This is a genomic window from Rothia sp. 27098_8_161, from assembly GCF_041432905.1.
Classification (GTDB): domain Bacteria; phylum Actinomycetota; class Actinomycetes; order Actinomycetales; family Micrococcaceae; genus Rothia.
Map to the genome: position 1 here is coordinate 115343 of NZ_JAPWAL010000004.1, position 56526 is coordinate 171868.

The 56526-nt window shown below is 58.3% G+C and carries 38 protein-coding genes and 1 riboswitch (1 of these 39 running past the window's edge); of the genes, 24 read left to right on the plus strand and 14 right to left on the minus strand.

Translation table 11 applies throughout. The features are described from left to right. On the minus strand, positions 1-868 hold the 5' portion of the coding sequence (locus O3648_RS02760) for a bifunctional o-acetylhomoserine/o-acetylserine sulfhydrylase (RefSeq protein ID WP_279742007.1). The gene continues 479 nt to the left of window position 1, outside the view; the window shows 868 of its 1347 coding nt (coding positions 1-868); the start codon lies at positions 866-868; its stop codon lies beyond the left edge, outside the window. 103 nt (positions 869-971) lie between these two features. Further along, positions 972-1084: riboswitch (SAM riboswitch) on the minus strand. 356 nt (positions 1085-1440) lie between these two features. Between O3648_RS02760 and O3648_RS02765 the strand changes: the two genes are divergently transcribed. The 5 genes from O3648_RS02765 to O3648_RS02785 all read left to right on the plus strand — a co-directional run bounded on the left by O3648_RS02765 (position 1441) and on the right by O3648_RS02785 (position 7824). Beyond that, positions 1441-2427, plus strand: a complete 987-nt coding sequence (locus O3648_RS02765) for an ABC transporter ATP-binding protein (RefSeq protein ID WP_279754350.1) — start codon at positions 1441-1443, stop codon at positions 2425-2427. Further along, the gene (locus O3648_RS02770) at positions 2424-3284 is read left to right on the plus strand and encodes an ABC transporter permease (RefSeq protein WP_279754349.1); all 861 of its coding nucleotides are present in this window, start codon (positions 2424-2426) and stop codon (positions 3282-3284) included. Before O3648_RS02765 ends, O3648_RS02770 begins: the two co-directional genes overlap by 4 nt. Position 3285: 1 nt before the next feature. Beyond that, entirely contained in the window at positions 3286-4134 is an 849-nt protein-coding gene (locus O3648_RS02775) for an ABC transporter (protein WP_279790938.1), read from the plus strand. Positions 4135-4209: 75 nt separating this feature from the next. After that, complete coding sequence (gene rsgA, locus O3648_RS02780; RefSeq protein WP_371568276.1) at positions 4210-5430, plus strand: ribosome small subunit-dependent GTPase A; 1221 nt, start codon at positions 4210-4212, stop codon at positions 5428-5430. Between the two features lie 216 nt (positions 5431-5646). Next, entirely contained in the window at positions 5647-7824 is a 2178-nt protein-coding gene (locus O3648_RS02785; protein ID WP_371568278.1) for a S9 family peptidase, read from the plus strand. Between the two features lie 257 nt (positions 7825-8081). Here O3648_RS02785 and gatB read toward each other — a convergent pair whose 3' ends face one another. The 9 genes from gatB to O3648_RS02830 all read right to left on the minus strand — a co-directional run bounded on the left by gatB (position 8082) and on the right by O3648_RS02830 (position 19496). Beyond that, a complete protein-coding gene (gene gatB, locus O3648_RS02790; RefSeq protein WP_279742001.1) occupies positions 8082-9587 on the minus strand; it encodes an Asp-tRNA(Asn)/Glu-tRNA(Gln) amidotransferase subunit GatB in 1506 nt (501 codons plus the stop codon). Next, positions 9587-11191 carry an Asp-tRNA(Asn)/Glu-tRNA(Gln) amidotransferase subunit GatA gene (gatA, locus tag O3648_RS02795; protein ID WP_371568281.1) on the minus strand — a complete coding sequence of 535 codons (1605 nt, stop codon included), beginning with the start codon at positions 11189-11191 and terminating at the stop codon, positions 9587-9589. Before gatA ends, gatB begins: the two co-directional genes overlap by 1 nt. Before the next feature lie 15 nt (positions 11192-11206). Then, entirely contained in the window at positions 11207-11503 is a 297-nt protein-coding gene (gatC, locus tag O3648_RS02800; protein WP_005507016.1) for an Asp-tRNA(Asn)/Glu-tRNA(Gln) amidotransferase subunit GatC, read from the minus strand. A gap of 211 nt (positions 11504-11714) precedes the next feature. After that, entirely contained in the window at positions 11715-12419 is a 705-nt protein-coding gene (locus tag O3648_RS02805) for a transglycosylase family protein (protein WP_279741999.1), read from the minus strand. 775 nt (positions 12420-13194) lie between these two features. After that, on the minus strand, positions 13195-15429 hold the full coding sequence (gene ligA / locus O3648_RS02810) for an NAD-dependent DNA ligase LigA (RefSeq protein ID WP_371568284.1): 2235 nt from the start codon (positions 15427-15429) through the stop codon (positions 13195-13197). 211 nt (positions 15430-15640) lie between these two features. Then, on the minus strand, positions 15641-16534 hold the full coding sequence (locus O3648_RS02815) for a PP2C family serine/threonine-protein phosphatase (protein WP_279741998.1): 894 nt from the start codon (positions 16532-16534) through the stop codon (positions 15641-15643). Beyond that, the gene (locus tag O3648_RS02820) at positions 16531-17682 is read right to left on the minus strand and encodes an adenylate/guanylate cyclase domain-containing protein (protein WP_279741997.1); all 1152 of its coding nucleotides are present in this window, start codon (positions 17680-17682) and stop codon (positions 16531-16533) included. The genes O3648_RS02815 and O3648_RS02820 overlap by 4 nt, the downstream gene beginning before the upstream one ends. 289 nt (positions 17683-17971) lie before the next feature. Beyond that, positions 17972-18460, minus strand: a complete 489-nt coding sequence (locus tag O3648_RS02825) for a glucose ABC transporter permease (protein ID WP_279754343.1) — start codon at positions 18458-18460, stop codon at positions 17972-17974. A gap of 106 nt (positions 18461-18566) precedes the next feature. Beyond that, complete coding sequence (locus O3648_RS02830) at positions 18567-19496, minus strand: biotin--[acetyl-CoA-carboxylase] ligase (RefSeq protein ID WP_371568289.1); 930 nt, start codon at positions 19494-19496, stop codon at positions 18567-18569. Between the two features lie 232 nt (positions 19497-19728). Between O3648_RS02830 and O3648_RS02835 the strand changes: the two genes are divergently transcribed. The 6 genes from O3648_RS02835 (at position 19729) to O3648_RS02860 (ending at position 28606) form a co-directional block, all read left to right on the plus strand. Continuing rightward, positions 19729-20010: a YciI family protein gene (locus O3648_RS02835; protein WP_279790948.1), complete on the plus strand. Its 282-nt coding sequence runs from the start codon at positions 19729-19731 to the stop codon at positions 20008-20010. 307 nt (positions 20011-20317) lie between these two features. After that, entirely contained in the window at positions 20318-21919 is a 1602-nt protein-coding gene (locus O3648_RS02840) for an acyl-CoA carboxylase subunit beta (protein WP_279754340.1), read from the plus strand. 66 nt (positions 21920-21985) lie between these two features. Further along, positions 21986-22381 carry an acyl-CoA carboxylase subunit epsilon gene (locus tag O3648_RS02845; RefSeq protein ID WP_279754339.1) on the plus strand — a complete coding sequence of 132 codons (396 nt, stop codon included), beginning with the start codon at positions 21986-21988 and terminating at the stop codon, positions 22379-22381. A 299-nt stretch (positions 22382-22680) separates the two neighbouring features. Next, positions 22681-23769, plus strand: coding sequence for a restriction endonuclease (locus O3648_RS02850; protein ID WP_279754337.1), 1089 nt, complete (start codon positions 22681-22683; stop codon positions 23767-23769). 483 nt (positions 23770-24252) lie between these two features. Continuing rightward, positions 24253-26628, plus strand: a complete 2376-nt coding sequence (locus O3648_RS02855; RefSeq protein ID WP_371568294.1) for a restriction endonuclease — start codon at positions 24253-24255, stop codon at positions 26626-26628. Positions 26629-26848: 220 nt separating this feature from the next. Beyond that, the gene (locus O3648_RS02860) at positions 26849-28606 is read left to right on the plus strand and encodes a DUF885 domain-containing protein (protein ID WP_371568296.1); all 1758 of its coding nucleotides are present in this window, start codon (positions 26849-26851) and stop codon (positions 28604-28606) included. 173 nt (positions 28607-28779) lie between these two features. Here the strand turns inward: O3648_RS02860 and O3648_RS02865 are convergent, their stop codons facing one another. After that, a complete protein-coding gene (locus O3648_RS02865) occupies positions 28780-30072 on the minus strand; it encodes a glutathionylspermidine synthase family protein (RefSeq protein WP_279754334.1) in 1293 nt (430 codons plus the stop codon). Between the two features lie 100 nt (positions 30073-30172). Beyond that, on the minus strand, positions 30173-31042 hold the full coding sequence (locus O3648_RS02870) for a hypothetical protein (RefSeq protein ID WP_279790956.1): 870 nt from the start codon (positions 31040-31042) through the stop codon (positions 30173-30175). A 419-nt stretch (positions 31043-31461) separates the two neighbouring features. Here O3648_RS02870 and O3648_RS02875 point away from each other — a divergent pair, with 419 nt between their 5' ends. The 4 genes from O3648_RS02875 to O3648_RS02890 all read left to right on the plus strand — a co-directional run bounded on the left by O3648_RS02875 (position 31462) and on the right by O3648_RS02890 (position 37708). Further along, complete coding sequence (locus tag O3648_RS02875; RefSeq protein WP_279754333.1) at positions 31462-32871, plus strand: dicarboxylate/amino acid:cation symporter; 1410 nt, start codon at positions 31462-31464, stop codon at positions 32869-32871. A gap of 383 nt (positions 32872-33254) precedes the next feature. After that, entirely contained in the window at positions 33255-33980 is a 726-nt protein-coding gene (locus O3648_RS02880) for a nucleoside triphosphate pyrophosphatase (RefSeq protein WP_371568299.1), read from the plus strand. A gap of 140 nt (positions 33981-34120) precedes the next feature. After that, positions 34121-35941, plus strand: coding sequence for a biotin carboxylase N-terminal domain-containing protein (locus O3648_RS02885; protein ID WP_279741983.1), 1821 nt, complete (start codon positions 34121-34123; stop codon positions 35939-35941). A 366-nt stretch (positions 35942-36307) separates the two neighbouring features. Continuing rightward, a complete protein-coding gene (locus tag O3648_RS02890) occupies positions 36308-37708 on the plus strand; it encodes an MFS transporter (protein WP_279741982.1) in 1401 nt (466 codons plus the stop codon). A 154-nt stretch (positions 37709-37862) separates the two neighbouring features. Here the strand turns inward: O3648_RS02890 and O3648_RS02895 are convergent, their stop codons facing one another. Together O3648_RS02895 and mfd are read right to left on the minus strand one after the other, a co-directional pair. Next, positions 37863-39281: an NAD(P)H-quinone dehydrogenase gene (locus O3648_RS02895; RefSeq protein ID WP_279741867.1), complete on the minus strand. Its 1419-nt coding sequence runs from the start codon at positions 39279-39281 to the stop codon at positions 37863-37865. 158 nt (positions 39282-39439) lie between these two features. Next, entirely contained in the window at positions 39440-43186 is a 3747-nt protein-coding gene (gene mfd, locus O3648_RS02900; RefSeq protein ID WP_371568303.1) for a transcription-repair coupling factor, read from the minus strand. Between the two features lie 708 nt (positions 43187-43894). Between mfd and O3648_RS02905 the strand changes: the two genes are divergently transcribed. From O3648_RS02905 to O3648_RS02945, 9 genes are all read left to right on the plus strand, one after another. Then, the gene (locus O3648_RS02905; RefSeq protein ID WP_371568332.1) at positions 43895-43978 is read left to right on the plus strand and encodes a hypothetical protein; all 84 of its coding nucleotides are present in this window, start codon (positions 43895-43897) and stop codon (positions 43976-43978) included. An 816-nt stretch (positions 43979-44794) separates the two neighbouring features. Beyond that, positions 44795-45145 (plus strand): hypothetical protein, encoded by a 351-nt coding sequence (locus O3648_RS02910; protein ID WP_371568305.1) that lies wholly within the window; start codon positions 44795-44797, stop codon positions 45143-45145. Between the two features lie 343 nt (positions 45146-45488). Then, positions 45489-46343 (plus strand): hypothetical protein, encoded by an 855-nt coding sequence (locus O3648_RS02915; protein WP_371568308.1) that lies wholly within the window; start codon positions 45489-45491, stop codon positions 46341-46343. A 188-nt stretch (positions 46344-46531) separates the two neighbouring features. Then, the gene (locus tag O3648_RS02920) at positions 46532-49768 is read left to right on the plus strand and encodes a fibrinogen-like YCDxxxxGGGW domain-containing protein (protein WP_371568311.1); all 3237 of its coding nucleotides are present in this window, start codon (positions 46532-46534) and stop codon (positions 49766-49768) included. A 596-nt stretch (positions 49769-50364) separates the two neighbouring features. After that, positions 50365-51168, plus strand: a complete 804-nt coding sequence (locus O3648_RS02925; RefSeq protein ID WP_371568314.1) for a CDP-alcohol phosphatidyltransferase family protein — start codon at positions 50365-50367, stop codon at positions 51166-51168. Then, positions 51165-52115, plus strand: coding sequence for a glycosyltransferase family 2 protein (locus tag O3648_RS02930; protein WP_371568316.1), 951 nt, complete (start codon positions 51165-51167; stop codon positions 52113-52115). The genes O3648_RS02925 and O3648_RS02930 overlap by 4 nt, the downstream gene beginning before the upstream one ends. 17 nt (positions 52116-52132) lie before the next feature. Beyond that, entirely contained in the window at positions 52133-53488 is a 1356-nt protein-coding gene (locus O3648_RS02935; protein ID WP_371568318.1) for an O-antigen ligase family protein, read from the plus strand. Next, the gene (locus O3648_RS02940) at positions 53485-55479 is read left to right on the plus strand and encodes a lipopolysaccharide biosynthesis protein (protein ID WP_279754323.1); all 1995 of its coding nucleotides are present in this window, start codon (positions 53485-53487) and stop codon (positions 55477-55479) included. Before O3648_RS02935 ends, O3648_RS02940 begins: the two co-directional genes overlap by 4 nt. Positions 55480-55522: 43 nt before the next feature. Beyond that, positions 55523-56526 (plus strand): Wzz/FepE/Etk N-terminal domain-containing protein (locus tag O3648_RS02945; protein ID WP_371568321.1); only part of this gene is annotated, 1004 nt, incomplete at its 3' end.

The window sequence follows — 56526 nt, forward strand, 5'->3', positions numbered from 1 at the left end:
CGCGCAGCAGGGAGACGCGCGCCTTCAGGATGTAGGAGAGGTTCGCGCCGAATGCGGAGTCCTTGCCCAGGTCGCGTGCGTAGACCAGGCCGTGGTAGCCGGGGGCGGGCTGGTTGAACTTGGGGAACTTCTCGGGGTCTGCACCGTAGTCGAAGTTACCGGAATCAACGATTACGCCGCCGATGGAGGTTCCGTGGCCACCCAGGTACTTGGTTGCGGAGTGGACGACCACGTCCGCGCCATGTTCGATGGGGCGCAGCAGGTAGGGGGTGGGTACGGTGTTGTCCACAATCAGGGGTACACCGTTTTCGTGCGCAATTGCAGCAATAGGCTCAATGTCGAGCACGTCGTTACGGGGGTTAGGCACGGACTCGCCGTAGAAGAGCTTGGTGTTGGGGCGGACTGCGGCGCGCCATGCGTCCAGGTCGTCCGGGTCCTCCACAAAGGTGGTTTCGATACCGAGGTCGGCGAGGGTGTACTTGAGCAGATTGTAGGTGCCGCCGTATACGGAGGGCGATGCAACTACGTGATCGCCTGCACCGGCAATGTTCAGGATTGCGTAGGTGATAGCTGCCTGACCGGATGCCAGCAGTAGCGCGCCAACGCCGCCTTCCAGGGAAGCGATACGGTTTTCAATTGCTTCCTGGGTGGGGTTGTTGAGGCGAGTGTAAATGGGGCCCAGCTCGGCGAGGGCGAAACGGTTCGCTGCCTGCTCGGCGCTTTCAAAGACGAAAGAGGTGGTCTGGTAGATGGGTAGTGCCCGAGCTCCCGTTGCGGCATCCGGCGCCTGACCTGCGTGAATCTGGCGGGTTTCGAACTTCCAACCGGCGGGGTTGGCGGGAGTCGGGACGGTAGTGTTGTTGCTCATGCGTGGCTCCTAATGGGGATTCTTAGGGGGCCGCATGCCGACGGTACAGGAATCGTCGTCGAATAATCCTGTCACGATTGATGTACCGTTTTCGGTCACATCGGTCCCGCGCTTGCGTCACGCTCTTGCGTGCCGCCCGGTCTTCACCCAGGGCACCCCACCGCGGAGGAGGGTTGCCGGCCAGCTAGCTGGGGCTTATCGCTGGCGCTCTTGACCTGTTATTTAGAGTGTCATAGGGCACGGGGTGGGGTCAAGGGTTTTGTGGGTGTGCGGTACTTTAAGACATTTCATTGCAAAGATGACGTTTTTTAACGTCTGTCACCAAAAATCGCCTGCAACAAAACGTGAGTGACGATGCCGGGACAGTCAGAGGGCGAGGTAATTAGAATGCGGAGGTGAACACCCACTATTTGCGTAGTAACCTCCATCACTTTTATCTGTGCTTTTCGGTACACTGAAATGACACATACACTCACGCAGGGTACAACTCGCTACGGCTCGCTAAGCCGCTTATCCTGCTCAACATCCCTCCGGTATAGGAGCCAGAGGGTCATACCCGAAGGTTACCTACCATGTCTCTTGTTCTTGACGCCACGCAACTCAGCCGAGTCTTTGGCAAAGGTAAAAATACCTTTACCGCCGTCGACCGGGTGTCACTTCGCGTCAGTTCCGGGGAAATTCACGCCCTCCTCGGCCCCAACGGTGCGGGCAAAACGACGACCGTGCAGATGTGCTCGACTCTGCTCACCCCCACCGGCGGTAGCCTCACCGTGAACGGTATTGACGCTATCGCCCACCCGCAGCGGGCGCGCCGTCACGTGGGCCTCGCGCTGGGCGGGGAGAACGGCTTCTACCCGCGCGCCAGTGCCCGCGATAATCTGCTGTTCTTTGCCGATGTTACGGGGGTTTCCGGGCGGGCCCGAGGGCACGAGGTTGAGCATGCCCTAGCCCGTGTGGAACTCACCGATGCGGCAACGCGGCCTGTCCAGGAGTTTTCCCGCGGCATGAAGCAGCGCCTACATATTGCCCGTGCACTGCTCGGCTCCCCCGCTCTGCTCCTGCTGGATGAGCCGACCAACGGGCTCGACCCCGATATCGCCCTAACCGTACGAACCCTTATCCGTTCTCTCGCGGAAGACGGCGCCGCCATTCTGCTCACAAGCCACCTGCTGGGCGAAATCGAGGACCTGGCGCACACCATCACCGTCTTGGGCGCTGGCTCCGTTGCTGTGAGCGGCAGTCTCGAGGACGTTGCCGCGCACGCAGGTATTGCCGCCACGACCGTGGTTCAGGTCGAGCCCACCGCCACCGAGGGCATTGATACGCTCCGCGGGTTCCTCGGCGATAAGGCGGCGGTACTTTTTGCCCCACGCGGTTCCGGCTGGGAACTGACCCTCTACTGGCACGGCGAGCGCGCCACGTTCGAGGCGGGCGAGACGCACCGCATCCTGGCGGAGGGACTTGCCGCCGCACGCATTGGGGCGCGAACCGAACCGTACACGCGCCCGGCAACCTTGGAAGAGGCATACCTGGCGATGGCGGAGGGGCTCAAGCGATGAACGCTCAGACGCAACGCTCAGAAGAGTTCCAGCGGCAGGGTCGACGGTACGACCTGTGGCAGGAGTGCGCCCGGCAGCTACGGCTCATGGGCTTTAGCCTGCGCCAGTTCCTGACGGTCCCCTACTTCATTCAGCTGCTCATTAGCACGGTACTCGGCTCAGTCATCCTTCAGGCGCTCGCCGTGCATGCGGCGGCGCAGAGCTCCGCGGGTCACTCCGTTGACCCGACTCTCGCGTGGACCCGCGCGGGCATTGTGGGCATGTGGTCGGTCTGCATCGTGTCTGCGGGCATCATCAATTTTGAGCGTTTCCGTGGGACCCTCGTGTACCTGTGTTCGGGGTCGATTTCTCCGGTGCGGGTGCTGGCGGCTATCGTTTCAAGCGCATCCGTTGTGGGTTTGGCGGCTTTGCCCCTGTCGTGGCTCATCTGGGCTCTTGTGACGCTCAACCCGCAGGTCACAGACTTTTCAGCACTCTGGCCGCGCTACGTTCTGGGCGTTCCCCTGCTGTGGCTTGCGTGCCTGTCGGTCACGTTCATGATTGCGGTATTCTTCGTGGCCACGCCGAACGCTATCGCCTACGAGGAGCTGTTGCTCGTGCCGGTTTTTATTCTTTCCGGGGTTCTCTTCACGACCGTTGAAGCGCCCGCCTGGCTGGATGCCGCGGGTGTGCTCATTCCCCTACAGGCGCCGGTTCACCTGCTACTTGGGCGTACCGCCATCACTACCCCGGCGGATGCGCTCCTGCCCGTAATTCAGACCCTGGTCGTGAGCTTCATCTGGGCGCTGTGCGCCTTCCTCTTTGCTCGGAAGGCTCTCGCCTCAGCCCGCCGTCGCGGCACCCTGGGGGCGATGTAGCGTGCGTGCTCTCTCCTCTGTTGCCCTGCCTGGCGCTGTATCACTGTCTGGCACGGCGCGTCGGGCTCTGTCGACCGCTTCTATTGGCTGGTCGTCGTCTATTACCTTCGCAACCCTCGGAACGGCCATCACGACCCTGGTTCTCGTACCCGGTCTTAACGTGCTTTTCACGGTGCTTCTGGGTGCTGATCTTGCCGCAAACGATACGGTACGCATCGGCTGCGCGACCGCCCTGATTGCGACCCTCAGCTCCGTGGCAGCCGGTATTGTCGCGCGCGTTGCCACAGACCGGTGGATTGGCGTCTTCGAGTACGTGTGCACGGCGCGCCCGGTGGATGCTGGATACTGGCTCGGTGCGGCGGCGGTACCCGCGTTGCTGGCATCCGTAACGGGTCTGAGCAATGTGGGCATCGTGTGGTTACTGTCCCTCACATCCTCCGCTACGGGAGCAAGTTCCGGACTTTTAGTCGGTGCCATCTTACTGATGCCGGTTGCGGTTCTGGGCGGGGTCTGCCTGGGCATTTTTGCCGCCGGGCTCGGTCTGTACCTGTCGGATCCGTACACGGGGTCGAATTTTCTGTCGATTATTCTGCCAGTGAGCGCGGGCGTGATTGTGCCGGTGAGTACCTACCCGGGTTGGCTTGCATGGCTGTGTTCCTGGGTTCCGGGGTCCCGGCTGGTGCAGGTTTTAGATGCCTCTAGCGGTATCGCGAACGGCACCGCGCCGGAGCTTTTCGCGCTCCTGGCGGCAGACACAGCCCTGGCAGTACTCTACGCCGCAATCGGGTTGGGGCTGATGGTCCTTGCCGCCCGCCGTATCCGTGCCGGCGCCCGCGCCTCGCTGTTGTAAACGGTGAAACCTGAAAAAGAACGAACCTTGTAATCACCCGCTATCCGGGCGCCGCAACCAAGAAAGACTATTCCTGTGACCATTGCTCCCGCTTCATACACCTTAGAGACCCTAGGGTTCGACCCTTCCTGGCAGGGTTCAGCAATCCGCGCCGCGTTCACCCTCGGCGGTACCCTCGAAAACTTTACCCTCGCCCGTGTCAGCGCCGTGCACCGCACCCGCTGCGAGCTACTGACCTGCGAGCGGGGTGAGCTCATTAAGCTTTCCGCTCCGCTGCGTCCGGTTGAGAACGACTACGGCGAAGAAGAGTACCCCGTCGTCGGCGACTGGGTACTCACCCAGCCCATCCCTGGAACCGGTAGCGATAGCCAGCCCGCGGAGCACAAACCTCTCGCGATACTGCCCCGGCGAAGCTACCTCACCCGACCCAGCGCCACCCGAGAATCCGCGGATCAGCCTGTCGCCGCCAACGTGGATATACTCTGCATCGTTGAGCCCTGCTTCCCCGAGCCGTCCATTGGGCGAATTGAACGCTACACCGCCCTGGCGCACGCTTCCGGGGTGCAGGTCGCGCTGATTCTCACCAAGGGTGACCTGGTAACGGCCGAACAGCTCACCAACTACAGGGACTCCCTCGCAGGTGGTGTGGATGCGGTGCTCGCCGTCTGCACGGACAACGGCTACGACCCTGCCCCGGTGGCGGAGCTTGTCGCCGGACGCACCGCCGCATTCCTGGGTCGCAGCGGCGCAGGAAAATCCACCCTGGTCAACGCCCTGCTCAACCCCGGAGTTGACCCCCGCGAGGATAGCCAAGAACATCAGGTGCAGGTCACCTCCACAGTCCGAGATGCTGACGGCAAGGGGCGCCACACCACCACCAGCCGCCAGATGCTTGTTTTACCCGGTGCGGAAGGCTCAAGCGAAGGAGACTCGACCAACGCAAAATCATCATCTGGCACGGTGCTGATCGACACTCCGGGCGTACGAGCCCTAGCCGCAACGAGCGATAGCGCCGCGATTGACGAAACCTTCGACGACGTCTCCGGTTACGCTTCTGCCTGCCGGTACAGCGACTGCTCCCACGGTTCCGAACCCGGATGCGCGGTGCAGCAGGCGCTCGCCGACGGCTCTCTCGACCCCGAGCGCTTCGAACGCTACCGCAGGATGATAGCCGAATCCGCGCGTCTACGCCTGCGCTCTCAAGAACGTGAGTACAGGCAAAGTAACCGTGCCTTCACGAAGGCGAATAAGGCGGGCCGCCGCACCCTCATGTCCATTAAGGGGCGCGCTAACTAGCCACCAAATGCGCACGTTCCAGAAGAGTGCAGGGGGCTAATCTGGGTGATACTGCCCAGGCCGCAATATAGTAGCCTGCCTCACTCTTCGATACACTAGAACTAGGCGTGCCCACAGTCCCCCGCGCGCCCTCACCGCCACCCGGCGGCACAGGAACGCGGGCGCAGACGGCACACACCATTCACAAACCCATAACTCAATGAAAGAGGTGGCAGCATGGCTGAACAGAACCTCACCCCGCCCGTACCGAAGAAGGTCGAGCACCGCCGCGAACACCACGGCGACATCTTCAACGACCCCTACGAATGGCTCCGTGACAAGGAAAGCGAAGAGGTCCTCAACTACCTCAAGGCAGAAGCCGAATACACCGAAGCTGTCACCGCAGATCAGCAGCCTCTCCGCGAATCCATCTTCAACGAAATCAAGGACCGCACCCTGCTGTCGGATCTGACCGTCCCGAACCGTATCGGTGACTGGTGGTACTACAGCCGCATGGTGCCCGGCGGCCAGTACCCCGTCTTCTACCGCTACCCCGCCCTGAACGAAGGCGACGAGGTAGTGCGCTACACCCCGCCGACCGTCACCCCCGGCGAAGTACTCGAGGGTGAAGTCGTCATCCTCGACTGCAACGAATACGCCAAGGACATGGAGTTCTTCTCCCTCGGCAGCTTCCAGCCCGCACGTAACGGCAAGCTACTGAGCATCTCCGTGGACGAAAAGGGCGACGAACGCTACGAGCAGCGCTTCCTCAACATGGAAACCGGCTCCTTCCTCGAAGACACCATCCCCAACATTGCGGCGGGATCCTTCTTCATCAACCACGCCGAACAGCTCATCTACCTCGTCCCCGACGATTCGTGGCGCCCCTGGCGTGTCTACGTGCACGACGTCGGACAGGGCACCGAAGACCACCTAATCTACGAGGAACCGGACAACACCATGTGGCTCGGCGCCGCCATGAGCTCCGACCGTTCCTCCGTGGTCATTACCAGCTCGAATTCCGAGTACACGGAGGTGCGCCTCATCCCCACCCACGAACCCAAGAGCGAGCCGACCCTGCTCATTCCCAAGAGCGCAGGCATCGAATACTACGCCGAGCCGCTCAACATTGCCGGCGAGCAGCACCTGCTAATCCAGCACGACTACAATGCACTGAACTCCGAGCTGGTCCTCGCAGACATGCCGCGCGAAGGGGAGAACATCGAAGAGTACGCCCAGCGTTGGGTGCCGGTCATCCGCCACAGCGAAAACGTGCGCCTGGAGGGCTTCACCTTCACCGCAACGCACCTGGTCGTCACCGCCCGCGCGGACACCACCACCCGCATCTTCCTCGCACCGCGTGAGCAGTTGCCCATCCAGTGGCGCCGCCGCCGCCCCGCCGGCGTGACCTTCATGGAACCTGCCGGCTTCGATGAGGAACTGTACACCGCCTCCGTACTACGTGCGGAGAACTACTCCCCCGTGCTGCGCATCGCCTACACCTCGTACCTGACGCCGCGCCGCGTCTACGACTACTTCCCCATGTCGCAGACCCTGCTGTTGCGCCGTGAAACCCCGGTACTCGGCGGCTACAACCGTGAGGACTACCGCGCCTACCGCGACTGGGCACCGGCGGCGGACGGCACGCTCATCCCGATCTCGGTGATTCACGGCGCCGATCTGGACATGAGCAAGCCGCACCCGGTCATCCAGTACGGTTACGGCTCGTACGAGTCGTCCATGGACCCGATGTTCTCCATCCCGATGCTGTCGATTCTGGACCGCGGCGTCATCTACGTCATCGCGCATATTCGCGGCGGCGGCGAGATGGGCCGCTCTTGGTACCAGAACGGCAAGAAGCTCGCGAAGAAGAACACCTTCACCGACTTCGTGGACGTCACCAGCTACATTGCGGCTAAGCCGTGGGCTGATGAGGCGCGTATCGGCTGCTACGGCGGTAGCGCCGGCGGTCTGCTCATGGGCGCCGTGCTGAACCTCGCCCCCGAAAAGTACGCCGCCTGCCTGGCAGCCGTACCGTTCGTGGATGCGCTGACCACCATCCTCGACCCGGAGCTGCCACTGTCGGCAATGGAGTGGGAAGAGTGGGGCAACCCGATTGAGGACCCGGAAGTGTACGCCTACATGAAGTCGTACACCCCGTACGAGAACATCCGCCCGGTCCGCTACCCGGCGATTGCTGCGGTGACGAGCCTGCACGACACGCGCGTGCTCTACGTGGAGCCCGCGAAGTGGGTTGCGGCGCTGCGTGAGCAAATTGACCCCTCGTCGCCGGTGCCGCTGCTGAAGATTGACATGTCGGGCGGTCACGGTGGTGGTTCCGGCAGGTATACGCGTTGGCGCGAGATTGCGTGGGATTACGCGTTCCTCATGAGCAACCTCGGCGTTACTGAGTAGCTGGTCTCTTAAATAGAACGCTCCGTCTGTATCTAAATGATACGGACGGAGCGTTCTTCGTTTATGTACGTTGCTCTGCTCGAGGGGTGAGGCACCGCATATTTCCTCCGCGCCTACGCAGGGGCACCCGTCACCCGGAGGGCGCATCCGGAAAACACGGCCGCACTCGCGCAGACCCTGGAATGGAGCAAAAGAGGCGCCGCCTCCCACCTCGGGAGACAGCGCCTCTTTCGTTAGAGCCGGGTCAGCGGAAAAGCTTAGCCTTCCACGCCGCACTCAGCCAGAATCAGCTCACGCACGCGGGCGGCATCAGCCTGACCGCGGGTAGCCTTCATAACCTGACCGACGATAGCACCAGCAGCCTGAACCTTACCGGCACGAATCTTGTCGGCAACGTCGGGCATTGCCGCCAGTGCTTCCTGGACAGCTGCGGTGAGCGCGCCGTCATCGGAAACCACGGCGAGGCCGCGTGCCTCAACGATTTCGGCGGGGGTGCCTTCACCGGCGAGGACGAACTCGAGCACCTGGCGGGCGATCTTGTCGTTAATCTTCCCCTCAGAGATGAGTGCTTCGAGGGCAACCACGGTTGCGGGCTCCACGCCGAGTGCGGTGAGCTCAACTTCAGCCTGCTTTGCGCGGCGGGCGATTTCGCCCATCCACCACTTGCGGGCTGCTGCGGCGGTTGCGCCTGCGGCGACGGTCTCTTCGATGACGTCGAGTGCGCCGGCATTAACTACGTCACGGAACTCTTCGTCAGAGTAGCCCCATTCGCCCTTGAGTCGGCGGCGGCGTTCTGCCGGGGGTTCGGGCAGTTCAGCGCGCAGACGCTCAATCCATTCGCTGTTGGTGACGACCGGTACGAGGTCCGGTTCGGGGAAGTAGCGGTAGTCGTCAGCATCGGACTTGGGGCGACCCGAGGAGGTTTCGCGGGTATCTTCGTGCCAGTGGCGGGTCTCCTGGGTGACCTTTTCGCCGCGTTCGAGGATTGCTGCGTGGCGGCGGATCTCGTAGCGGACGGCGCGCTCAACCGAACGAAGGGAGTTCACGTTTTTGGTTTCGGAGCGGGTGCCGAACTTCTCTGCGCCCTTGGGCATGAGGGAGACGTTGGCATCGCAGCGGACGTTACCACGTTCCATGCGGGCGTCAGAGATGCCGAGGGAGCGGACGATGTCGCGGATTGCGGCAACGTAGGCGCGTGCCAGTTCGGGTGCACGCTCGCCGGCACCGACTATGGGTCGGGTGACGATCTCGATCAGAGGAACGCCTGCGCGGTTGTAGTCGACCAGTGAGGAGGTTGCACCCTGGATTCGTCCATCTGCACCACCGACGTGGGTGAGCTTGCCTGCGTCTTCTTCCATGTGGGCGCGCTCAATTTCAACGGTGAAGATAGTGCCGTCTTCGAGCTCAACGTCCAGGGAGCCGTTTTCCGCGATGGGGCCGCCAGCCTGGGAGGTCTGGAAGTTCTTCGGGGAGTCCGGGTAGAAGTAGTTCTTGCGGGCGAAGTAGGACTTGTCTGCAATCTCGCAGCCCAGTGCCAGGCCGAGCTTGATGGCAGACTCAACAGCGGTCTTGTTCACCATGGGCAGCGCACCGGGCAGGCCGAGCGATACGGGGGTGACGTTGGTGTTGGGGTCGTCGCCGAACTCGTTGGGTGCGGAGTCAAACATCTTGGTTTTGGTGTTCAGTTCGACGTGCACCTCGAAGCCGAGGACCGGGTCGTACTTTTCGATGGCTTCTTCGAAGCTGAGGACTTCTTCACTCATTATTTGGTTCCCCCAAAGTCAAAGTCGCGGATCAGAGTTTCAGTGTCGGGCATGCTCCTGTAGAGCGGTGCGCCCCATTTTGCGGTGAGCAGTTCTTCCAGTGCTGCGCCGACGCGGTAGAGGCGTGCGTCTTCGCGTGCGGGTGCGGTGAACTGGATACCGACGGGCAGGTTGTTCTCTTCGGAGAGGCCGCCGGGCAGGGAGAGCGCCGGGACACCTGCCAGGTTGACGGGCACGGTTGCGACGTCACCCAGGTACATTGCCATGGGGTCGCCTTCGGTCTTCTCGCCGAGCTTGAACGCGGTGGAGGGTGCAGTCGGGGAGATGAGCACGTCGCACTTTTCGAATGCTGCTGCGTAATCGCGCTGGATGAGGGTGCGTACGCGCAGTGCGGCGCCATAGTAGGCATCGAAGTTACCTGCAGACAGTGCGTAGGTGCCGAGAATAATGCGGCGCTTGACCTCGTGACCGAAGCCTGCGGAGCGGGTTGCGGACATGACGCGCTCGATAGTGACGGGGCCGTCTTCGGGTACGACGCGCAGGCCGTAGCGGACGCCGTCGTAGCGTGCCAGGTTGGAGGACACCTCGGAGGACATGATCATGTAGTAGGCGCTGATGGCTTCGGTGACGGAGGGCAGGGAGACCTCAACGATTTCTGCACCTGCGGCACGCAGCTCTTCGACGGATTCACGGAAGCGTGCGAGGACACCTGCTTCGAAGCCTGCGCCGTCGCCGCCTCCGAGTTCCTTAATGACGCCGATGCGCAGGCCAGACAGGTCGCGCTTGCGTGCGGCTTCTGCGCCTGCCTTGGCTTCTTCAACAAAGTTGCCGGGCTCATCAGGCAGGGAGGTTGCATCGAGCGGGTCGTGGCCTGCGATTGCTTCGTGGAGCAGTGCGGTATCCAGGACAGTGCGGGCGCAGGGGCCTACCTGGTCGAGGGAAGATGCCATGGCGATGACACCGTAGCGGGAGACGGAGCCGTAGGTGGGCTTGACGCCAACGCTACCGGTCAGTGCTGCAGGCTGGCGGATAGAGCCGCCGGTGTCGGTGCCGAGCGCCAGGGGTGCCTGGAAGGCGGTGACGGCTGCTGCGGAGCCGCCGCCGGAGCCGCCGGGTGCACGGTCGAGTGCCCAGGGGTTGCGGACTACGCCGAATGCAGAGTGCTCGTTGGAGGAGCCCATTGCGAATTCGTCGAGGTTGGTCTTGCCGAGGATGGGCATGCGTGCTTCGCGGACCTTGCGGGTGACGGTGCCATCGTAGGGGCTCATCCAGCCTTCGAGCATGCGCGATGCTGCGGTGGTAGGCTGGCCCTTGGTGACGATGAGGTCCTTGACGGCGATGGGTACGCCTGCGAGCAGCGGCAATTCCTTGCCTGCTGCACGGTCTGCGTCCACTGCGGCTGCGGTGGCGAGTGCTTCTTCAGCGTTGACGTGCAGGAAGGCGTTGAGGCCGTTCTTGCCGTCTGCTCGGTTGTCGCTCAGGGATGCGCCGTCGGTGGCTGCGATACGGTCCAGGTGTGCCTGGGTAAGCTCAACGGAGGTGATTTCGCCGGATGCGAGCTTTTCTACTGCTTCTGCGGCGGTGAGCTGGATCAATTCGTTCACTTGGTTGTTCTCCTCTTAGTCTTCGTCGAGGATTGCCGGCACGCGGAACTTGCCGTCCTGTGCGTCGGGGGCGCCTGAGAGCGCCTCTTCCTGGGTAAGGGTGGTGACGGGTACGTCTTCACGGAAGACGTTCTCGAGGGGGATGGGGTGGCTGGTCGCGGGGATGTCAGCAGTTGCTTTCTGCGACATGGTCTCAACGGATGCGACGATGACGTCCAGCTCAGACGCCATCGCGGTGAGTTCTTCATCGGTCATCTCAATGAGTGCCAGCGATGCCAGGTGCTTGACCTGTTCAAAGGTGATGGCAGACATGGTTCTCCCGTAGTTTTGTTTTCTTGTCTCTTCTCTAGTGTAGTGGAGGTTGCGTTTTCCGTCTCATTGAGGGTTGGAGGGTTTACCTGCTGGCTTGTGTGTTCAGGCGGTATTTTTCTCCTTTCGGTTAAATGCTCAACGCCCCGCTCCTCGTGTGAGGTGCGGGGCGTTGGACTACAACGTGCCCAAGTTACGCTTGAGAGTTAAAACCTTAGGCAGGGATGGTCAGAACCTGGCCGGGGAAGATCAGGTCAACGTTGTAGATGATGTCGGTGTTCGCAGCTGCGATTGCCTGGTAGCCGCCTGCAACGCCGAGCTTTGCAGCGATCAGCGAGAGGGAGTCACCGGGAACCACGGTGTAGGTACCTGCTGCAGCCTTGGGAGCTACTGCGACGGGTGCTGCGGGAGCCTCAACTGCCGGTGCTGCAGCGGGTGCTGCGGGTGCCTCAGCTGCTGCGGGTGCAGCCTGAACTGCAGGAGCTGCGGGTGCAGCCTGTGCCGCGGGAGCGGTGTAGGTCTGCTGGGTCTGCGACTGGGCAGCCACGGTGGTGGGCTCAGTGTAGGTGGGAGCTGCGCCGGTCTTGCCGTAGAGGCCAAGCTTAGCGGAGCAAGCGGGCCATGCGCCCCAGCCCTGGATAGCGAGCAGACGCTCGCCAGCCTCAATCTGCTGTGCACGGGAAGCGGTCACGGGGGAGCCGGACATGCCGACGCCGTTCCAGGACTGCTGGGTGAACTGCAGACCACCGTAGAAGCCGTTACCGGTGTTGATGGACCAGTTACCACCGGACTCGCACTGTGCCAGTGCGTCCCAGGTAGCACCGTCTACCGCGTTTGCAGCGGGCATCGACATGGTAGCTGCTACAGCGCCACCGATGGCGAGAGCTGCTGCGGTACGACGAATGGAAGTGTTCTTCATAATGCTCCTTGGGGCCGTCCCCGCTCGTTCCGTCCCCGGAACTCTAACGCGCTGCCGCTCACCCTTTGATAACGAAGTAGGTTACTCATGTTCTGGCTCTACCATGTGAGCGGCTCTCCACCGATTTCATGTCACCGTGAGTGATTCTGCACTTGTGTGCGGAATCCGGGTGGCACTTCCTCGGTAGGGACGTGCGGTAGAACCGGGCATCGTTTCAAGCATTCCAAGCTTGAAACCACACAGGCGATTCCCTTGCGAGAATCTATCTGGTCTCAAAGATAACCGAGGTTTTTTATGATTCCAACCCAGTTTCAGGTTCACGGCGAACGCGCAGGGTTCCCAGGGTTCTTTCAGGTTAAAAGTGCAAGAAACTTTATTGGCGCTCTTGCAGGCCGCATATTTTCAAGGTTTAACCGCGGAATTTCGGGGTTTTCTAGGGCGTGCAGTCGGAGGTTTCCCCTCCTGGAGTGCTCCGATTCAGTATTGAATGGGTACCGATTTCAAAGGTTTTGAACAGCGTGTAAATATTTTTTAAATATTTACACGCTTTGGGAGTGTTTTAAGGCGCTTCCACCTTAAATGCTGTGGTAGTTACAAATGCCCAAAATTGGCATTCAGGCTCTGAAGCCCGTACTCCAGAGCCTGAATGCTCTATATATATTGCAGGGTTCAGATTCAGATAACCCCGCTACCGGGTCTACTCCTCTAACCCCGCTACCGGGTCTACTCCTCTAACCCCGCTACCGGGTCTACTCCTCTAACCCCGCTACCGGGTCTACTCCTCCGAAGCGGCTTCAACTGCCTCGGGGCCACCTTCAAGCAGAGCAGTAAAGCTTTCCTCGTCCAGCACCTTCAGACCCAGCTGCTGAGCCTTATCCAGCTTCGAGCCGGCATTCGCGCCTGCGACCACAAAGTGGGTCTTCTTCGAAACCGACGCCGAAGCCTTACCGCCGCGAGAAATAATGGCTTCCTTCGCACCGTCACGGGTGTAACCGTTCAGCGTGCCGGTCACGACCACGGTCAGGCCCTCCAGAGTGCGCTCCACGGACTCGTCACGAGTATCTTCCATGCGCACACCGGCGGCAGCCCAGGAGTCCACAACCTCGGCGTGCCAATCCTCAGCAAACCATTCAATAATCGAGTCGGCAATCGTGGTGCCCACACCATCCACAGCAGCAAGACGCTCACGATCAGCCTCGCGGATTGCCTGCATCGAACCGAGCTCGGCGGCAAGCGCGCGGGCAGCGGTCGGTCCCACGTGACGAATCGAGAGAGCCACCAGCACGCGCCACAGCGGCTGCTGCTTAGCCTTCTCCAGCTCAGCGAAGAGGTTCAGCGTATTCTTCGTAGGCTTCGGCTCGGGGCGTGCCTTGGTCGGCTTGGTGTAGAAGTAGGGCACGCGCTCCATCTTTCCGGTGCCCACGCCCTTGACCTTCTTCTCACGCTCGATAGTGACCTCGCGCAGGTCCTCAATGTTGAGGGTGAACAGGTGTGCCTCGGTTGTTAGTGGAGGGGTGTCCGGGGTTGCGGGGCTGGTGAGCGCCTTAGCTGCTTCGAAGCCGAGTGCCTCAATGTCGAAGGCACCGCGGCTTGCCGCATAGTACACACGCTCGGTCAGCTGCGCCGGGCAGGAGCGAGGGTTCGTGCAACGCAGATCCACATCGCCTTCCTTGCCGGGGGCAAGGGGCGAACCGCAGGATGGGCATTCGCTGGGCATGACGAACTCACGTTCAGTGCCGTCACGTAGGGCAACCACGGGGGCGACAATCTCGGGGATCACGTCACCTGCCTTGCGTAGCACCACGGTGTCACCGATGAGCACGCCCTTAGCCTTGACCACGTCCTGGTTGTGCAGGGTGGCGCGCTCCACGGTCGAGCCGGAGACGAACACAGGCTCCATGACGCCGTAGGGGGTCACGCGGCCGGTGCGTCCCACGTCCACACGGATGTCCAGCAGCTTGGTGTGCACCTCTTCGGGCGGGTACTTATACGCCACCGCCCAGCGCGGCACGCGGGAGGTGTAGCCCAGCTGAGCCTGGGTCGCGAAGTCGTTGACCTTAATGACGATGCCGTCAATTTCGTGCACCAGGGAGTGGCGCTGCTCACCGTACTTGTTAATGAAGTCGAACACCGCCTCGGTGTTATCGGCAATTTCGCTGTAGGGGCTCACGGGCAGACCCCAGGAGGCGAGCAGGTCGTAAGTCTCGTACTGAGTGGCAATATCCAGGCCGGTGCGTGAACCGATGCCGTGCACGTACATGCTCAGCGGGCGCGAGGCGGTAATCGCCGCGTCCTTCTGGCGTAGCGAGCCTGCCGCGGCGTTACGCGGGTTCGCGAAGGGATTCTTACCGGCGGCAATCATGGACTCATTGAGCTTCTCAAAATCTGCGGAGGAGATGAACACTTCGCCGCGGATTTCAATTTCCTCAGGGTGGTTCTCGCCGGTCAGCTGCTGCGGGATGCCCGCAATGGTGCGCACGTTGTGGGTGACGTCTTCACCGGTGGTGCCGTCACCGCGGGTTGCCGCGCGCACGAGGGTGCCGTTGCGGTAGAGCAGATTCACCGCCAGGCCGTCAATCTTCAGCTCGGTCAGCCACTGCGGTGCGCCACCGGTAAGGTTCCGGGCGTTCTCTTCAGTCTTGGTCAGCCAGCTGCGCAACTCCTCGAAGGAGAAGACGTCCTCGAGGGAGTACATGCGCTGCAAGTGGGTGACGGGCGCGAAGGCTTCGATGGCTTCACCACCGACTTCCTGGGTGGGCGAGTCGTTGGCGATAATGAGCGGATATTCCGCCTCAATGATTCCAAGGCGGCGGTAGAGCGCATCGTACTCGGCGTCAGAGAGGAAGGGCGCATCCTCGTTGTAGTAGGCGCGGCGTGCGGCACGAATCTTATCGGTCAGTTCCGCATACTCGGCACGCAGGGCCTCGGTAATCTCCACGGAGTTTTCTGCGGGGCTCTCTGCTCGAATCTCGGCGGGGGCAGTCTGCTGGGTGGTGTTGTTCTCAGTCACCCGTCCAGTCTAGCGTTTTTGATCCGCCTCTCCCCTATCGCTGGTCATATTGGCAGGTTCCGCGAACGCAAACGATAATGCAAGAGTGCCGTAGCCGCTTACCCGATTATGCCTCCTTAGTTTCTGTGCGCGGATACAGTTCACCCCCGCCTTCTATAGGCACTCGAGCGAGTGCCTATAGAAGGCGGGGGTGAATCAAACAGTATGAAGTTTAGGCTTCGACCGCGTCAGCAACAATCACGGTAATGTTATCGCGACCGCCGGAACGCAGCGCCTCGTGCTGGAGCACGTCAGCGGCGTCCTGCGGGTGGCGAATCGAGGTGAGTACGCGCGCCATGTATTCGTGCGAAAGCTCACCGGAAAGACCATCGGAGCAGAGCATCAGGCGGTCACCGGCACGGGCGGGCAGAACCCAGAAGTCCGGTTCCCAGTAGTTACCGGTACCCAGCGCGCGGGTAATTACGTTGCGGCGCGGGTGGGTCAGCGCCTCCAGGGCGGTAATCTGACCTTCATCGACCAGGTACTGCACCTCGGAGTGGTCAGCGGTGACCTGCTCCAGCGAGGCGGAGCCCTCAGAACCGGGCAGCTTCTCCATGGCGGAGTGGTGAATACCCTCATCCTCACGCAACAGACGGTAGGTTCGCGAGTCACCCACGTTGAAAATAACCCACAGGTTACGGTCCCCGATGTTGGTTAGCCAGGCGCCAGTGACGGTCGTGCCGCCAGCGTGGGAGAGCGCCTGTTTAATTTCTTCGTTGGTTTCGCCGAGGATATCGTGCAAACGGTTCAGGGCGCCCACAATTTCGTTGTTAAGCAGGGTATTTGCGCGGCGACGGCGCTTAACGGGGTCTTCCTCATCAATAGCTGCGAGGCGCTTAACGTAGGTCTGCTGTTCTCCTTCGCTGCGTCCGCCAGGCATGGTAAAGAAGGGCGAGTAGGCGAGCTGACGCACGCACAGGCGCGAAGCGACCTCGCCCGATTCATGGCCTCCCATACCGTCCGCGACCACGCAGAGGGAACCGGCGACGACCATCGAATCTTCGTTATTTTCTCGATGTGCGCCGCGGTGCGTTGCACCACCGGTACGTAGTTTCAGTTCAGTCATGAGAGGTCTATCTCCATTGTGTAGTTCACGCGACGGGTCACCGCCACGGGGTCTACGTTACCAAAGCTTCTAACATTTCGCGTTCCCTGCGAGGTGAGAGTATAGCGATTTCCCACCTGTCGGAGCGTGTTTGCTGTCTCATTATCGGTCAGTACGGTACCCGGTTCAGCGAGGGAGACCAGGCGTGCGGCCAGGTTCACGCTGGAGCCGTACACGTCGCCGCGGTTAGCCAGAACTTCGCCCCAGATGAAGGCGACGCGGGCATCCGGTAGTTGCGGGTCGGCACCGATCTTTTCGGAGAGCCGCAGGCTAATTTCTGCGATAGCGTCCGGGGCTTCGGTAAGGAAGAAAACTTCATCACCGAGGGTCTTAATAATACGACCGCCCAGGGGTGCGATAACGTCCAGGCAGCTCTGCTCAAAGTGGTTGATGAGCTGAGAGAGAGCTGCGGCATCTAGGTTACGTACCAGGGAGGTGTAGGAAACCAGGTCAACGAACCCTACGCCTCGCACCAGGGGCAGGCGAGAAAGTCCGGAGGTGGTCACGTTGTTTTCGCGCAATCCCAGGCGCAGGATTCCGGCGTACATCTGGCGACGGTATGCGTAGAGCGCCAGGCGCTCAAGAACGTCAAGGTAGCGCGGGAAGTCTTTGAGGAGCTTACGGCGGGCATCATTATCGCTGAGGTTTTCGGTGACCATGATATTGTGCACGAGCGCCTCAATCTGCCATGCGACGGTACGGTCGGTCAGTTGACCTTCGGAGCGCACAAGGGATGCCACGTATTCCATGCGAATGTCGCCTTCTGCGTCCAACTTCTGCAGGTCTGCAAGCATCTGCACATCTGTTTCAGTGAAGTAGGGCGAGTGGTCGGCGATCGTTGGGAAACCCATGTTGTGCCAGATACGCTGGGCGGTTTCGAGAGGAAGTCCGGCGCACTCTGCGGCTTCTACGGGGGTGTAGCGGCGGCCCTGTCCCAGGAGCGACTTTTCGAGGGCTCGGATTCCTGCTTTGGATTCCTCGTCTCGATAGATATTGTTCTGCGCGAGGTTCTGCAGAATTTTGAGGTTCAGCATTTGGGTTTCGGGGCCCATGGTGGCGCCAGTGCCCTGCAGAGAGTGTGCAGGTTTCTGGGGGTCTGCCGTGCTCATTACCGTTGCTGCTCCTTTCATATCTGCCGAATCATCTGTTCTCTCGTGCGGGTGCGCTAGCTGGTGCTGTGCGTCGATTGTGCACTACTTCACTGTATAGCGCCTTGTTAATATACCCTCCACTGCGGTGTTTTGGGCACCAAAGCATCCACCCCCAAAGATATTTTAGTGGAGTAATTCACATTTAAGAATACTCTAATCCACATTTTTCAGCTGATTTAGGTGCCAGGTTAGGCTCTGAGTCAACCGGTCTACCCTCTTTATAGTTGGCAGACACACCCCCGAAAAGCTAGATGTAGCGGGAACTCAAGGCGTAATAGTCACGTCTAGCGGATTTAATTTCTTTTTCAAAACGCCTGGGTTCAGGCACATAGGTCAGACAGTGGTGCGCTCCGTGGCAGACCACATACACGGAGCCATAGCCTAACCAGGCGCCCGGGCCGCGTTGTTTTACCCAGCGTTCCCCCATGGAATCCAAGTAGAGAGAGTCGTCTCCTGTTCGGATCATCACGCCACGGCGAACCACAAGCCGGTGCGTGGTGAGCAGGTAGGAGGTGGTAGCCCAACGCCATCCGGTACGCACCGCTCCGAGAACAGTACCAACCGCACACATCATGCCGAGAGTCCACAGAATCGGTGAGGACCGTGCCGTGGAGGCAAAGGTTGAGGCGGCGATAGCAACCAGTATGTAGGCGAGCGCGGGTAGCAGGGCGCCGTAGTGCTGTCGAGTGGTAATGATGACATGCTCACCGGGGTTGAGTTTTCCGCGCAGACGCATGGTGTTCCTTAGCTGTGCTGGTTGTTATGGGCCGGCTGGAGGCGCCAGTTGAGGCGGTGTGGATTGATGCAGTTGCCGTGCCGGACTGTAATTTTAGGGGTTGGTTCTAGTGTGCCTGCTGAAAGTCTCCGTAGCTACCGTTGACGGGGCGAAGATGCTCAATATCGCCCACCGCGTAGGGCTCTAGGGTTCCATCTTCGCGGCGAATGAGGATGCGCCCCTGCGCGTCGAGGTCTTCGGCGATGCCTTCTACAGTGCTTCCATCCGGCAGGCTCATGCGCACGCTAGCTCCGAGAGTTGCAGTGGCGGCGCGTGCCTGGTCGAGCAGGCTAATGCTCTCGCGGTTGAGGGGATCGGGGCGTTCGGGGTCGCCACCGACGCGCACGAAGGCGCGGTAGCGTCGGGCGAAGATACTCAGCAGTCGGGTGAGCACCTCGGAGGAGTCGATGACCTGCCCGGTGCACAGGCTCAGGCTGGTGGCGGTGAATACGGGCAGCTGTTCGGCGGACATGTTCGTGTTCTGTCCGATGCCCACAATAATGCTGCGCTGCCCCGCGGTGGAGCCGCTTTCGGGAACGAGCTGGGCGAGAATTCCGCAACCTTTGGCACCCTGCGCGATGACGTCGTTGGGCCATTTGAGGGCGGCGTCTACCCCGTAGTCACGCCAAATATCGACCACGCTGAGCCCGGCGATGAGGGTCAGCCAGTGGTAGCTGTCTTCGGTGAGTTCTCGAGCGAGAGGGTCGGCGGAGGCATGCGGGCGCACCACGATACTTGTGGCGAGGCAGGCACCGGCAGGGGCGATCCAGACTCGGGCTAGACGGCCGCGTCCGGCGCTTTGGTAGAGGCTAGTGTAGACAGAGAGCTCGCCGAGCTGTTCGCGTTCGGAGTCCGTGCCGCCCATAAGTACCTCGCGGGCACGGGTGGTAGTGGAGTCGACTTTATTGTAGAGATTTACGCTGGAGTATCCAGTTTCCATTGCAATGGTGCGGATGCGCGGCGCATCCAAAACCGAACGATCACTCTCGGTATGCATATTCTCCTCCATAGTTTGCGCCTTTCTGTCCTGTCCGAAGCTACTCTGCAGTACTCCGACCCGCCGCCAAAACCTGCCGGTTTCTCTCCAATCGCACTGGTTTCTCACCATATCAATTTCTTGCCGCCGGTGATACCCACCCGGCGCCCGAGACGGTACATTAGACAGTGAGGGTGCATGAAGCACCGACCGGCTGCGGGGGTTCCTCCGCTCTGCTCGAAAGAAGACCGATATGGCTTATTACGCAATTACTTACGTTTACGCTACTCCCGAGGAGCAGGCGAAGTACCGTCCTGCTCACCGTGAGTACCTTGGTTCGCAGATTGAGGCGGGCAACCTGATTGTTTCCGGCCCCCTGCTTGATGGTGAGACCCCCGCCGGCGCTCTGCTGATTGCCAAGGTTGATTCCGCTGAGGCTGCTGAGAAGATTGTGGCTAACGACCCGATGAACATTGGTGGCGCAGTTCTGTCTCACACCGTGACTGAATGGAACCCGGTCCTGGGCACCATCTAAATTTCACAAAGCTCAAGTAGCCCCCCCTTCGCCGACAAGGATTGCCGGTGCAAGAGGGGGTTTTTCCGCATCGTATCTTTGCGTCCTAGATGCCTCTTTCACGCTCTTCGCGCATCATTGCGGGCAGTGTGTGCATGAAAGTGTATCTAGTGTTGATATTCTGGCTCCTCATCTGGCATATGTGTGCTAGTTCGCACTATAGTTGAGAGATATGTACGTTGTTCAAGAGTGCTCTTCGGGGCACCTGAGCACCCTATCACCGCAACCACTGGCTCCCGACGATCGGGTGGAGCAGGAACGAGGAATAATGTCCGAGAACCTCCAGCAGGATTTTGACTTGAGCACCACCGCCGGTAAGCTCGCTGATTTTTATGCACGTCGAGAACATAGCTTTGCTCCCAGCGGTGAGGCAGCTATTGAGAAGCAGCACGCACGCGGTAAGAACACCGCCCGCGAGCGCATCGACATGCTTCTAGACGAGGGTTCTTTCGTAGAATTTGATGCCCTCGCCCGCCACCGCACCACCGCGTTCGGCATGGAGGCGAAGAAGCCTCTGGGGGACGGCCTAGTCTCCGGTTACGGCACCGTGGATGGTCGCCTTGTTGCCGTGTATTCGCAGGATTTCACCGTCTACGGTGGTTCTCTCTCACAGGTGAACGGCGAGAAGATCGTGAAGGTGCAGAAGTTCGCTCTGAAGAACGGCTGCCCGGTTATCGGCATTAACGATGGTGGTGGCGCCCGTATCCAAGAGGGTGTGGCTTCTCTGGCGATGTTTGCCGATATTTTCCGCATGAACGTGCGCGCCTCCGGTGTGGTTCCGCAGATTTCTGTCATTATGGGCCCCTGCGCTGGTGGTGCCGCGTACTCCCCCGCTCTGACTGACTACATCATCATGGTGGATAAAACTTCACACATGTTCATTACCGGCCCGGACGTCATCAAGACTGTGACCGGTGAGGACGTGGACATGGAAACCCTCGGTGGTGCGCGTCAGCATAACGCCGTGACCGGCACCAGCACATACCTGGCTGAAGATGAGGAAGACGCTTTCGACTTTGTGCGTGAGCTTCTGGAGTTCCTGCCCTCAAACAACCTTGCTGAGCCTCTGCCCCTGGAGCATGACCAGGAACCGGTGGTAACTGTAGACGATTTGGATTTGGATACTCTCATCCCGGATTCGGCAAACCAGCCTTATGACATGCGCGCGGTCATTGAGTCCGTCGTGGATGACGGCCACTTCTTGGAGATGCAGGCACTTTACGCCCCGAACGTGATGATTGGTTACGCCCGCGTTGAGGGCCGCACGGTTGGTATTGTGGCGAACCAGCCGATGCAGTTCGCAGGTTGCCTGGATATCTCCGCTTCGGAGAAGGCTGCCCGTTTTGTGCGCCATTGCGATGCGTTCAACATTCCGATTCTGACTTTTGTAGATGTTCCCGGCTTCCTACCCGGTACCGATCAGGAGTTCAACGGTATTATTCGCCGCGGCGCTAAGCTGCTCTACGCTTACGCGGAGGCGACCGTTCCGTTGGTCACCGTTATTACCCGTAAGGCGTACGGCGGTGCGTACATTGTGATGGGTTCGAAGAAGCTGGGTGCCGATATTAACCTGGCGTGGCCCACCGCTCAGATTGGCGTGATGGGTGCCCAGGGTGCGGTGAATATTCTGTACCGTCGTGAGCTGGCTGCTCTGGCGGCTGAGGGTGGCGATGTTGAGGCTCGCCGCGCTGAGCTGATTACCAAGTATGAGGAAGAGCTGCTGAACCCATACCAGGCTGCTGAGCTGGGTTACATTGATGAGGTTATTGCCCCGAGTGAGACTCGCATGCGTATTATTTCCTCGTTGCGTGCCCTGCACGATAAGCGTGCGGCAACCCCGGCGAAGAAGCACGGCAATATCCCGCTGTAGGCTTCCGATGTGCCCGCACCATTTGTGGCGCGGGCATTCACAGGATTTTAGGTTTTCTAAGGAGGTGTGCCTTTGGCAGGCTACAACCCGCTGAATTATTTCTCATTCGGTAAAAAGAAGGATAGTTCGGAGGCTACTGAGAGCGCCGAGCAGCTTGAGCGTAGCTCCGCACATTCTTCTGCGCATGCAGATACCGCATCCAGCGCCGCGAAGGATTCTGCTCAGCCTTCGGTAGATACTGACACTAAGCAGGAGCCTCTACTGAAGGTGGTTATGGGATCCCCCACCCCGGAGGAGATTGCTGCCCTCACCGCGGTGGTTGCAATGATGCAGGCAAATGGCGAGCAGCAGGAGCAGAACTTGCTGGTGGGTGCCGCTTCACGGATCCTGAACCGCGGTCAGCGCCTGGGCGCTTCCTTGCGCCCGGGCCCCGGTTCGTGGAGGCGCGCTCGCCCCATGTAATGCGGGTAGCTCACATCTGACGGATAGATTCCCGTTACACCTGCTGGTATGACGGGAATCTATTGTATTGTCCCAAATTCAAGACTTATATTGCGTTATTCAATATCTAATACACTGATTCATATGGTTTCGTCATATTAGAGCCAATAAAGTCATGATGATATATGCTGATGCTACGATGTATATACCGTCACAATAGTGTTAGTAAATTGGCAGGGACCGTGGCAAAGATGATGAATAAAAACCATAGGCCCCCACCGGATGTCTATATCACGCTTCTGTTGCCGGCACTACGGCGCTTGTCGAAGACTGTGCCTCGCACCGCCGCCTATGTTAGCGAGCAGTTGCGGCAGCAGACTAAGGCGTTGGGGTCGAAGAAGAACCTACCGGCTCTTGAATCCACCGATTTTGCGGTGGCTGTGCGTACCACCTTGAAAATCTTGGTGGCACTTCGTTATGCCCAGCTTATGCCTCGTTTGACCCCGTGGGAGAAGAGGAAGTACCTGCTTACTCCCCTGGGTGCCGAACTGACCTGCACCCCGCATCTGCACGGTTCGGTGCCGCCGCATGTTGTGAAGCAGGTGCAGGCTTTGTGCTCTCAGAGTTTGACGGCGAAGAGTGTGAAGAAGCTGCAGAAGCAGGCGAACGCGCTACTGGAGAATGCTGAGGAAGAGCATCGCCTCATTTTTGGCGCTTCTGATACCGGTGCCCTTCATACTCTGTCACCTTTCTCAGGTGCTGATTATACTCAGCTGAACCCCGCTGCTTATGATGCAACCGATGCCGACTACCCTATCCCCGCCCTAAATTCTGCTGGACCTGCAAATTCTTGGCCTGCCGGTCAGTCTCCGCTGGATATTATTTTGCGTGCCAGCGATTCGCCGGTGATTCACGCTCAGGCTGAGTTTGCGGAGCATTTTACTCAGGATTTGATTCAGCATATTCACGCGGTGACGCCAGAATATTTTGAGCAGATTGTTGCCGATATTTTTACGGCTCTTGGTTTTAGTACCGAGGTAACCGGCGGTGCTGATGATAAGGGTGTTGATGTTATTGCCCACTATTCTGAGGGCCTGGATTTCGCGCCGATTTATATTCAGGTGAAGCATTATTGCGGAACTATGAAGGTCACCCCCAACCAGATTCAGAAGCTTGCCGGTGCGGTACTTCTGCACGGCGGTTTACAGGGCGTTTTGGTGACCTGCGGTGCTTTTGCGCATCCGGTGCCTGAGTATTTGCAGGGTTTGCCGGGTGCACGCAATATTGCTCTGGTTGATCAGCACCACTTGGTGGAGCTGATGATTCGCCATCGTGTGGGCGTGCTTGATGGTGAGGGCGAGTGCGGTTATCGCATTGATGAGGAGTATTTTGCTTGCGGTTTGGAGTAGCCGGGGGTGTTTTGAGGTGAGTTTTTCTCTCTGAATGTCTCTGGTCTTCGCGCATTTCCTGCGTTATTTCACTTAATGTATTTTCACTTTTCCTTGAGGATATTTTTCATATATCGGCTGGTTTTAGAAATCTAGGTTATTTTTTGAACCAGCCGATACAATGGGATTGTAATGCGTTATATATACTCGCATTATTTCACGAAGTGCATATACCCGTGACGGTGTCAGTACTTCACCATAATTTATAGCGTTCTTTCCGGGTGCACGTCATAGAAGACGGTACGTAAGCGAAACGGGCTGAGAAATCTGTCTTTCCTGCTTCTCTTCACGACGGGTTACCAAAGTGACGACCCAAAAATAAAGATGGTGTCGCCCAGTATTGTGTGATTATTTTCCCGCTCGAATGACTGCACTTTATGAAGAATGCCCGCACGATAAATACCACCAGATAAGGAGCCCAGCGTGGCTTTTGTGAATAAAACAATGCTCCATATCGACCATTCGGAATTGCACTCTCTGCAGCAGGAAACCTCGTGGGAGGCTCTACCAGAGGAAGCACGCACTCTCAGCGTTGCGGCGGCTTTCTCTCTGATCCGCCATTTTGAGCGCGCTCAGGACCATGGCGAGAAGGTTTTCTTCCCCGATATGTACACCCCCGTAGGTGTGGACCTGGGTTTCAATATGACTCAGCGTTTCATTGCGGTCGATGACAATGTTCTCTTCCGTGAGGCACTCAATAAGCTGATCGCGGCGCTGGTCAATGCTAACTATCTTGAGGTATCCCTCAGCCAGTTGCATCCGGGCAACCTGCACTACAGCCTCAGCAAGGCTGGCCGTGAGCTACTCGGTACTCCGAAGGAACAGCAGGCACAGGCTCTTCTGCCGGTTCTGCCTCTCCTTAGCGGCGTGCACCTCTTCTACCTGAAGCAGTTCTACCCGGTTCTGCTCTCTCACATTACGGTACGTGAGCTTCTGCCCATCGTTCTGAGCGTGACCCCGTCCTACCCTGCGGCGGCTCCCGTGAAGATTCGCGAGCTGGTGCTACGCGAGTGCGGTTTCGTACAGGGCTGGTACGGTCTGTCATACCTGGAGCAGCGCATTATTGAGCCGGTGATTGCTAAGGCGCTGAGCCTGTTGACCCGCGAGGGCTACCTCCGCACCAAGACTATTCACGAGCACACGGATTCTCCGCTGACTCTGTACTCGCTGTCGCCTTCGGCGAAGGAGCTGGTGGCACGCTATGAGGAGACCGGCGTGCCGGCGAGCGAGCTAAGCTCCGTGCTGGCACTGGTGAAAGATGAGGGCGCCTCCATTACGGCTGAGGATATTGCCGCAACTGATGCTCTGCTGACCCATATGGGTGTTCTTCTGCTCGACACCCTCAACGACCATGGCGCCGATGTGGAGCTGAGCCTTCCGAGCCTGGAGCAGGTCTTTGACCGCGACGAGCGCATTCAGCAGGAGTCCTCAAACCCTTACTTTGTGCAGATTGACGCACAGGATTACCTCTACGATGTGCTGATTGCCCACCACTACCTCTCCGAGGGTGAGACTGTCTATTCACTGGGTTCGGCTTTCGCGCCGGCTCTGGCGCAGATGGTTGAGCCGAGCGTTCAGAAGCTGGTGGCTTCGGCCCTACTGGATCCCGCTGCTGTAGATGCTCTGCCATACCCACATCAGTTGCTGCACCCGATTCTGAAGCTTGTGGAGGAGAACCCGCGTATTTCCTACTACAACATCTACGATGAGTTGAAGCTCGCCCTGGATATCCCGTACCTGCAGGGTGAGGTTGCTCCGCACCGTTATAAGCTGACCCCACGTCTGCGTAACCGCTATTCGGTGGCGATGCATGTGCTTAAGGGCGAACGCTACCTGAATGCTCTGCGTGAGGGTACGGGTCGTACTTCTCGCAAGAATCCGGAGCGTTATGAGCTGAGCGATGCGGGTAAGGAGCTGCTCAAGCGATTCCCGGAGGGTGCTCCGGAGGCGGTGACCGCCCGCATGGCACCGTTGCCGCCGCAGTCACTCAAGCACAAGCTGCCTCAGGATATTGCGGCTGAATTGCAGGCTCGTGAGGAGGCTCTTCAGGCTGCTAAGGAGGCGCGCGCGGCGGAGCGTCAGGCTCGTCTGGCGGCTCGTGAGGGTGCATCTCGTGAGCAGTTGGCTCCGGTTCCGGGTGCTTCTCCGGCGTTGTTGGCGCGTCCAGCTGGTTCGCCGGTAGCGGCTACTGCCCAGGGGCCCGCTGAGGTTCCGGCGGGACCGGTCGCTGAGGCTACCGCCCAGTCTGCTGTACCCACTCCTGCTGTTTCGGCTACTGAGCCCTCGACCGCGTTGCAGGTGGCTGCCGCTCAGGTGCGTGAGGCGCTGAAGCGCTACCGTCAGGTGTTCCGCCGCGAGGCGTTGGCTCCGGCGTTGGCTCAGGTGTCTGAGGAGCGTTTCCGTAGCATTGGTTTCGATTTGTTCCTAATGCGCGGCTACACTGTAGAGGCTTTGGAAGCTCAGGGCGTGGACGGCGTGGCAATCCCCGCCACCGGCGAAAAAGAACGCGCATTCTACGTACGTACTCTGCGCCCGGTAGCTGGCAGTGTTCTGTCCGCAAGCGTTCAGCCGCAGGATATTACCGCGTTCTTCCTGGCGATTCACGCCCGCGGTGGTCAGCTCGGCACCTTCATCACGAACGCACCATTCAGTGATGAGGCATACGATGAGTTCATCCGCTGCTCAACCAAATACCCGAACATTCTGGTTGACTTGGTATCCGGCGATGAGCTGCAGGACCGCCTCATTGCCCACCGCCTCGGCGTGGTTGAGGGCACGAACGGTCTGCTGGAACTCAACGGCGAATACTTCGCCATCTAGCAGCTTTTAGCCTATCTTGGCGGCGTCCCGGTCTTCTCTTTCCTGCACGTTCAGGTGGGAGAAAGCCGGGGCGTTTTCGCGCCTGCGCCCCGGTGAGTTGTCCCCAGGTGAGCCATTTTCCTCGCATTCGGTGCTGCTCAGCCCGTAATATTGCCGGTTTAGGCGACCTAAATCACCGAAAATCGTGGTTGAAGGCACACCCCTGAGTTAGGATATGAACATGAGCACTTACCAGGAACTTCCCAGCATCTACCGATTGAAGCGCTCGCTGACCGACGTCGATCAGATCGCTAACGAATATTTTGAAAAGGTCCTCGACCTGAACCCCGTCCAGGCAACCGAGCTTGGTCGTAAAGGTGTAGAGACGCTGTATCCCGACTACTCACCCGCCGGGGAGAAGGCTTTTGCGCGCCTTGCTAAGAAGACTTTGAAGAAGGTCGATAACGTCCTGCCTGTTGATGACGTTGACCTGGTCACCCTGGATGCTCTGCAGGAGCGTCTGAGCCTGTATCGCAAGCAGTACAAGGCTGGCTTTGGTGGCTGGCAGATGAACAATATTGCCTCCGTCCCGCAGGAGGTGCGCTCAGTCTTTGACCTGATGAAGCGCAATACCCAGCAGGATTGGGAGCACATTATTGGTCGTATGCACCGCGTGACCGAGGCGCTGGAGGGCTACATCCAGACTCTTGAGGCGGCTCGTGAAGAGGGTAAGGTTGCCCCGCGCCGCCAGGTGGATATTGTCATTGAGCAGACCGCCGCATACTATGCTCCCGGTGGTTTCTTTGACGAGCTTGCGACCGAAGCTGCCGCAGCTGTGCCCTCCCTAAAGGATGAGGCTGCCGCCGGTGCCGAGGCTGCAAAGGAAGGCTACCGCTGCCTCAACAGCTACCTGGTGGAGAAGCTGCAGCCGGTCGCGCCCTCCCGCGACGCTGTGGGCCGTAAGGCGTACAGCCTGCACTCCCGTTCATTCCTGGGTACCACCATTGACCTGGACGAAACCTATGCCTGGGGCGTGAAGGAGCTGGAGAGCATTATTGCTCGTCAGCGTGAGGTTGCCGAAGAGATTGAGCCGGGCGCAAGCATTGAGCGTGCGAAGCAGCTACTCGATGAGGATCCGGCACGTCAGCTGCACGGCACCGATGAGCTGAAGGCGTGGATGCAGAAGCTCGCCGACACCGCGGTAGAGAACCTGGCGGATACTCATTTTGAAATTGGCGGCCCCATGCGCCGCATTGAATGTTGCATTGCGCCCACGAATGAGGGCGGTATTTACTACACCGGCCCCTCCCCCGATTTCTCGCGCCCCGGACGCATGTGGTGGTCGGTTCCCGAGGGTGAGGACACGTTCACTACCTGGCGTGAAACCTCCACTGTGTACCACGAGGGTGTTCCGGGCCACCACCTGCAGATCGCTATCGCTACGGCTCTGAAGGGCACCATGAACTCCTGGCGCACAAACATGCTGTGGGTTTCCGGTCACGGTGAGGGCTGGGCACTGTATGCCGAGCGACTCATGGAGGAACTGGGCTATCTGAAGGATCCGGGTGACCGCATGGGCATGCTGAACGCTCAGCGTATGCGTGCCGCCCGCGTGGTCTTCGATATTGGTGTTCACTGCGAGATGCCGATTCCCGATGAGTGGGCTGAGCAGTTGGGCGTTGAGCCGGGCACCATCTGGACTTCTGACCTGGGTTACGAGTTCTTGAAGCTGAACCTGGACGAGTCCGAGGGTCAGCAGCGTTTCGAGTTCCTGCGTTACCTGGGTTGGCCGGGTCAGGCACCAAGCTACAAGATTGGCGAGCGCCTCTGGCTGGAGCTACGCGATCAGGCTCTGCACCGCGGCGATGACATGCGTGCGTTCCACACACGTGCGCTTCTGCTTGGTTCGGTGGGTCTGGACACTCTGCGCCGCGCCCTGACCGACGAGATGATGCTTCCTCTGGATACTGAGGATGACGATGATGAGGACGACGAGTAGCCCCTCGTCTGCTCGTTCCTCGGCGAGTGGATCTCTGGAGCCTCTGATCTGGAATCTCTGAGCTAGAGTCTTCGATGAGGAACTCTATAGATGAAGTCCCCGCTCCAGCTTTGCGGCTGATGCGGGGACTTCGCTGTATTTTCGTGTCTTCTGAGGATTATATCTTCTGGGGGCTATCCGAAGTTTGCGGTGCGGGGGTCGGTGGTGTCGAATCCCATGCCGGTAGAGTCGTTCAGATCCACCAGGTGCGGGGCAAAGCGGCACCAGTAGTCGGTGAGCGCGCCGTTTGATTCACGGATGCCCACACCTACGGTGCGTCCGTCGACCACCCACACGCCGAGGATGGGGTGGCTGACCGGATTGATAATCCCTTCGTAGTGCGGTGCCGGAATGTACTCCTGGTAGATGAATTCGCTTTCGGGAGCGCTGGCGAAGAAATCGTCGTCTTCAGGCTTGATGAAGACGTCGTAGTCGGGGGCGTAGATTTCTACGCCGTCACCTTCACGCCCGAAGATGGGCTTGCGAACCCAGTTACGCATGCCGCCGCGGTGGCCCGCGTAGGTGGGTACGAGGTTCGGGTGGCCCGGGTACTTGTCCCAGAGCGCAGCGAGCAGCAGCTTATTGGAGAGGAACATCTTCCACGCTGGCTCAATCCAGCGCTGCACAGCGCCATGGTAGGCGAAGAGGAGCTTGTCGTAGCCTGCATCGCTGTCGGTGACCAGGTCTTCCCAGGGGTAAAGCTTGAAGAGGTTGGTGATGGTGCATCCGTAGGCATCTTCCCAGCTCTTGGTTTCATCGTTGAAGATGATTTCGTCGATGGGAATCATGTGGGTTTTGATGCCCGCCTGCTGTGCCGCGTAGGCGATGAGCCAGAGGTTGTTGTAGTCCTCGTTATTCTCATCAATCTCAGCGGTCACATGCGCCAGGTGCAATACAGGCTGCACGCCGGCGGCAATTTCGGCTGCGAAGATATGGCGCCAACGGTTGGTGAAGGCTTCGCCGATTTCGCCCCAGTGGGCGTAGCCGCGGGTGTCGAGGCGCTGATCTTTCGCCCAGGTTTTCTGGCTGACTGCCGCCTCCACGATGCCGGTGGGGGTGTCTGCGTTGTATTCGAGCAGTTTCATAGGGTCTCCGGGCACACCGGAGTAGCTGAAGTCGAAGCGGCCGTAGAAGTCGGCGTCGCGGCGGTTCCAGGATTCTACGGCGAGGTTGAATGCCGCCTGCGGCAGACCGAGGGTACCGAACGCGCCGGAGGCAATGTATTCGACGGTTTCCAGGCATATGCGGTGCATTTCTTCCGCCTGGGCACGCAGGAAGTCCATTTCTTGCGGACTGAAAATGTAGGCGGCGTATTCGTTCCAATAGTGGTCGGTGTCGTGGGGGCCGTCCACGCTGTATGTGAGGCCTTCCTCAATGATGACGTTCTCCCAGTCGGGTCGACCGACAGGAAATTCTTCACGGCGCATGAGGGGCTAGGCTCCTTCGAAATAGTGATTGGAAAATAGTGAGGAAAATGCGGGCGGAACCGTTCAGTCCCTGCCCGCATTCAGTGTGATGGTTTATGGCTTAGCCACCAGAGGTACCGCCACCCGACTTGGAGCCGCCGCCAAAACCGCCCTTACTGCCGGACTTCGAGGACGAACCCGACTTGGAGGTGTTCGACTTGCTGTAGGAGCCGGTGCTACCGCTATTGCTGGTGCCCTGCTTACCGCTGGAGACCGAGCCGGTGGTCTTATTACGCACCGAGGAGGTCTTACCGGAGTTGTTGGTGCCGGTCACCTTGCCCGAGGAGATGGTGGAGGACTTCTTCGCGCTGCGGTAGGAGTCTTCAAAGCTACCGCCCTTAGAGGAAACGCCGCTGTAGACGGTGCCGTTGCTGGGTCGGGTAGTACTACCTCCGGAGAGCCTGGTACCCACACCGGGAACCATGGGGGTACCGGTGGAGTTCGCAGCACTCTGGCGACCCAGGTAGTACCAGAGGAACGCATTCGAATTACTGTGGGTGGTGGTCGAACCTGAGTAACTAGAGGAACCAAAAGAACCGGAAGAGCTTGAGGACTCCGTAGAAGAGCCTGAAGGCGATTCGGTCGGCTCCTGAACGCCTGCCTTCTCACATTCGCTATCTTCCACGCGCAGGGCGGTCTTCGCGTCCTGGCAGACGCGGGCGTACTCTTCACCCTGCGACAGGAATGCGTTCTCTTCCTGGTGCATGGAGTTGTAGGCGAAGATGCCACCGCCAATCAGTAGCACGCCAGCGCCAGCTACGGCAATCATTTTGGCGATGCCGGGGCGGGTTGCACCCAGGTTCAGGGCCTGCTGGGCAGAGGTCTGTGCGGCACGGGTAGCAAAGTTGGCAACTGCTTCCATGCGGTTGCCGGGCTTCTTCGGAACGTTAGGGGTGGTGGTTCCGCCGGGGTATTGGGGAGCAGAACTCATGCATCTCTCCTTGAACGGTGGTGCGTGGCGTATTACTCAGCGCGTATATAAAACTGAGTGAATACAGCATCATCCGGCGACTTTCGCCGGACTACCGGTGTGGCTCCAGCATATCAAGCTCTAGCTTTCGGATTATTAGCTGACGGCAAAATCTCAGCAAGCTTCCCAGCATGTTGCGCAGTTGTTTCCTTTCTTTTTGCTTTTGCGGTGACTGCCGGTTAACTATCAGCCGATCTAACTGCCTACTGGCGCAGCAGGCAGCACTGGTGGACACACTGGTAGATGTGCTGTTGGATGCACTGCCGAAAGGTGCCGCCGGAAGGTCACGATTCGTCACACATACCCTATACTGCACCGGATTGCAATACTTCTTCACACAAACTCGCGCCGGAGTACGCAAAAGGTTTAGAGTATGCCACATGTCTACACCGCATGCAGCATCTCGTTCACGTCTACCCAAGTGGGCTACTTCTTTCGGCAACCAAATCATTGCCTCCCTCCTTCTGGGTATTGTTCTTGGCGCGCTCGCTCTCGCATTGGGCGGGGACGCGAAGAGCAACCCTAACTGGCTCATGGTGACCTTAGATACCATTGGTTCCTCCTACATCACCCTGCTGAAGGCGGCTGTTGTTCCGCTGATTTTCACCGCCGTGGTCGCCTCCATCTCTAACCTGTCACAGGTGACTAACGCGGCGCGTCTGGCGGTTAACACGCTCATCTGGTTTGCGATTACCGCGTTCTTCGCAGTGCTCATTGGTATTGCGATGGGCCTGCTTGTTCAGCCGGGCGTGGGCGCGCAGGTGCAGGGCAAGGCGTACACCGGATCGACCGGGTCATGGACCGCGTTCCTAACCGGTCTGATTCCGGTGAACTTCTTGGGTCTGGGCGTCAGCGCTAAGTCCGGTGATTCCGGCATCACCGCCTCGGCATCCTTCAACGTGCTGCAGATTCTGGTCATTTCCGGCGTGGTCGGCATTGCCGCGCTGAAGGTCGGTGAGGCGGCCAAGCCGTTCATTGACGTGGTCAAGAGCGCTCTGGAGATTATTCAGAAGATTCTATGGTGGATTATTCGCCTGGCACCGCTGGGTACCGTGGGTCTCATTGCTAAGGCAGTGTTCGCGTACGGTTGGGCGTCAATGGGTTCGCTGGTCGCGTTCGTCATCGCCCTCTACATTGGCCTGCTGCTGGTCTTTCTCGTGGTCTACCCGATTATTGTTCGCGCGAACGGTCTGTCGGTCCGCCAGTACTTCTCTGGCGTGTGGCCGGCGCTCCAGCTGGGCTTCGTGTCCCGCTCTTCGATGGGTTCGATGCCGATGACTCAGACCGTTGCCGAACGCAACCTGGGTGTTCCCCGCGCCTACGCATCCTTCGCCGTTCCGCTGGGTGCGACCACCAAGATGGACGGTTGCGCCTCGGTTTACCCCGCTCTTGCCGCGGTCTTCGTGGCTCAGTTCTACGGTATTCAACTGGACTTCACCCAGTATCTGCTGATTGTAATGGTGTCCGTTCTCGGTTCGGCTGCGACTGCCGGTACGACCGGCGCTATCGTGATGCTGACCCTGACCCTTTCCACTCTGGGTCTGCCGCTGGACGGTGTGGGTCTGCTCCTGGCGATTGACCCGATTGTTGATATGGGCCGTACCGCTCTGAACGTTGCCGGTCAGGCTCTGGTTCCCGCAATTGTGGCTCGCCGCGAGGGCATCCTGGATGAGGATCTCTACAACGCTCCCCGTTCGGAGGGTGGCTTTGTGACTCAGGAATTCTACAATGAGCGCATCGCCGGCGAGGCGCAGCGACTTCACGAGGTGGAGGAGACGGCACGCCGCTAATCTGGCTGAGGCTCACACACGGCGCTAGGCGGTACTGCTTAGCGCCGTGCTGCTTCTCCACCGTCTATGCCCCCAGCATGGGCAAAATACATTCGTCAAACGTCATAAAACATCACGATCGATCCTTCTTTTCGTTAATTCTTGAGAAGAGTTATGATTTTGAACGGCGTGCTCCATCTCCTACGTGGTTGAGGGGGATGGGACACGCTCTTTTTTATACCCTCCGAGCTCGACGCTCCGGCCCTCCCCTCCCGCAGATCACGCCCTCAGATTACTCCTAGGGCCCGTATTCAGCGCTGATACACCGGCGGAGGGTTCCACCTAGTGACCCTCAATCTGCACCCGAGAGTAAAACTCGCCGGCAACACTCTAAAATAGAACCCATGACTACCAGTGCTTCACCAACCCAACTGATTCTTGCCTCCGCCTCCCCGGCGCGCCGCAAGCTCCTGGAAGACTCGCGCATCGTGTTCACGGTGCGCGTCTCCTCCGTAGATGAGGACGCCGCGCTCACCGCCGCCAACAACCAGGCACGAGCGCAGGGACGGGCAGGACTCACCCCGGCTGAAACAGCCTCCCTGCTGGCGCAACTGAAGGCGCAGGCAGTTGCCGCCGAACTTGCCGCCGAGGGTGTACGCAATGCATTGGTTCTGGGATGCGATTCGGTCTTCGAGTTTGAGGGGGTTGCCTACGGTAAGCCTCACACTGCTCAGGCGGCACGTGAGCGCATCAGCGCAATGAGCGGCAACTACGGTGTGCTGCATACCGGTCACGCGCTCGTGGATTTGCGTGGCATTGAGCTGGGTGCCGAATTACCCGCTACTTCTGACCTACCCACTGTTTCTGAGTTGCGCAGTGCTACCGTCCACTTCGATACGCTCAGCCCCGAAGAAATTGAGGCGTACATTGCTACCAGTGAGCCGCTCTGGGTAGCCGGTTCCTTTACCCTGGACGGCTACGGTTCGGCATTTATTCGCGGTATTGAGGGTGAGTTCCACACGGTGGTGGGCTTATCCATCCACGCGCTACGCGATATGCTGCGCCGCCGCGAAGTTGCGGTAACCGAGTTGTGGATAGCAGCCCAAGACGAGGAGTTAGATCCAGCGTAATCATATAAATCTGTCTCAAAGCGCGCCCTGAAATACACATTATTGAACACCAATCGATAAGATAGAACAGTATGATGCGCGTTATATTCGCCAATCCTGCCAATGTATCCTTGGAGCAGGAGATTAAAGGAGAGCTTTAAGTGACTCAGCACCAGGCAGAAACCCCCAAGAAATTTACTGCAGTCCCCGGCCGCCATACTGGCCCGGTCAGCAAGATTCTGATTGCTAACCGCGGCGAAATTGCTGTCCGCGTGATTCGTGCGGCCCGTGATGAGGGCCTGCAGACCGTCGCCGTCTACGCTGACCCCGACCGCGACGCCCAGCATGTAAAGCTTGCCGATGAAGCCTACGCTCTCGGCGGCGCCACCGCGGCACAGTCCTACCTGGTGATGGACAAGCTCATTGAAATCGCTCGCCGCTCCGGTGCTGACGCTGTACACCCCGGCTACGGTTTCCTTTCTGAGAACGCACAGTTCGCGCAGAAGTGCATTGACGCTGGTCTGACCTGGATTGGCCCCTCCCCCGAGTCCATTACCCAGCTGGGTGATAAGGTGGCTGCCCGCCACATCGCGCAGAAGGTGGGCGCTCCCCTGGTGCCCGGTACTAAGGACCCTGTCAAGTCTGCCGATGAGGTTGTTGCTTTCGCAGATGAGCACGGTCTGCCCATCGCGGTGAAGGCCGCATTCGGTGGCGGTGGCCGCGGCATTAAGGTTGCCCGTGACCGTGAAAGCATCGTCGAGATGTACGAATCCGCTGTTCGTGAAGCCACCGCAGCATTCGGCCGTGGCGAATGCTTCATTGAACGCTTCCTGGACTCCCCCCGCCACGTTGAGACCCAGTGCCTGGCGGATGCGCACGGCAACGTTGTGGTGGTATCCACCCGTGACTGCTCCCTGCAGCGCCGTAACCAGAAGCTTGTCGAGGAGGCACCCGCCCCCTACCTGAGTGATGAGCAGAACAAGCGCCTCTACGAGGCATCCCGCGCAATTCTGCGTGAGGCTGGCTACCAGGGTGCTGGCACCTGTGAGTTCCTGGTCGGTACCGACGGCACCATCTCCTTCCTGGAGGTGAACACTCGACTGCAGGTGGAGCACCCCGTCTCTGAAGAGATTTCCGGCTTGGATTTGGTTCGTGAGCAGTTCCGTATTGCCCGCGGCGAGAAGATTGAGGATAAGGACCCGGTTCTGCGCGGTCACTCCTTCGAGTTCCGTATTAACGGTGAGGATGCGGGCCGTTCCTTCATGCCTGCCCCCGGTACCATCGAGAAGATGACCGTACCCACCGGACCCGGTGTTCGCTGGGATTCCGGCTTCGTGGCTGGCGACGTTATCGGCGGTAACTTCGACTCCATGCTGGCTAAGCTCATTGTCACCGGAGCGGATCGCGAGCAGGCTCTGCAGCGTGCCCGCCGTGCCTTGGCTGAGCTGACTATTGAGGGTATGCCCACCGTCATTCCGTTCCACCGCGTTGTGTTGAATGATCCCGCTTTCGCGCCGGCTGAGGGCGGCGATTTCAAGGTGCACACCCGCTGGATTGAGACCGAGTTCAACAACACCATCCCCATGTACTCTGGTGCACCCGGTAGCGTGGGCTCCGATGAGGATGAACGCACCACCGTGGTCGTTGAGGTGAACGGCAAGCGCATGGAGGTATCTCTGCCCGATTTGAGCGGTAACGCGAAGCCTGCCGCTAAGTCCGCGTCCAAAACCCGCAAGTCCCGTTCGGCGCGCGGCGCCGCGAAGGGTGGCGGTGACGAGCTGACCAGCCCCATGCAGGGCACCATTGTGAAGGTTGCCGCTTCTGACGGTGACACCGTCGCTGAAGGCGACCTGATTCTGGTGTTGGAGGCCATGAAGATGGAGCAGCCCATTATCGCGCACAAGGCGGGTAAGGTTTCGGGTCTGTCGGCTAAGGCTGGCGATACCGTCACCTCCGGTACGGTGCTGGCGACCATCAAGTAAGACCTTTCAGCACCCTCGCGAGCGCTCCAGGCTATACAAATCCCCCGGAAGGTTTGAGGTATTACCTCGTACCCTTTCGGGGGATTCTCCATATGTGCTCTCTTCTGTTTCTATGGGATTTACGCGACTAACCCCTGTGATTACGTCCAGATAGTGACTGCATTTGTTGGGCTTTTTCTGAACAGAGTTATAATGTTGCACTTTAGAGGAGCCTTTCAGAATCCAGCGCCCACCGCACCCCACCCGGTGCAGTTACGGCCCCCGGTACGCGTCTACAGCACACCCGCATCCCGCGCTGAACGGTCATGGAACACCTACCTCAGGCTCCTTGTGTACACACAAATTCACCATCTGGGAGTTTTCCTCATGAGCGCCTCTGCACCTGACACGAAAGCGTCTGCTGCATCGGTGAAGAATACGACTCCTCGTAGTCGAGTTATTCTTGCCTCGCTCGTTGGTACCACCATCGAGTTCTACGATTTCTACATTTACGCCACCGCAGCCGTGGCTGTGTTCCCTGTGCTGTTCTTCCCCTCGAAGGACGCAACCACTGAACTTCTGGCGTCCTTCGCTACTTTCGGCGTTGCCTTCATCGCGCGCCCTCTCGGTTCAATAATCTTCGGCCACTTCGGCGACAAGATTGGCCGTAAGGCAACCCTCGTCGGTGCGCTGCTCACTATGGGTCTGGCAACCTTCATCATCGGTCTGCTGCCCACCTACCACCAGATTGGTCTGTGGGCACCGACTATGCTAACCATTATGCGTTTCTGCCAGGGCCTGGGCCTGGGTGGTGAATGGTCCGGTGCAGCACTACTCGCCAGCGAATATGCTGAGGAAGGCAAGCGTGCCCGCGCCGCTATGTGGCCTCAGCTGGGCGCACCCATCGGCTTTGTGCTTGCAAACGGCTTCATGCTGCTGCTGACCAGCTGGATTTCCTTCAACTCCGCGACCGACGGTAAGACCCTTGATCATCCCTTCCTCGTCTGGGGTTGGCGTATTCCGTTCCTGATGTCCATCGTGATGGTCGCTGTCGGCCTGTACGTGCGTTTTAAGCTGGAGGAGACCCCCGTCTTCGCCAAGGCTGCCGCTAACAACGAGAAGGTTAAGACCCCCCTCGTTGAGGCGTTCAAGGTCGCTTGGTGGCCCATGATTCAGGGTACCTTCATCATGGTTGCATGCTACGTGCTGTTCTACCTGATGACAGCGTGGGTTCTTTCCTACGGTATCGGCAAGGTTGAAAAGGGCGGTCTGGCTATCCCCTACCGAGAGTTCCTTGTGATTCAGCTGATTTCCATCATCGGCTTCGCAATCTTCATCCCGATCTCGGGTTGGCTGGCCGATAAGTACGGCCGCCGCACCCAGCAGCTGTGGACCACCATCGCGATGGCAGTCTTCGGTCTGTGCTTCGGCCTGTTCATCTCCCCCTCCGTTGTCGGCACCGGCCAGAATGCGAACGTCGCAGTGGTCACCTTCTTCATCTTCATCGGTATGTGCCTGATGGGTCTGTCCTTTGGTTCCATGTCCGCATACCTGCCGGAGTTGTACCCCACCAACGTGCGATACACCGCCAGCGGTATCGCCTACAACGTGGCGTCCATCCTCGGTGCGGCGCTGACCCCGTTCGTGGCAGTGTGGCTGAACACCTCCTACGGTGTGGCTGCCGTAGGCGGTTACCTGGCGTTCGCTTCGATCCTGAGCGTTGTCTTCATCCTGCTCACTCACGAAACCCGTGATGTGGACATGAACGCTGTCAGCACCACGAAGTAAAACTTCGCGGAGCTAACGCGTCTCTACAGCAAAGCGGTGGGGGCCGCCTCCTGAATCTTAGAACTTCAGGAGGCGGCCCCCACCGCTTTTATACGCGCAGAGATACTGGACCTTCAGAGATGCTAAGTCCGGCTCAGTGCCTCATCTGCACAGATTACAGACCGCGAGTGTGCAGCTTGCGTGCCGCCTCAGCAATAGAGCCGGAGAGCGAGGGGTAGACTGTGAAGGTATCCGCCAAATCATCCACCGCGAGTTTCTTCTCCACAGCCAAGGCAATGGGGTAAATCAGCTCGGAGGCGCGCTGACCAACCACCACGCCACCGATGACGGTGCCGGAGTGGCGGCGAGCAAAAATTTTCACGAATCCATCGCGCATCGCCATCATCTTCGCACGCGGGTTGGTGCTCAGCTGCAGGGTCACTGCATCGCCACGGTACGCCCCCTCGGCAAGGTCCTTCTCGCCCACACCTACGGTCGCAATCTCCGGAGAGGTGAAGATGTTTGCGGCAACCTTATCAGTGCGCAGCGGGCGCACCGCGTCACCGAGGATGTGTGCCATAGCGATACGTCCCTGCATTGCAGCCACGGAAGCCAGCGGGTACACGCCCGTGCAGTCGCCAGCGGCGTAAATGCTGTTCACGCTCGTGCGGGACACGCCGTCCACCTTAATATGGCCACTCGGAGTCTGTTCAACACCGGCAGCTTCCAGGCCCAAATCTTCAGTGTTCGGAATCGAACCAATAGCCACCAGGCAGTGAGTGCCAGAGACCTTACGGCCATCGGACAAGGTCACGATGACACCGGAGCCGTCCTCAGTACGCTCAACAGCAGACGCGCGAGAACGCGGCATCACTTGCACGCCGCGACGTTCAAAGACGTCCTCCAGCACGCGGGCTGCGTCCTCGTCCTCACCGGGAAGCACGCGGTCACGCGAAGACACCAGGGTCACCTTAGAACCCAGACCGTTATATGCAGAGGCGAACTCCGCACCGGTCACACCCGAACCAATCACGATGAGCTCCTCAGGAACCTCGCACAAGTTGTACAGCTGAGTCCAGGTCAGGATGCGCTCTCCATCAGGCATACCGGTCGCCATTTCACGCGGATGCGTACCCACCGACAGCAACACAAAGTCCGCCTGCAGGGGGTAGACCAGACCCGCCTCATCGGTCACCTGAACGGTGTGGCGGTCCAGGAGCTTACCGGTACCGTGAATAATCTTCACGCCCGCAGAAGCCAGAGCACGTTTGATATCGGCAGACTGCTGCTGAGCCAGGTCGCGGACTCGGCGGTTCACACGGTCCATATCAACACGAAGCTGCGGAGCCTTACCCTTGGTATTTTCAATGCCCAAGCTACCCGCCTCGGAGAAGCGGGTCATCATATCCGCCGTAGCAATCAGGGTTTTAGAGGGTACAACGTCAGTCAGAACGGCGGAGCCACCAATGGCATTACGCTCGATGAGAGTCACGTCCGCATTGGATGCGGCAGCCACCATCGCTGCCTCGTAGCCACCGGGGCCACCACCAATAATTACAATTCGCTGAGATGCATAGTTCACCGTTGAAGTCATACCTTAATTGTGAGCTATGCCGCCCCTACGGGGCAAACGCACTCGCCGTGCAGATATGCCATATTATGGCAACCTGCACGGCGAGCATTTACTTGGGGCATGCCGGTTAGACGGGGCGCTCCCCTGTTCTTCTAACCTCTACCCTATTCTTCCAGCTTCTACTCCTCGAGAGCCTGCGGCTTCTCCGAATAAATCGAGTTGATGAACTTCTCAGCCCACTGCAGCATCGCACCGTCCACCAGGTCCTTACCGCCAACCGGCATGGTCTTCGGGCGCGGCACCAGAGTCAGCCAGGTGTCCATGCCCTTCGGCTGGGCATGGGTAGAGCCCGGGTACACGCGCTTCAGACGCATCTGGCGTGACTCCGGCAGCGGCGTAGCGGTCACCACGCGCACCTTCGGGCCCAAAACCACCAACTCGTGAATACCTGCGGCACGGGCATGCATACGCACCGTCGCGACGGCCAGCAGGTTTTCTACCGCCTCCGGCAGCTCACCGTAACGATCGGTGAGCTCTTCACGAGCCTCAGCAATTTTTTCTTCAGTGTCCGCGGCTGCAATCTGACGGTACGCCTGCAAGCGCAGACGCTCAGAATCAATGTAGTTGTGAGGAATATGCGCGTTGACGGGCAGGTCAATCTTCGTTTCGATCTCTCGCTCTTCCTTCTCGCCGCGATAGTTCGCCACCGCCTCGCCGACCAGACGCAGGTACAGGTCAAAACCGACACCGGCAATATGGCCGGACTGTTCGCCGCCGAGCAGATTGCCGGCACCGCGAATCTCCAGGTCTTTCATGGCGAGCTGCAGACCTGCACCCAGCTCGTTATGGGTCGCCACAGCCTTCAGACGCTCATGCGCAATCTCACCGAGGGTCTTATCCACCGGGTACAGGAAGTACGCGTAGGCGCGCTCGCGGCCACGGCCCACGCGTCCACGCAGCTGGTGTAGCTGGCTCAGACCGTAGTTCTGGGCATGATCGACAATGAGAGTGTTTGCGTTCGAAATATCCAGGCCCGTCTCAACGATGGTGGTGCAGACCAGCACGTCAAAGCGGCGTTCCCAGAAGTCCACAATAATCTGCTCCAGGCGCGACTCACTCATACGACCGTGGGCGGTGGCGATGCGCGCCTCCGGCACGAGCTTGCCGATTTCCGCGGCGACATCATCGATGTCAGCCACACGGTTGTGCACGAAGAACACCTGTCCTTCACGCATGAGCTCGCGACGGATTGCGGCGGTAATCTGGCTGTCGGTTCGCGGACCGACGAATGTCAATACGGGGTGGCGTTCATCCGGCGCGGTGGCAAGGGTAGAGGTCTCTCGAATACCGGTTAGCGACATTTCCAGGGTACGCGGAATCGGGGTAGCACTCATGGCGAGCACGTCCACATTCGTGCGCATCTGCTTGAGCTTTTCCTTGTGCTCCACACCGAAGCGCTGTTCCTCGTCAATAATGACCAGGCCCAGGTCCTTGAACACCACACTGTCCGAGAGAATCCGGTGGGTGCCAATCACCACGTCCACCGCGCCGGATGCAATTTCTTCGGTAATCTGGCGAGTTTCTTTCGCCTTCTGGAAGCGGGAGAGCACGCGAATCTTCACGGGGAAGCCAGAGAAGCGTTCGCTAAACGTCTCGTAGTGTTGCTGTGCGAGCAGGGTCGTGGGTACGAGCACGGCAACCTGTTTGCCGTCCTGTACCGCCTTGAATGTGGCACGTACGGCGACCTCGGTTTTGCCGAATCCCACGTCACCGGAGATGAGGCGATCCATGGGGATTTCTCTCTCCATGTCTTCCTTCACCTCGTGGATGGCGGTGAGCTGGTCGGGAGTCTCGTTGTAGGGGAAGGATTCTTCCAGCTCTCGCTGCCAGGGAGTGTCTGCTGCAAAGGCGTGACCGCGCGATGCCTGGCGAGCCGAATAGAGTTTCACCAGGTCTGCGGCGATTTCCTTGACAGCCTTGCGAGCGCGGGACTTGGTCTTAGCCCAGTCACTACCGCCCATCTTCGACAGGCTCGGGTTCTCGCCACCCACGTAGTTAGAAATGAGGTCCAGCTGGTCGGAAGGAACAAAGAGGCGGTCAGGTGCGCCGCCGCGCTTGGCGGGGGCGTACTCGATGACCAGGTATTCCTTCATGGGTTGTACGCCATTGACCGGGGATACGCCAGCCACCGGGCGGGAGGTCATCTCGACGAACCTGCCGATACCGTGGCGTTCGTGCACCACGTAGTCGCCGGGGTTCAGAGCGAGCGGGTCGACAGCGTTGCGGCGGCGGCGTGTCTTGAATTTTTGTCCGGCAGCGCCTCGGGGCGAGTAGGTGCCGCGGCGGCCGAGCAGTTCAGCTTCGGTGAAGACGGCTAGCTTCACCTCCTCGATGAGGAAGCCTGCGGAGGCGGGCGCCTCGCACACCTCGACAATGCCGTGGTCGAGCTTGCCAGCGGGGTCAGTTTCTAGACTGGTTCGGCGGGCTGCGGGTACGGCAGGTGCCCCTTGGCCGGAGTGGAAGAGGTCGATGAGGCGGTCGGTGGATCCACGGCCATTGGTGAGGGCGAGGACGGTCCACTGTTGGCGGATGAGGTCGCCAACCTGGCTGAGCATGCGTTCGACGGAACCGTTGAAGGCGGTTGCGGGGGTGGCGTTGACGGAGTAGGTGTCGATTCCGTCTTCGATGGCGTCGGCAATACTCTGGTGCTGGAGTGCCCCGGCGGCGTCTTCGAGTAGGTCTGCGTCAGTGACGAGTTCGGTGATTTCCCACCAACTGAGCTTGGCTTCGAGCGCCTGTGCGGCGGTTTGGTCGATGGTGCGGAATCCGCTGTCGCTCATGCGTAGCTGGCCGAGGTCGATGGGTGCTACTGCGTCGGCTTCTGCGGAGGTATCCCATGCGGCGGCGAGGAATTCTTCGTTGGTGGCGACGAGGTCTTCGGCGCGGGCACGCACGCGCTCGGGTTCGACGTTAATGATCATGGACCCTGCCGGCAGCAGCTCGGTGAGGGTATTCATGGATTCGATGAGCAGCGGGATGAGCGACTCCATGCCTTCGACGTAGATTCCACCGGCAATCTTTTCGAGCATGGCTGCAGCTGCCGGATAGTCGGCTTTCAGGCGGGCGGCGCGGCTCATAACCTCGGGGGTGATGAGCAATTCACGGCAGGGCAGCAGGGTGAGTTCAGCGAGCTCTTCTCCCTCGCTGAGGGTGCGCTGGTCAGCAGCGGAGAAGTGGCGTATTTCATCGAGTTCGTCACCGAAGAATTCGAGGCGGACGGGGGTGGTTGCTGTGGGCGGGAAGACGTCGATAATGCCGCCTCGTACGGCGTATTCGCCGCGCTTGGCGACAAGGTCTACGCGGGAGTATGCGGCGTCGTTGAGGCCTCGTACTACGTCTTTGAAGGGGTATTCTTCGCCGCGAACCAGGTGTACAGGTTCAAGTTTTTCGATGCCGGTGACGATGGGCTGGATGACGGCGCGTACGGGTGCAATAACGATTTGGGGGCGTTTGGCTGCTTCCCCGGTCATGGCGCGCAGTACCTGTAGCCGGCGGCCTACGGTGTCGGAACTCGGTGAGAGACGTTCGTGGGGCAGGGTTTCCCAGGCGGGGAAGAGCGCAATGTCGGCGGCGGGCAGGTAGGAGCGCAGGGCTGCAGCGAGGTCTTCTGCTTGGCGGTCGGTGGGGGTGATAATGAGGCTGAGAGCTTCGGGGGTGGTTGCGCGTACGGCGGCGGAGATCTGGGCAATGAGTGCGGCGTGTGTTCCTCCGACGGCGCCGATGAGGGTGTGTGCGCTACGTTCTGTGGGGTGCACGGAGGCGGCGGTGCGGATTGCGGCCCAGCTGCTGAGTTGGTTGAGGGTTTTCAGGAGGGGGTGCAGGGGCGCTTCGAGGGGCTGTGCGGTAGCTTTTCGGGTGGTGCTCACGGGTTCTCCTGAATCTGCTGTCCTCGGTTCCGGCGGTTTGGCTGGTGGAGGGTGTCGATGGGTGGCTGGTGTGAGGTGGTGTCGGGTGGGGTGCCCGAGTGTTTTATTTTGAGGAATTTTATGTGCACTTTTGGTGATGTGTGCGGCTTTTCTATTGTAGGTCTACTCTGCTTTTTATGGCATTTTTCTTTCGTGGGCTTCTTTGGCTGTAGATATAGCTTTTTGTACCCGATTGTCACTTTCAATGGCGATATATGAGTATGGTTTTCTTCTGCGTCATTTCTTGCACGACAACACCGATTTTATAGGATACAAATCACACCCCCATCCATATCTTTGCACTTTGTGCACTATTATTTTCATAGCTTAATCCTGTAACCCAATCAATAACACTTATAGAAAAACCGCACCGCGTCTTCCTCCCGGAACGTCGCATCAGAAAGACGCATATGACAACCATATACACGAACAATCCCGCTGAAAAGCCCCATAACCCCTTTCATGGTCCGCTAAGAAGTAGGCCGCTTTCGCACTCGCTTTTGTTACCGCTCTCAGCGCGGCACCTCTTACTCCTACTACCCCCGCTTCGGCTGCTCTACCGGCACCCATGATGGTTCCAGCAGCGATCAGGCGGCTGCCTCCTGCTACAAGGTCAAGTAAGTCAACCCTTCAGCCCCCTCTGGCACTTATTGGCTGTACACCCCGCAGATGAGCGACCCGGCGCGGTTCTACTGCAATCAGGAACCTGATGGCGGCGGCTGGGTCATGATTGGCGGCGGTCATGAGGATTAGATCCAGTCCTACAATGGCCCCGGCGACCCGAATCAGCTGCACCAGAACCTCACCGGCCCTTCCGCTTTTATACTCCGATCCAGCTTCCGGCAAACACTGTCTATGTGCTGCTGAACGGCATTAAGCCTCAGATCCTTTCCGACGGCATGCGTCTGCACCGTACTCACAATGCGAGGGGCCCCAGTGTCAGAATGTTTATGTTCAGCGTCCTCAAATTGAGCAGTGGACCTGGGCGTTGAGCTACGGTCAGCGTTGGGGCAATGTGAAGTTCACCGATGCCGACATTAACCGCACCCCCATATGGTCGGTTCCACCTCGGAGATGGCTCCCGGTATTACCACCAACTCAGTGCGTTTATTCACTCACCCAAACCAGGGCTACCAGATCGTTTTACATACAGTTCGCTGGTGAACTTCGGTAATGATCGTGCCGATCCTTACATTTAACGAAGCGCGGTTCTGCCGGTTATTTTATTCCGTTCGCTCAGGTGTTCCTGCGTCCGAAGCTAACTCAACGTGACTTGAATTTCTCGCAGATTGGTTCTGACTCTGCCGCTAGCAACCGTTGCGATCTGCCCAATAGCTATACAATACCCGTTCGTTCGCGTACCAGTTAGCAGACTGGCACCGAGCAAAAGAACGAGATGAACACCTACGGTCAGGCTATTACTCAGGTGGGCGATATTGTCTTCGCCGGTGGCGACTTCAAGTATATGGAGTCCGCTGGCGGCGAGCGCCTTGATCAGTCATACCTGGCTGACTACAACGTGGATTCGGGTGAGCCGGCTCGTTCCTTTTCGGCATCCGGGAGTCCTTCGTGGATTCTCGTAGCAACCTGTGGGTTGGTGGCGACAACAACCGTTCGCTGGACTCTCACGGTAAGCAACATACGGTTGGTTTCACTCCCTTTGCTCCTCGCACTGTGACTGCCCCGTCGGCTCCGCCTAAGCTGTCGGTTCAGCGTTATGGTTCGACCGATAAGCTATCCTGGCCTGGCGTTCGCGAGAGCAGCGCTCGCTACCAGGTTCTGCGTGATGATCGTCCTATTGCGACGGTTAAGGGTACGAGCTATTCGGTGGATCACCGCGATGGCGCCCACTATTATGTACGTGCGGTAGGTACTACGGACAACTATTCAGCAAGTACCGAGGCTGTTCAGGCGGTATAACCCCTCATAAGGGCGATATCCACTTTTATAACAAAGATTTTTAGTGATATTCACCCTATTATCCCGGGCTGGTTTTATAATCGCCAGGGATATTTTTGCACAAAGTGAATCTATTTTATTCATTTCCTTGAAATTTCTTTCATTCGGCGATATACATTTACCTTCAAGTTAGGTACTAATAGGCATTTTTTTAGGTTCTATTCTCATAAGTTATAAAAACATTATTTTTTACGAGTCTAAGTATTCTCCCAGCTTTACGTGTTAGCCTTAGGCATTTTGTCACCGCGGGGTAATATTTTCCTGAATATAGTCATTCTCAGTCCAACCACTAAAGAGGCTTCCTATGTCAGCATTTTTCAAGCAGTCTTCCCACTCCCTCCTTTTGGGTACCCTGGGCACCGTTGGTGTATCTGCTCTAATTCTGAGCGGTTGCGCCACCGAGAACCCGAAATCCGATAGCTCTTCTTCTGCTTCTGCATCTGCGAGCGCTTCTGCTCACGCTTCTTCTGCGCAGTCTTCTAGCTCTTCTCCCCGTGTTTCCGATCAGGGCACTGCTAAGACTTCCTCCAACGCCTCCACCGAGGCTTCAGCTGAAGCAAAGAATGAGGCGACTTCCTCTGATGCTCAGAAGCTTGAAGAGGTTTACATCGGTTCTGAAGAGATGAAGAATGCTTCTTCTGCGGCCGTTGACAGCGAAGAGGTTAAGAAGATTACCGAGCTGGTCAACTCCTATGAAAATATTCTGAATAAGGTCAAGGCAGCTCCTTCTGCTGTTCCTTCCCCTGAGAACGCTGCTGAACCGACCAGCAATGAGGAAGTTGAGCGACAGAACGTTAAGCAGGCTCGTGCTGTTCTCGACGATGAGACGATTCGTTCTATCGAGGCAGTAGCCGTAGATTCCGCTGCGGCTGAGTTTGCCGTGCAGGCTTCCGAGTACGCTCTGGCTGGCTGGCATTATGATGGTTCTTCCACTGTGGTGGGTACTCCCCGTATGGCTGAAACCCAGTACAAGGGTCAGCCCGCACACATGCTGGAAGTATGCATGGACTCTTCTTCGGTGAAGATCTATGACGAGAATAATCAGCCTGTTAAGGATGACAATTCTCCGAAGCGTTCGCTCAATATTTATACCCTTGTTCAGGTTGACGGTCAGTGGAAGATTGCAACCCATGATTTCCCGAACAACGCCGACTGCTAGGGTTTAATAAAAATGCCGGTTTCCAGCTATGATTCGCTGGGAACCGTGCATTATCCTCCATAGCGCATTAATGTTGATGCGCACTCGATAACATTTCTTGGCATTCATTTGGAGATATTATGAAAGCCCACCTTGGCATGACGGGCTCCGGCTTTTCACGTTCTGCTATAACTCGCTCAGCTCTTTGCTTGAGCATTGCTACGGCTTTGGCTTTGCCTGTAGCTATCCCCACTATTACGCCGAGTACCGCTGTCGAACAGACTGCGGAAAAAAGGAACTCTGCTTTCTACAATGGCACGACCTCTGAGCGTGCTGCCGCCAGCTGCTGGGAAGCCAAGCAGGCTGACCCCGAGGCAAAGAGCGGCGCCTATTGGCTATACACTCCTTCGATGAGCCAGCCGACTCAGTTCTACTGCGATCAGGAAACCGATGGTGGCGGTTGGGTCAAGATTGGTGAGGGCCGCGACGGCTGGACCGAAAACTACGAAGGTCAGGGTGACACTTCGCAGCTCTACAGCGATGCCGCGCCCGCATCTTCGGGTATGACTCTTGAACAGGGCAAGGCGCTGAGCTCCTTGCCCGCTGCGAAGACCCCGATTCAGCTTTCGGGCACCACTATTTCTCAGCTGCTCAACGGCACTCGCCCCGATCAGCTGCCCGACGGTTACCGTTTCCGCCGCGCCCTGAACACTTCGGGCACCAAGTGGCAGGAAACTACGGTTGACCGCCGTCAGACCTCCGAGTGGACCTGGGCTCTGCGTGCGAGCGCTGTCTGGTCGAATGCGACCATCACCAACCCTGACGAGTTCTCTTCCTATAACGAAGAGGGCCGCAAGTACTGGGCTGACGGCACGTGGCAGGACCACATTCTGCGTGGCCAGAACAACGGCTTCAAGGCCTTGATTTTTGATGAGTTAGCTTCACAGGATTACCGCATGGGTTTCCGCTACGGTGCAAACTCCCCCATTTCGCAGGATGGTTCTGAGCCGGCGTTGACCGACGCGCGGAACTCCTATATTTACGGCAAGGAAGGCAACGGTGAAACCTCTTTCGGTTACACCCAGATGTTCCTGCGCCCCAAGCTGACTCAGAATAATTTGAACCTGGATACTATCCCGGATTCCGGTACTCCGGCGAGCGCTCGTCGTGCCCTGCCCAGTAGCCGTTCGGCTACTTGGCGTTGGCGTACCAGCAATAGCACGGCCTCAGGTAAAACCACCGAAATGAACACCTTCGTTGAGGCTATTACCGAGGTTGATCACGGTAACGGCACCTCCAGCGTGTTCCTTGCCGGCGACTTCAAGCATGTTGAGTCCTCCTCCGGAGAGGTGGTTAAGCAGGCTAATATTGCTGCCTTTGACCCTGAAACTGGCGAATTGCGCCGCGGTTTCAAGCTGACTGTTAACGGTCAGGTGAAGGCTGTTGAAGCTCTGCCAAATAACCGCCTGGCTGTTGGTGGCTTCTTTACCATGGTGAACGGTGAGAAGCATGAGAGCTTCGTTGTCGTTGACGCTACGACCGGTAAAATTGCCCCCGAATGGGCCCAGGTTAGAATCGAAGATCGTATTTCTACTGAGGTCATGAAGGTGAAGACCATCCACCGTCAGGGTGACTATGTGTATATTGGTGGCACCTTTACCCACATTTACGAAAGTAAAAAAGCGGGTGTTGCGTATTCACGCAACATTGCCCGTTTTAAGTTGGGTGAGCCTTCTAACAGCGTACCCGGTACTGTGAGCGTGGACCGTAATTGGCGCCAGGTGTTCAACGGTACCGTCAACGGTATTAGTGCCTCCGCTGATAACTCTCACGTTTACGTCGCCGGTTACTTCACCTGGCTCAACGGCGGTCTTGCCTACCGCGTGGCCGATATTACTCAGCATATGCAGAAGGGTAGCCCGTGGGTGTACCAGCAGTCTGAGATTCCTGCCCGTGCTCATGTCTCTGACCTGCGTAATGAAACTAAGATTTGGGGTTTCCAGTTCGACGTCCAGGATGCCGGTACCGGCATATGGGTGGGCGGTACTGAACACCTCATTTCTCGTTACGACAAGGCGTCTTTGACCCCCACCTACACCGCGATTACTCGCGAAGGTGGCGACTTCCAGGATCTGCACCTGAATGGTAACAATATTTACGGTGCCTGCCACTGTGGTGACTTCCTCTACCAGGGTTCTCGTAATAAACAGCGCCCTGTGGGCGGTTCGAGTGTGGTCCACTCGGTCAAGCTTGTTGCTGCATTCGATAAGGACAGCGGTAAGATGCTGCCGGAGTTCTCCCCTTCTATTAAGGGTAATAACGGCTTCGGTATCTGGGAGTCCTTCGTGGATTCGAAGGGTACCCTGTGGGTTGGCGGCGATATCCACCGTTCGCTGGGTGTTCACGGCACTCAGGAGACCATTGGTTTTGCACGCTTTGAGGCTCGTGATGTGACTCCTCCGCCTACCCCGCAGAACCTGCAGGTAGAGTTGAAGGACGATAAGGACGTTCTGACCTGGGACGCTGTGCAGGATACCGGTAGTGTTCGTTACCAGATTCTGCGTGATGACCGAGTCATCGCTAGCACTTCGGGTACGAAGTTCGAGATTGATCACACCGATAACACACATTACTTTGTGCGTGCTGTGGACAGCTCGGATAACTACTCTGCCTCTACTCCGGTTCAGGTAGCACCGGTTCACCCGACTCCTACGGATACAACAACCGAAACGCCTATAGCAGACCCAACTGCAACTGCAGACCTGACCGCAAGCATTACCCCGAGTGCAGAAGCAACTACTGAGGCGCCGAAGGAAGAAACTCCTAAGGACGAGCAGAAGGACGAGGCCACTAAGGACCAGATTGTTCTACCCTATGCATCCGAGTGGAAGTACATGGTTGCTTCCAATGCTCCCAACCGTAAGTACGGCTGGAAGTACGGCTTCCACTTCTCCCTGGAGGATATCGCCCAGGAGGCATGGAAGACCGGCAAGACTCCGATTGGCTTGGGCAGCAACAAACTCAACACCATTGCTGAGACCCCGCCGATGCAGACCCGCAATAACATCTACGCCTACGCCACCGTCCATCTCACCCGTGAGCAGGCCAGCCGTGATCTCGTGCTAACTACTTACGCAGACGATGCTATTGCGGTCGGTGTCAACGGTGAAGAAGTTGGTCGTACCAACTTCGACACCCATGGAAAGCTGTGGGCTAGCTCGCTGGCATCAAGCTCGATTGATACTGCTGATGCTCAGAAGACTCCGGTGACCTTCACCGTTCCTTCTTCCAAGCTGAAGGTTGGCGAGAACCTCATCGCGATTGAGGTTCATGCGGGCATTACTCGACGTAACGTTCGCCCGAATATAAGCTTCGACATGCAGGCAACTGCTAAGGCACCGGTTGCTGAGCAGCCCGCCAAGACAAGGGAGCGAAGGCACCCGTAGCCAACGAGGCTGAGCAGCCGTGGTTGAGAAGGCGAATAACGCTACCGCTGAGCAGGGTGAGCAACGCGCTCTCAACAACGGAATTGGAACTCGTGTTCCGATTCAGTCCCGAAGGAACTAATACCTTCTAGACAATCTCGATAAATGGGGTTTGATTTTCTGATATTTCAGGAAATCAAACCCCATTTGCGTGTTCCACTCGCTTTTCTGTGTTTTTTGCATTATTTATTCCGGTTATTGTGTTCCTGTTATGTGCATCTCTGTACAATGTCCAGAAATGTTTTCTACAGCCGCAGTGTGCGGGAGGAAAGCACTGACATGCCGAGCGAGAAGCAGTCGCAGACCCTTCACATAGACCCGTACATTTGCACTAAAGCGCATTTTCACCAGCTTTTTACAATACAATTATTGGCCCTGACCATACGCCCCCTGTTGCACTTTATCTCGTTGTAAAATATCTATATAGTGGTGTATGTGAAAAAAGGGATTAACCGCCTCTTTTTTCGTGTGTGAGACTTCCGGACTTTCTCGCAACCATCTCGAAAGGGAGTAATTCACTCTCCTTCACTTCTCTCACCGGTTAAAAAGGAATATACATGTCCACCTCTGAGGCACCTCACACCCCAAATTCCACGCCCACATCGGGATTTTCTGCGAAGTTTTCTCACACCCTGCGCTCTCTTGAAGCAGCGCAGAAGCCTAGCATTGGCGTTCCCGCCTACACCCGCTGGGTCAACCGCCGAGTAGCACGCTACTTCGCCGCGACTGCTGTCGCGCTGGGCATCACCCCCAACCGCGTCACCGCAATTTCCGCCGCATGTTCCGCAGCAGGGCTCATCGTTCTGATTACCTACCCACCTAGCGTTGGTATGGGTGTCTGCGTTGCACTACTCTTCGCCCTCGGTTACGGCCTGGACTCCGCTGATGGCCAGGTTGCTCGCGTGACCGGCGCATCCTCCCCCGCCGGTGAGTGGCTCGACCATGTAGTCGACTCCATCCGTGTGCCCTCCGTGCACATGGCGACTTTGCTCTCCTTCCTGTTGTACCCGGCGCACTACTCCTTCACCGGATCCAGCACATTCAACAGCTGGATCATTGCGATGCCCATGATTTTCACCGCGCTGACCGCCGGTCACTTCATGAGCCAGACTCTGGCTGAGCAGTTACGCAACAACCGCAAAACCGCTGCTCCCCCGAGCGGTGGTCCCCTGCGCTCCTTCATCAACCTGCACATGGACGCCGGCACCCTCTGCTGGATTTACATTTTTGTTGGCTTCGGCCCCGTATTCGTCATCATCTACGCACTGCTTCTACTGGCTAATGCAGCAACCGTCCTTCTGTCCATGCGTCGCAAGTACGTTAGCCTCGCGACCCCCGCTGGGTCAGGAGAACCCCAATGATGCGCTTCACCTCTCGCAACCCTGCTGTTTCCGCTGTTATCACAACCAACGGCAAGCGTCCCGAACTGCTACGCGTGGCTGTACGTTCCATCCTTGAGCAGAGCTACCGCGGTTTCGTTGAAGTTGTTGTCGTCTTTGACCGAGTCGACCCCGACCGCCTTGAGGACATTGAGGTCGGTGAAAACCGTGCCCTGAAGATTGTCTCCAACACCCGCTCCGGTGGTCTGGCTGGCGGCCGCAACAGCGGCATCATCGCCTCCATCGGTGAGATGATTGGCTTCTGCGATGATGACGACTACTGGATGCCTTCCAAGCTCACCCAGCAGGTCGCTCTCTGGCGCGAAAACCCCGAAGCAGCCGCTATCTCTTCGGGTATTACCGTCCGTTCCGGCGGTCAGGACATCGTGCGCCGGGCACCCGAGCACGCAACCTTCGCTGACTTCCTGCGTTCGCGCATTACCGAAATTCACCCCTCCGCCATGCTGTACTCCCGCGAGGATCTACTCGGCGTTGACGGTAAGCCCGCCCGCATCGGTCTGGTCGATGAGGAGCTGCCCGCCGCCTATGGTGAAGACTACGACCTGTTGCTACGCGCAACCCGCCACGGCGATGTACTGAGCGTACCCGAGCCGCTGATTCTGGTGCTCTGGGACCGCCCTTCCTTCTTCTCCGGCAAGTGGCAATCCATGGTTGACGGCCTCAGCTACATTCTGCGTAAGTTCCCCGAATTCGAGCAGGATCCCAAAGGCTTGGCACGTATCGCCGGTCAGATTGCATACGCTCAGGCGTCCCTGGATAACAACAAGCAGGCGCGTGCCTACGCTCGCGCTGCTCTGCGCCGCGACCCCAAGCAGCTTCGTGCTTGGGCGGCATATATTGTGTCCACCGGCATTATTAAGCCCGCTACTCTTCTTGATTTCGTCCAGAAGACCGGTCGAGGTCTCTAACCAGGTATCGCACAGATATGGTTTCTTCTTCCGTTCTTTCCCCTCCGGGTACTTCGCCTGTGACCCTCAAGGATTCCACCGGGTCGGTGGCCACACCGCCCAGCGGTATTCTGCGTGTCCGCGCGCGCAACCACCCGGTATCTACGGCGCAGAAGAAGCTCCCCGCCTGGCCTCTGTTGGGGTTGCTGTACAGCTTCCCGGCGCTGTGGGCTTTGGGTGTGCTTCAGGTTGCACCGCTGGTACTGGCAGCGATCATGCTTTTTTACCTCATTATTCGAGGTAATGTGCATGTGCCCGGTTCCCTGTGGGTGTGGGGCGTATTCTGCGTGTGGGTTATTGTTGCAGCCCTTGCACTGACCCGCTCCACCGACATTATTGGTTGGGGTCTGCGCTTTATAAATATTCTCAGTGCCGGCATTTACGCCCTGTACTACTACAACGCACGATCCTCTATTAGCATCAATAGGCTGCTGAGTGGTCTAGCGACTCTGTGGGTGACCCTGATTGTTCTGGGTTACGGTGGTGTTCTCTTCCCCGAGTTCCGTCTGCATACTCCAATGAGCTTCATCATGCCTGCTGGTTTTATGCAGAACCCGCTGGTTCGCGATTACATGCTTCCTCCCCTGGCTGAGGTTCAGCATCCTTGGGGTGCACCCAAGGCGTATATTCGACCCTCCGCACCGTTCCCTTATACAAATAGTTGGGGTCTGGCGTACACCCTGCTCACCCCGGTGATGCTGGCGTGTTTACTTCGTCTGCGTTCCATCTGGCTGCGTATTGCGTTGCTGATCGGTATGGCACTTTCTACCGTGCCAGCAATTGCGACCAGTAACCGCGGTATGTTCATTGGTCTTGGCATCAGCGCAGCATACGTACTGTTGCGTCAGTTCCTGGCGGCTCATTGGCGTGCGGTGGGTATGGGTGTTGCGGCAATCGTAGCTGTGGTTGTGACACTCTTTGCGTCGGGCACTGTGGACAATATTCTGGGTCGTCAGGACTACTCGGACTCCACCGGTGGTCGTGCGGCGCTCTACCGCGCCACCTGGAAGGCAACCTTGGAGTCCCCGATTATTGGTTACGGCGCTCCGCGTATGGAACCGAGCATTGGTGTGTCAATGGGTACCCAGGGGTACCTGTGGACTCTGATGTTCTGCTTCGGCTTCGTGGGTCTGGCGCTATTCGTGCTCTTCATGGCGTGCACTGTGGCAAGCGGCGCGCGAGTGAAGACCACCTCCGGGTACTGGCTACATAGCGTGCCGGTCACGTGCTGTGTTGTTTTCATCTTCTACAGTTTCGATATTGCTCAGCTAACCATTCTGATGCTGGCGTCGATGGTCTGCATCCGTTCCATCCGGGATGGTGAGCGGTTATGACGAAGAACCAGTCCCCCCGTGGTTTAGAGACCACCGCGGTTTCACCTTTCGATGATGCCTACTCGACGGGTGGCCATCCTAGCCGCTGTGCACACCTGCATGAGAGCGGCGAGTATGTGGAGCAGGCTGACTCGCTGGCAGAGTCTTCTGCCGATGAGTTCGCTCTGACGGTGGATGATATCCGTTCCGGTCGTTTTCCTGCGACTATGGCACTGTCAATTGTGCCTCCGGCTCGAGGCTTTGCTTCCGAAGGATCGTTGCCCGATTCTTTGGAGGCGGGTTCTTCGGAGTCAGGTACTTCAGCTGTAGGTTCCTCAGCAGCGAAAGCTACCGCTGTAGCGGGTGCTCATCTGTCCGGTTCCCGGCGGGTTGTCCCGGCTACTGCTGGGGCTGTAGAAAAGGCGCAGGAAGAAAAGACTCTGAATGAGAAGGTTAAGCCTTCCGTATCAGGTACTCAGGCCGATACCGCGTCCGTGAAGAGCGCGCCGGTTAAGAAAACTCCCGGAAGGGATAAGCAGCCCAGCCTCACAAAGAGCGGCTCTCTTGCTTCTCTATGTGTGATGTACGGTGCGGGTATCGCCTTTGTGACCACGATGGTGGTGTCGAACGGTATCGGTGCTGAGGGCTCGGGCGAGTTTTTCCGTCTGATGGCGTTATTCGCGATTTCGATTTCGCTGGTGACCTTCGGCGCGGATACTGGCTTGGTTCGTACGATGAGTGCTCAGCGTGCGCTGGGTCGTTACGGTGTGCTTCCGCAGCTGATCCGTTACGGTCTGATTCCTTCACTGGTGACTTCGGTACTTCTGGTGGCGGGTGTGTACATGTACACCAAGCTTGTGCCGATGGCTCCTGCGTATCAGGCGGCAATGCGCGTCAGCTCAGCTTTTGTGCTGCTAGCGGCGTTGATGACGGTGTTCTTCGGCGCGCTACGCGGTCTGCAGCGTGTGGTGACTTTTACGCTCCTACAGAATGTTCTGCTTCCTACTCTGCGTCTTGCGGCAGTGGGTTTGGTGGTTCTTTTCTCGGGTCAGCTCATGGATTTGGTGTACGCCTGGACTATTCCGGTTGCGATTACTGCGGTGGTTGCCCTGTGGCTTTTGGAGCGTGCGTTCCCTTCTGAGGAGCATGTGGAGGTTCTTCCTTCTGAAGATTCTCCGACCGAGACATTCCGTTCGTTCTGGGGTTTCAGCTCTGCACGGGGTGTCGCTACCGTTATGGAGACTATCTTGGAATGGATTGATGTGCTGGTGGTGACGGCATTCTCAGGTGCCGTTGCCGGTGGTGTCTATGGTGCTGTGAACCGTTGTGTTCGTGTGGGCGCCATGATTGAGCACACCGGCCGCGTGGTGACCGGCCCATCGATTAGTGCGGCGTTGGCTACTCGTCAGCTGGATCGTGCTCGAGAGATTTTCATTTCGACCACTCGCGTGTTGACTGCGTTGTCTTGGCCGTTCTACCTCTCTCTGGCGTTCTTTGGTCCGGTTCTTCTGGGCTTCTTCGGTAAGGGCTTTGAGGCTGGCGCCGGTATTCTCTGGGTGATTTGCCCGGCGGCGATGCTGTCGATAAGTGCCGGTGGGGTGCAGTCTGTTCTGCTGATGAGCGGTAAGAGTCGCTGGCAGCTGTTGAACAAGCTCTCCTCGCTGGTGGTGGCTGTGACCTTGAACTTCACCTTGGTGCCGGTCTGGGGCCTCTACGGTGCGGTGACGGCTTGGGCTTCTGCTCTGCTGGTTGACACCTTCCTGGCGAGCTACCAGGTGTTCCGCCTCGTAGGTATTCGTGCTTCGCTCCGTGAGATGGCTCCTTCACTCTTCGTGGGTGCGGCTGTCCCGACAGCGTATGCTCTGGTGTCTTTGGCCTTCTTGGGTCAGAGCGTTCAGGGCATCATCGTGTACCTGGTGCTGCTCGTTCCGGTATACGGTGCGGTGCTATACCGTTTCCGCAAGGCTCTCGGTATTGAGCGCTTCTTCTCCGCCCGCCGCGCGAAGTCTTAAGCCTTCGACTTCTTCTACATTTCTCTTCCTCTAGGATGTCCTTATGGATAACACCTCTCATACCTCCTCAGTTACCCTTGGCAGCCAGGTACGTCGCATTTTTCGACACCGTCTGCTAATTCTGCTGTCGGTCGTGGTTTTCGCTGTAGCGGGTGCCGCTTACGGCTACATGACCAATAGCAAGTACACTTCTAAGGCTTCGTTGGTTGTTTACCCGCTGGTGGTTGATCCCGCCGGTACCGGTAGTGCTAACTCTACGAAGGTGGATATTGCTACTGAGTCTCGCGTTGCTTCCTCTCGTGAGGTTGCGCAGAACGCCGCGAAGTCTCTGATTGCTAACGGCGATACCCTCTCTGAGGCTCAGCTGACCAGCCGCCTGATGAGCTCCGTCAAGGTGACCGGTACCTCCCAGACTGCCGTGCTGGATATTGAGGTAACCCGCCCCAACGGCACGGATGCTGCACATTACGCTAACGCTATGGCTAACGCGTACCTGCAGGTTCGTTCCGAGTCTCTAAAGAGCAGCGTTGATTCTGCTGTGCACCAGATTGATGAGCAGATTTCTGCTCTCGAGGGTGATAACGGCCGTGTAGGTCTGCTTTCTCAGCTACAGGAGCGTCGCGTCCAGATCCAGCTGACTTCCACCACCGGTGGCCGCGTGATGAGCGAGGCTCAGATTCCGGTTTCTTCCTCGGCTCTTGGCCCGGTAAAGATGGCTATTGTTGGTGCTGTTGCCGGTCTGCTGATTGGTGCTGTACTGGCTTACGGTCGTGACCGCACCATGCGTCACGTTGGTTACGCTGACCGTCTGGAAGATGCTGGTATCCCGGTTCACGAGCTGGGCTCCTCTTCTGAATCGAATGACCCATTCATGCTGCTGCGCACTATTGGCGCTCCTGATGGCGATCTGAAGAGTGCTGGCGCATCCGGCATTGTCATTCTACCCGGTACTGACCGCGGCGTTGAGCACCTGTACCAGATGCTGCAGCGCGTTATGCCCACCGAGTACGCCCGTTTCACCGATTACGCTTCGGTTCGTAACATTTT

Excerpts from the sequence above, each read along its gene's own strand:
- O3648_RS02890 (WP_279741982.1), top strand. The coding sequence starts at position 36,308 with ATGAGCGCCTCTGCACCTGACACGAAAGCGTCTGCTGCATCGGTGAAG.
- O3648_RS02825 (WP_279754343.1), bottom strand. The coding sequence starts at position 18,460 with ATGCGTCTGCGCGGAAAACTCAACCCCGGTGAGCATGTCATCATTACC.
- O3648_RS02830 (WP_371568289.1), bottom strand. The coding sequence starts at position 19,496 with ATGCATACCGAGAGTGATCGTTCGGTTTTGGATGCGCCGCGCATCCGC.
- O3648_RS02915 (WP_371568308.1), top strand. The coding sequence starts at position 45,489 with ATGTCAGCATTTTTCAAGCAGTCTTCCCACTCCCTCCTTTTGGGTACC.
- O3648_RS02815 (WP_279741998.1), bottom strand. The coding sequence starts at position 16,534 with ATGACTGAACTGAAACTACGTACCGGTGGTGCAACGCACCGCGGCGCA.
- O3648_RS02785 (WP_371568278.1), top strand. The coding sequence starts at position 5,647 with ATGGCTGAACAGAACCTCACCCCGCCCGTACCGAAGAAGGTCGAGCAC.
- O3648_RS02805 (WP_279741999.1), bottom strand. The coding sequence starts at position 12,419 with ATGAAGAACACTTCCATTCGTCGTACCGCAGCAGCTCTCGCCATCGGT.
- O3648_RS02765 (WP_279754350.1), top strand. The coding sequence starts at position 1,441 with ATGTCTCTTGTTCTTGACGCCACGCAACTCAGCCGAGTCTTTGGCAAA.
- O3648_RS02940 (WP_279754323.1), top strand. The coding sequence starts at position 53,485 with ATGACGAAGAACCAGTCCCCCCGTGGTTTAGAGACCACCGCGGTTTCA.
- O3648_RS02855 (WP_371568294.1), top strand. The coding sequence starts at position 24,253 with ATGCTCCATATCGACCATTCGGAATTGCACTCTCTGCAGCAGGAAACC.
- O3648_RS02880 (WP_371568299.1), top strand. The coding sequence starts at position 33,255 with ATGACTACCAGTGCTTCACCAACCCAACTGATTCTTGCCTCCGCCTCC.
- O3648_RS02770 (WP_279754349.1), top strand. The coding sequence starts at position 2,424 with ATGAACGCTCAGACGCAACGCTCAGAAGAGTTCCAGCGGCAGGGTCGA.
- O3648_RS02820 (WP_279741997.1), bottom strand. The coding sequence starts at position 17,682 with ATGAGCACGGCAGACCCCCAGAAACCTGCACACTCTCTGCAGGGCACT.
- O3648_RS02840 (WP_279754340.1), top strand. The coding sequence starts at position 20,318 with ATGTCCGAGAACCTCCAGCAGGATTTTGACTTGAGCACCACCGCCGGT.
- O3648_RS02925 (WP_371568314.1), top strand. The coding sequence starts at position 50,365 with ATGTCCACCTCTGAGGCACCTCACACCCCAAATTCCACGCCCACATCG.
- O3648_RS02875 (WP_279754333.1), top strand. The coding sequence starts at position 31,462 with ATGTCTACACCGCATGCAGCATCTCGTTCACGTCTACCCAAGTGGGCT.
- gatC (WP_005507016.1), bottom strand. The coding sequence starts at position 11,503 with ATGTCTGCCATCACCTTTGAACAGGTCAAGCACCTGGCATCGCTGGCA.
- O3648_RS02865 (WP_279754334.1), bottom strand. The coding sequence starts at position 30,072 with ATGCGCCGTGAAGAATTTCCTGTCGGTCGACCCGACTGGGAGAACGTC.
- O3648_RS02835 (WP_279790948.1), top strand. The coding sequence starts at position 19,729 with ATGGCTTATTACGCAATTACTTACGTTTACGCTACTCCCGAGGAGCAG.
- gatB (WP_279742001.1), bottom strand. The coding sequence starts at position 9,587 with ATGAGTGAAGAAGTCCTCAGCTTCGAAGAAGCCATCGAAAAGTACGAC.
- O3648_RS02905 (WP_371568332.1), top strand. The coding sequence starts at position 43,895 with ATGAGCGACCCGGCGCGGTTCTACTGCAATCAGGAACCTGATGGCGGC.
- O3648_RS02860 (WP_371568296.1), top strand. The coding sequence starts at position 26,849 with ATGAGCACTTACCAGGAACTTCCCAGCATCTACCGATTGAAGCGCTCG.
- O3648_RS02935 (WP_371568318.1), top strand. The coding sequence starts at position 52,133 with ATGGTTTCTTCTTCCGTTCTTTCCCCTCCGGGTACTTCGCCTGTGACC.
- O3648_RS02930 (WP_371568316.1), top strand. The coding sequence starts at position 51,165 with ATGATGCGCTTCACCTCTCGCAACCCTGCTGTTTCCGCTGTTATCACA.
- O3648_RS02870 (WP_279790956.1), bottom strand. The coding sequence starts at position 31,042 with ATGAGTTCTGCTCCCCAATACCCCGGCGGAACCACCACCCCTAACGTT.
- O3648_RS02895 (WP_279741867.1), bottom strand. The coding sequence starts at position 39,281 with ATGACTTCAACGGTGAACTATGCATCTCAGCGAATTGTAATTATTGGT.